Source organism: Streptomyces filipinensis (assembly GCF_014649495.1).
In the GTDB taxonomy this organism is placed as follows: Bacteria; Actinomycetota; Actinomycetes; order Streptomycetales; family Streptomycetaceae; genus Streptomyces; species Streptomyces filipinensis.
In genome coordinates this window covers 339396-380129 of the sequence record NZ_BMTD01000007.1, presented here as the reverse complement: position 1 = coordinate 380129, position 40734 = coordinate 339396, and the positions used below count along the sequence as shown (strand labels likewise).

36 protein-coding genes (1 of these 36 cut by a window edge) are annotated in these 40734 nt (G+C 72.1%); 19 read left to right on the top strand and 17 right to left on the bottom strand.

What is annotated here, in order from left to right; all coding sequences use genetic code 11:
• The first annotated feature begins 15 nt into the window (after positions 1–15).
• The 3 genes from modB to IE244_RS18905 all read left to right on the top strand — a co-directional run bounded on the left by modB (position 16) and on the right by IE244_RS18905 (position 2947).
• Positions 16–864, top strand: coding sequence for a molybdate ABC transporter permease subunit (modB, locus tag IE244_RS18915; protein WP_191874692.1), 849 nt, complete (start codon positions 16–18; stop codon positions 862–864).
• The gene (locus IE244_RS18910; protein ID WP_191874691.1) at positions 861–1955 is read left to right on the top strand and encodes an ABC transporter ATP-binding protein; all 1095 of its coding nucleotides are present in this window, start codon (positions 861–863) and stop codon (positions 1953–1955) included. Before modB ends, IE244_RS18910 begins: the two co-directional genes overlap by 4 nt.
• A gap of 215 nt (positions 1956–2170) precedes the next feature.
• Positions 2171–2947, top strand: coding sequence for a class I SAM-dependent methyltransferase (locus IE244_RS18905; RefSeq protein WP_191874690.1), 777 nt, complete (start codon positions 2171–2173; stop codon positions 2945–2947).
• 243 nt (positions 2948–3190) lie between these two features.
• On the opposite strand, the gene IE244_RS18900 is transcribed toward IE244_RS18905, so the two are convergent.
• The 4 genes from IE244_RS18900 to IE244_RS18885 are packed head-to-tail and all read right to left on the bottom strand — an operon-like array spanning position 3191 to position 8094.
• Complete coding sequence (locus IE244_RS18900; protein WP_191874689.1) at positions 3191–4861, bottom strand: glycoside hydrolase family 13 protein; 1671 nt, start codon at positions 4859–4861, stop codon at positions 3191–3193.
• 38 nt (positions 4862–4899) lie between these two features.
• Positions 4900–5733 carry a carbohydrate ABC transporter permease gene (locus IE244_RS18895; RefSeq protein WP_191874688.1) on the bottom strand — a complete coding sequence of 278 codons (834 nt, stop codon included), beginning with the start codon at positions 5731–5733 and terminating at the stop codon, positions 4900–4902.
• Positions 5730–6785 (bottom strand): carbohydrate ABC transporter permease, encoded by a 1056-nt coding sequence (locus IE244_RS18890; protein WP_191874687.1) that lies wholly within the window; start codon positions 6783–6785, stop codon positions 5730–5732. Before IE244_RS18890 ends, IE244_RS18895 begins: the two co-directional genes overlap by 4 nt.
• A 10-nt stretch (positions 6786–6795) precedes the next feature.
• Positions 6796–8094, bottom strand: a complete 1299-nt coding sequence (locus IE244_RS18885; RefSeq protein WP_191874686.1) for an ABC transporter substrate-binding protein — start codon at positions 8092–8094, stop codon at positions 6796–6798.
• 328 nt (positions 8095–8422) lie between these two features.
• Here IE244_RS18885 and IE244_RS18880 point away from each other — a divergent pair, with 328 nt between their 5' ends.
• Entirely contained in the window at positions 8423–9484 is a 1062-nt protein-coding gene (locus tag IE244_RS18880; RefSeq protein ID WP_308436271.1) for a LacI family DNA-binding transcriptional regulator, read from the top strand.
• A 103-nt stretch (positions 9485–9587) separates the two neighbouring features.
• Here the strand turns inward: IE244_RS18880 and IE244_RS18875 are convergent, their stop codons facing one another.
• The 7 genes from IE244_RS18875 to IE244_RS18845 all read right to left on the bottom strand — a co-directional run bounded on the left by IE244_RS18875 (position 9588) and on the right by IE244_RS18845 (position 19655).
• Positions 9588–10487 carry a hypothetical protein gene (locus IE244_RS18875; RefSeq protein WP_191874685.1) on the bottom strand — a complete coding sequence of 300 codons (900 nt, stop codon included), beginning with the start codon at positions 10485–10487 and terminating at the stop codon, positions 9588–9590.
• Positions 10488–10531: 44 nt separating this feature from the next.
• On the bottom strand, positions 10532–11515 hold the full coding sequence (locus IE244_RS18870) for a ScbA/BarX family gamma-butyrolactone biosynthesis protein (protein WP_191874684.1): 984 nt from the start codon (positions 11513–11515) through the stop codon (positions 10532–10534).
• A 10-nt stretch (positions 11516–11525) separates the two neighbouring features.
• Positions 11526–12467 (bottom strand): nucleoside-diphosphate kinase, encoded by a 942-nt coding sequence (locus IE244_RS18865; RefSeq protein WP_191874683.1) that lies wholly within the window; start codon positions 12465–12467, stop codon positions 11526–11528.
• The gene (locus IE244_RS18860) at positions 12464–13558 is read right to left on the bottom strand and encodes an SDR family oxidoreductase (RefSeq protein WP_191874682.1); all 1095 of its coding nucleotides are present in this window, start codon (positions 13556–13558) and stop codon (positions 12464–12466) included. Before IE244_RS18860 ends, IE244_RS18865 begins: the two co-directional genes overlap by 4 nt.
• A gap of 38 nt (positions 13559–13596) precedes the next feature.
• The gene (locus tag IE244_RS18855) at positions 13597–15729 is read right to left on the bottom strand and encodes a hypothetical protein (RefSeq protein WP_191874681.1); all 2133 of its coding nucleotides are present in this window, start codon (positions 15727–15729) and stop codon (positions 13597–13599) included.
• Positions 15726–18452 (bottom strand): phosphoenolpyruvate synthase, encoded by a 2727-nt coding sequence (locus IE244_RS18850; protein WP_229854201.1) that lies wholly within the window; start codon positions 18450–18452, stop codon positions 15726–15728. The genes IE244_RS18855 and IE244_RS18850 overlap by 4 nt, the downstream gene beginning before the upstream one ends.
• 534 nt (positions 18453–18986) lie before the next feature.
• Positions 18987–19655: a TetR/AcrR family transcriptional regulator gene (locus IE244_RS18845; RefSeq protein ID WP_191874680.1), complete on the bottom strand. Its 669-nt coding sequence runs from the start codon at positions 19653–19655 to the stop codon at positions 18987–18989.
• 140 nt (positions 19656–19795) lie between these two features.
• Here IE244_RS18845 and IE244_RS18840 point away from each other — a divergent pair, with 140 nt between their 5' ends.
• From IE244_RS18840 to IE244_RS18830, 3 genes are all read left to right on the top strand, one after another.
• On the top strand, positions 19796–20986 hold the full coding sequence (locus tag IE244_RS18840) for a cytochrome P450 (protein WP_191874679.1): 1191 nt from the start codon (positions 19796–19798) through the stop codon (positions 20984–20986).
• Positions 20987–20992: 6 nt separating this feature from the next.
• On the top strand, positions 20993–21214 hold the full coding sequence (locus IE244_RS18835; RefSeq protein WP_191874678.1) for a ferredoxin: 222 nt from the start codon (positions 20993–20995) through the stop codon (positions 21212–21214).
• Positions 21215–21497: 283 nt separating this feature from the next.
• A complete protein-coding gene (locus tag IE244_RS18830) occupies positions 21498–22187 on the top strand; it encodes a GAF and ANTAR domain-containing protein (RefSeq protein WP_191874677.1) in 690 nt (229 codons plus the stop codon).
• A 42-nt stretch (positions 22188–22229) separates the two neighbouring features.
• Here IE244_RS18830 and IE244_RS18825 read toward each other — a convergent pair whose 3' ends face one another.
• The 3 genes from IE244_RS18825 to IE244_RS18815 form a co-directional block, all read right to left on the bottom strand.
• The gene (locus IE244_RS18825) at positions 22230–23804 is read right to left on the bottom strand and encodes an alpha/beta hydrolase (RefSeq protein ID WP_229854200.1); all 1575 of its coding nucleotides are present in this window, start codon (positions 23802–23804) and stop codon (positions 22230–22232) included.
• 178 nt (positions 23805–23982) lie between these two features.
• A complete protein-coding gene (locus tag IE244_RS18820; protein WP_191874676.1) occupies positions 23983–25053 on the bottom strand; it encodes a DUF8094 domain-containing protein in 1071 nt (356 codons plus the stop codon).
• Between the two features lie 211 nt (positions 25054–25264).
• A complete protein-coding gene (locus tag IE244_RS18815) occupies positions 25265–25864 on the bottom strand; it encodes a DinB family protein (protein WP_191874675.1) in 600 nt (199 codons plus the stop codon).
• A 462-nt stretch (positions 25865–26326) separates the two neighbouring features.
• Between IE244_RS18815 and IE244_RS18810 the strand changes: the two genes are divergently transcribed.
• The 5 genes from IE244_RS18810 (at position 26327) to IE244_RS18790 (ending at position 31607) form a co-directional block, all read left to right on the top strand.
• Positions 26327–26701, top strand: coding sequence for a VOC family protein (locus IE244_RS18810; RefSeq protein WP_191874674.1), 375 nt, complete (start codon positions 26327–26329; stop codon positions 26699–26701).
• A 186-nt stretch (positions 26702–26887) separates the two neighbouring features.
• A complete protein-coding gene (locus IE244_RS18805; protein ID WP_191874673.1) occupies positions 26888–27946 on the top strand; it encodes an alpha/beta fold hydrolase in 1059 nt (352 codons plus the stop codon).
• Between the two features lie 66 nt (positions 27947–28012).
• Positions 28013–28207, top strand: a complete 195-nt coding sequence (locus IE244_RS18800) for a hypothetical protein (protein ID WP_191874672.1) — start codon at positions 28013–28015, stop codon at positions 28205–28207.
• A gap of 79 nt (positions 28208–28286) precedes the next feature.
• The gene (locus IE244_RS18795; protein ID WP_191874671.1) at positions 28287–28850 is read left to right on the top strand and encodes a CGNR zinc finger domain-containing protein; all 564 of its coding nucleotides are present in this window, start codon (positions 28287–28289) and stop codon (positions 28848–28850) included.
• A gap of 156 nt (positions 28851–29006) precedes the next feature.
• Complete coding sequence (locus IE244_RS18790; RefSeq protein WP_191874670.1) at positions 29007–31607, top strand: MFS transporter; 2601 nt, start codon at positions 29007–29009, stop codon at positions 31605–31607.
• Between the two features lie 125 nt (positions 31608–31732).
• Here the strand turns inward: IE244_RS18790 and IE244_RS18785 are convergent, their stop codons facing one another.
• From IE244_RS18785 to IE244_RS18775, 3 genes are all read right to left on the bottom strand, one after another.
• Positions 31733–32914 carry a carboxylate-amine ligase gene (locus IE244_RS18785; protein ID WP_191874669.1) on the bottom strand — a complete coding sequence of 394 codons (1182 nt, stop codon included), beginning with the start codon at positions 32912–32914 and terminating at the stop codon, positions 31733–31735.
• A 347-nt stretch (positions 32915–33261) separates the two neighbouring features.
• Positions 33262–33981 (bottom strand): FAD binding domain-containing protein, encoded by a 720-nt coding sequence (locus tag IE244_RS18780; RefSeq protein WP_191874668.1) that lies wholly within the window; start codon positions 33979–33981, stop codon positions 33262–33264.
• 205 nt (positions 33982–34186) lie between these two features.
• A complete protein-coding gene (locus tag IE244_RS18775) occupies positions 34187–35347 on the bottom strand; it encodes a lactate 2-monooxygenase (protein ID WP_191874667.1) in 1161 nt (386 codons plus the stop codon).
• Between the two features lie 111 nt (positions 35348–35458).
• Here IE244_RS18775 and IE244_RS18770 point away from each other — a divergent pair, with 111 nt between their 5' ends.
• The 7 genes from IE244_RS18770 to IE244_RS42050 all read left to right on the top strand — a co-directional run.
• Positions 35459–36241 (top strand): Lrp/AsnC family transcriptional regulator, encoded by a 783-nt coding sequence (locus IE244_RS18770; protein WP_229854199.1) that lies wholly within the window; start codon positions 35459–35461, stop codon positions 36239–36241.
• A gap of 77 nt (positions 36242–36318) precedes the next feature.
• Positions 36319–36492 carry a hypothetical protein gene (locus tag IE244_RS42065; RefSeq protein WP_229854198.1) on the top strand — a complete coding sequence of 58 codons (174 nt, stop codon included), beginning with the start codon at positions 36319–36321 and terminating at the stop codon, positions 36490–36492.
• Between the two features lie 179 nt (positions 36493–36671).
• Complete coding sequence (locus IE244_RS18765; protein WP_191874666.1) at positions 36672–37517, top strand: lipocalin-like domain-containing protein; 846 nt, start codon at positions 36672–36674, stop codon at positions 37515–37517.
• 105 nt (positions 37518–37622) lie between these two features.
• Positions 37623–39404 carry a glycoside hydrolase family 15 protein gene (locus IE244_RS18760; RefSeq protein ID WP_191874665.1) on the top strand — a complete coding sequence of 594 codons (1782 nt, stop codon included), beginning with the start codon at positions 37623–37625 and terminating at the stop codon, positions 39402–39404.
• 90 nt (positions 39405–39494) lie between these two features.
• Positions 39495–40001 (top strand): glycosyltransferase family 39 protein, encoded by a 507-nt coding sequence (locus IE244_RS42060; RefSeq protein ID WP_229854197.1) that lies wholly within the window; start codon positions 39495–39497, stop codon positions 39999–40001.
• 70 nt (positions 40002–40071) lie between these two features.
• Positions 40072–40701: a hypothetical protein gene (locus IE244_RS42055; protein ID WP_229854196.1), complete on the top strand. Its 630-nt coding sequence runs from the start codon at positions 40072–40074 to the stop codon at positions 40699–40701.
• On the top strand, positions 40688–40734 hold the 5' end (the start) of the coding sequence (locus tag IE244_RS42050; RefSeq protein ID WP_229854195.1) for a mannosyltransferase YkcB-related protein. 448 nt of this gene lie beyond the right edge of the window; the window shows 47 of its 495 coding nt (coding positions 1–47); the start codon lies at positions 40688–40690; its stop codon lies beyond the right edge, outside the window. The genes IE244_RS42055 and IE244_RS42050 overlap by 14 nt, the downstream gene beginning before the upstream one ends.

Here is a 40734-nt window from a genome sequence, read left to right as displayed (position 1 = left end):
CGGGTTCCTCAAGCCGTGACCCCGCTCCACGAGACCGACGCCGCGACCGGCCCCCGCACGGCCCGGCCGCGGCGCCGCCACGTCGGAACGAGCGCCCCACCGCCTCTCCTCCTGCCCGCGCTGGTCGGGTTGGCGTTCCTGGTCCTCCCGCTCATCGCCCTGCTGGTCAGGGCGCCTTGGGGAACCATGCCCGACCTGCTGACCAGCACCGAGGTGTGGCAGGCACTGCGCCTGTCCCTGATCTGCGCGACGGCGGCGACGGCCGTGAGCCTGGTGCTGGGCGTGCCGCTCGCCTGGCTGCTGGCGCGGGTCGAGTTCCCGGGGCGTGGGCTGGTCCGGGCCCTGGTGACGCTGCCGCTCGTCCTGCCGCCGGTCGTGGGCGGTGTGGCCCTGCTCATGGCGCTCGGCCGCAACGGGGTGATCGGCAAGTGGCTCGACAGCTGGTTCGGGGTCACGCTGCCGTTCACCACCACCGGAGTGGTCATCGCCGAGGCGTTCGTCGCGATGCCGTTCCTGGTCATCAGCGTGGAAGGCACCCTGCGGGCCGCCGACCCCCGCTACGAGGAGGCGGCCACGACACTGGGCGCCTCGCGCTTCACCGCGTTCCGCCGGGTCACCCTGCCGCTCATCGCCCCGGGCATCGCGGCCGGCGCCGTGCTGGCCTGGGCCCGCGCGCTCGGTGAGTTCGGCGCGACGATCACCTTCGCCGGCAACTTCCCCGGCCGCACCCAGACCATGCCGCTGGCCGTCTACCTCGCCCTGCAGAACGACCCGGACGCGGCGATCGCCCTCAGCCTGGTCCTGCTGGCCGTGTCGATCGCGGTGCTCGCGGGGCTGCGCGACCGCTGGATGAGGGCCGCATGACCGACACCCGTAAGTCCACACAGAACGCCGTCGGCGCGCCCGGCCGGGCCGCGGACGGACTTGCCGCCCGCCTGGTGGTCGAGCGCGGTGCCTTCCGCCTCGATGTGACGCTGACGGCGGCGCCCGGTGACGTGGTCGCCCTCCTCGGTCCCAACGGCGCCGGCAAGACGACCGCCCTGCGCGCCCTCGCCGGTCTCGTCCCGCTCGCCGGCGGCCATCTCCGGCTCGATGGGGCGGAGTTGGACCGTACGCCTCCGGAGTCGCGTCCGGTCGGCGTCGTCTTCCAGGACTACCTGCTCTTTCCCCATCTGTCCGCGCTGGACAACGTGGCCTTCGGACCGCGCTGCCACGGCGCGAGCAGGGCGGAGGCCCGCGCCCAGGCCGCCGCCTGGCTGGAACGGATGGGGCTCGCCGAGCACGCCGCCGCCAAACCCCGCCGGCTCTCCGGCGGCCAGGCCCAGCGCGTCGCCCTGGCCCGCGCCCTGGCCACCCACCCCCGGTTGCTGCTCCTGGACGAGCCGCTCGCCGCTCTCGACGCCCGCACCCGTCTCGATGTCCGCGCCCAGCTCCGCCGCCATCTGGCCGACTTCGAAGCGGTCGCCGTCCTCGTCACACACGACCCGCTGGACGCCATGGTGCTGGCCGACCACCTCGTCGTCATAGAGGACGGACGTGTCGTCCAGGAGGGCACCCCGGCGGACATCGCCCGCCACCCCCGCACCGACTACATCGCCCACCTGGTCGGCCTCAACCTCTACCGGGGACAGGCCCGAGGACACGCGGTCCAGGTCGACGGCGGCTGCGTGGTCACGACGACCGAGGACCTCACCGGCCCCGCCTTCGTGGCCTTCGCGCCCGGCGCCGTGACCCTGCACCGCGAGCGTCCCGCCGGCTCCAGCGCCCGCAACCTCTGGCGCTGCGAAGTGGCCGGTCTGCAGAGCCACGGCGACCAGATCCGCGCCGACCTCACCGGCGAGCTGCCCCTGGCCGCGGACCTCACCACGGTCGCCGCCGCCGAACTGGACCTCCGTCCGGGAGCCACGGTGTGGGCGACGGTCAAGGCGGCCCAGACCCACGCGTACCCGGCCTGAGAGGACGAGCGGGTCCTGGGCGGGAAGCGACCGACCCACGTCTTGTCACTACCTCCAACCCCCTGCACACACCAGCCAGGTATTTTGTGAGATCCACCGAGCATTTGCCAGGTGATTGTCGAACATCAGCCGCAGATGCAGGATGGAGGCTCGACCCTGCGGTACCCGCTCCGGTCGTAGCGCACCCCTGCTCACGAGGCGAGGTAGACCCCCCGATGACCACACGCACCCAGGACGGCAGCGTCGGCGACGTCGCCCACGGCGCCATCGGCTCAGGACACGCCTCGTTCCGTCGGCCGGACGAGCGGATCGCCCGGTTCGTCGCCGAGGCGCTGGGCGACGCCCGTAAGGTGCTCAACGTCGGCGCCGGCGCCGGATCGTACGAGAGCGCGGCGCGTGCGGTGACGGCGGTCGAGCCCTCGGAGTCGATGCGCGCCCGGCGCCCGACGGGGCTCACCCGTGCGATCGACGCCGTGGCGGAGGAGCTGCCCTTCGCCGACGGCGAGTTCGACGCTGCGATGACGCTGTTCAGCGTGCACCAGTGGTCCGACGTGCGGACCGGACTGCGCGAGATGCGGCGCGTGACGGTCGGGCCCGTGGTCATCCTGACCTGCGACCCCGCTCTGGTCCGGGACTTCTGGCTGTACCGCTACGCACCCGAGGTGCTGGACATCGAGGCCCGTCGCTACCCGCCCGTCGAGGAGCTGGCCGCGGCGCTCGGCGGCGCCTGGACCGTCCAGACCGTGCCCGTCCCCCTGGACTGCACGGACGGGTTCAACGAGGCGTACTACGGCCGGCCCGAGTTGCTGCTCGACCCCGCCGCCCGTCAGGCGTGCTCGGCCTGGAGCTTCGCCGACGACCACGCCCGCGAGCGCTTCGACCGGACGCTGCGGCGCGACCTGGAATCCGGGGTCTGGGACGAGGAGTTCGGCCACCTGCGCGGTCGCCCCACGTACGAGGGCTCGCTCGTGATCGTGCGCGCGACCCCGTGAAGGCGAGTGACCGCCCACTGCCCGCGCCGGCACTCCGCGTCGCCGCAGGCGCGGCACCGGCTGGGGCGCGGCCCACGACGGGGAGGGCGGTGCTCGTGCCGGTCCGCGAGCCCGCACGGGCAGGCGCGCCGATCGTGCGCACGCGGTGGGACCGTGGTGGACCGGCTCGCTCGGGCCAGGAACGGGGAGCGCACCTCCGGTGGCCGGAGACCGGAGGTGCGCCGCGCACGGGGGGGCAGCCGGCTACACCGCCAGCCAGACCGCCTGGTCGGGCTTGAGCAGGCCGTCCTCAAGGGGGCCGCTCGACAGCAGGACCGAGGTGTGGGCGGGCAGTGGGCAGGCCTCGGCCGACAGGTTGACCGCGCAGACGAAACCGGGGTCACGGGCGAAGGCCAGCACCCCCTCGGGAGCGTCCAGCCAGGTGAGGGTGCCGTCGCCGAGCGCCGGATGGTCGCGGCGCAGCCGCAGCGCACCGCGGTAGAGCTCCAGCATCGACGCGGCGTCCCCGGTCTGCGCCTCGACGCTCAGCCCGGCCCACGCGGCGGGCTGCGGGAGCCAGGGCGGGGTGGAGGCGTCGTCGGGGCTGAAGCCGTACGGTGCCGTGTTCCCTGACCACGGGATGGGCACGCGGCAGCCGTCCCGGCCACGGTCGGTGTGTCCGGACCGCTCCCAGACGGGGTCCTGGAGCACGTGCTCGGGCAGGTCCTCGACCTCCGGCAGGCCCAGTTCCTCGCCCTGGTAGATGTAGGCGCCGCCGGGCAGGGCGAGCATGAGCAGGGCCGCCGCGCGGGCGCGCCGGGTACCCAGTTCCAGATCGGCGGGGCCCTCGGGGCGGTACGGCTCATTGGCCGTCCACCGCCTGACCGTCCGGCGGCCGTAGCGGCTCGGGTGACGCATGACGTCGTGGTTGGACAGCACCCAGGTGGCCGGCGCGCCCACCGCGCCGAGCATGGCGAGCGAGTCGTCGATGACGGCGCGCAGGTCCTTCGCGATCCAACCGGACATGAGGAAGTCGAAGTTGAAGGCCGTGTGCAGACCGTCCCTGCGGACGTACGCGGCGAGCCGCTCGGGGGTGTCCGCCCAGGCCTCGGCGACGAAGGACCGGTCACCGGGGAACTCGTCGGCCACCTTGCGCCAGGCCCGGTAGATGTCGTGGACCTCGTCGCGGTCCCAGTGGGGGTGGTCGACGTGGGTGCGGGGCCCCGCGTCCACGGCGTCCCGGGAGACGAGGGGGCCCAGCACCGCCGCCTCCTGACGGGGCGGCAGGTCGGGCAGTTCGGGGTGCTTGACGAGCCCGTGGGCGACGTCGATACGGAAGCCGTCCACGCCCCGGCTGAACCAGAAGCGCAGGACCGATTCGAACTCCGCCCGGACGTCGGGGTGTTCCCAGTTGAGGTCCGGTTGCTGGGGGGCGAAGAGGTGCAGGTACCACTCGCCGTCGGGCAGCCGGGTCCAGGCCGGGCCGCCGAAGCAGGAGACCCAGTCGTTCGGCGGTGCGGAGCCGTCGTCGCGGCCGGGGCGGAAGACGTAGCGCTCGCGTTCCGGACTGCCGGGGCCTGCCGCCAGGGCGGCCTGGAACCAGGCGTGCTGGTCGGAGGTGTGGTTGGGCACGATGTCGGGGATGACGCGGATGCCGTGCCGGTGGGCTTCTTCGATGAGCTGCTCGGCCTCGGCCACCGTACCGAACAGCGGGTCGATCGCGCGGTAGTCGGCCACGTCGTAACCGTGGTCCGCCATCGGCGACTTGTACCACGGGTTGATCCAGATGGCGTCGACGCCGAGCGACTTCAGGTAGGGCAGGCGGGAGCGGATGCCGGCGATGTCACCGACGCCGTCGCCGTTGGCGTCGGCGAAACTGCGGATGTAGACCTGGTAGATGACGGCGCTGCGCCACCACGGTGCGGTGCTGGGCATGGTGTGGAGTGGGCCCTTTCGGGAGTGCGGGAGGGGGTCTACTTGGCCGCGCCGGCGGTGAGTCCGGCGACGATGCGGCGCTGGAAGAGCAGCACCATGACCACCAGCGGGACGGTGACCAGGACGCCCGCCGCCATCTGGCTGCCGAACGGGGTCTCGAACTGGGTCGCGCCGGCGAACTTGGAGATGGCGACCGGTGCCGTCTGCATGGCGGACTTGTTGGTCATCGACAGGGCGATGAGGAACTCGTTCCAGGCGGCGATGAAGGTGATGATCGCGGTGGTGAAGATGCCCGGCGCGGCGAGCGGGATGATGACCTTGCGGAACGCCTGGCCGCGGGTGCAGCCGTCGATCATCGCGGCGTGTTCCAGTTCGTCGGGCATCTGGCGGAAGAACGTGGTGAGGTTCCACACCGCCAGCGGCAGCGCGAAGGACATGCTGGGCACGATCATGGCCTGGTAGGTGTTGATCCAGCCGATGTCCGTGAACAGCTTCAGAAGCGGGACCACGATCGACACCACCGGGAACATCGAGGTGGCGATGATCAGGGTGAGGATCAGCCGCTTGAAGCGGAACTCCAGCCGGGCCATCGCGTAGGCGGTGAACGTGGCCAGCAGCAGCGCCAGCGCCGTGGTGACCCCCGCGACCAGCAGGCTGTTGAGGAGGGCGCGGGTGAATCCCTGGGACGGGTCGAACACCGCCCGGTAGTTCTCGAACGACACCGGGGAGGGCAGCGGCGAGGTGTCGAAGATGTCGGAGGTGCGCCGCAGGCTGGAGACCAGCATCCAGTAGAACGGGGCCAGGCAGTAGGCCACCACCGCGGCGACCCCCAGGTACAGCAGCCGGGTGCGCACGTTCGCTGTGCGGGTCATGCCGCCACCTCCGTACGGCGCGGCGCCAGGATGCCCCGCAGGCTTCTCCGGTTCGCCTTCCCGCCGTCGCGGTCGCCGACGAGGTCCGCGCCGAGCAGCCGGACGAAGGCGAGCGCGATGAGCAGGACGTAGAGGAAGAGGATCACCGCGTAGGCGGAGGCCGGTCCGAAGCGGACGTTGGAGGCCTCGTTCTGGGCGAGCATGGACAGGGTTTCCACCGAGTTCTTCTGCGCGCCCACGAGGATGTACGGCAGGTCGAACATGCGCAGCGCGTCCAGGCAGCGGAACAGCACCGCCACCAGCAGCGCGGGCTTCACCAGGGGCAGGGTGACGTGCCAGAACCGGCGCAGGGCGCTCGCCCCGTCGATGCGGGCGGCCTCGTAGACCTCCTTCGGGATGACCTGCAGCCCGGCCAGGACCAGCAGTCCGATGAAGGGGGCCGTCTTCCACACCTCGGCGACGACGACCGCGACCTTGGCGTGGAAGCCCTCGGTGGTCCACAGGATCTGGCGTCCGAGGATCGCGTTGGCGATGCCGTTGCTGTTGAAGACCCAGCGCCACAGCAGGCCGGAGATGGCCGTGGGTACCGCCCAGGGCACGAGGATGCCGGCCCGTACCAGGGCGCGGCCCCTGAAGGCCTGGTGCATGATCAGTGCCATCACCACGCCGATCACCGTCTCCAGGCCCACCGTGACGACCGTGAAGAACGTGGTGTTCCAGAAGGCGTTCCAGAACCGCTGGCCGGCGGCGCCGAGTATGCCGGCGTAGTTGTGCAGCCCGACGAACGGCTCGGTCGTGCGGATGAATCCGGTGCTGGGATCGAGGCCCTTCGGTCCGTAGAGCGATTCGTGCAGCGCCATGAGCGTCGGATAGAGCACCACGATGGTCAGCACCAGGAGCGTCGGGGAGACCAGCAGTGCCGCCATCCGGCCCGAACCGGCGGTCGCCCGGGCCCGCGTGCGGCGACGCGGGCGCACAGGTGCGGAGGGCCGCGGTGCGGCGCTGCCGTGTTCGCGCACCGCCGTGCCGGGCGGGGTCGTCGTGTCCGTCATCTCCCGCTCCTCACTGCGCCGTGGACTTCTGCAGCGCGCTCTGCAGGTCCTTGAGCGCCTGGGCACCACTCTTGGCGCCGGTCAGCGCGGCGTACGCCTCCTGCTGGATCGCGGAGGTCGCGTCGCCGTACTGCACGACCCGCGGCCGGGGCACGGCGTGCAGGATGGACTGCTTGAGGTCGGGCAGGTACGGATACCGCTTGACCAGCGAGGCGTCGTCGTACGACCGCGCGTACGGCGGGGCGAGGGAGGCGTCCTTCAGGAACGTGCTCGCGCTGTCCTGGCTGCTGAAGAACTTCATGAAGTCGAGGGCCGTGGCCTTGTTCCTGGCGAAGGACGACAGGGCGAGGTTGTGACCGCCCAGGCTGGAGGAGCCGGGTCCGTTCAGGCCGGGCAGCGGCGCGACCGTGAACTTGCCCGCCAGCTTGCTCTTTTCGGCGAGTGCGTACATGTAGGGCCAGTTGCGCAGGAAGATCAGCTTGCCGGACTGGAAGGCCTGGCGGCCGTCCTCCTCCTGGTAGGTGACGGCCTCCTTGGGGATCGTGCCGTCCTTGAGGGCGCCGACGAGGAAGTCCAGGCCCTTGCGGGCGCTGGGCGTGTCGACGTCCGGCTTGCCGCTCGCGTCGGTGACGACACCTCCCGCGGAGTTCACGGCCTCGGCGAAGTTGACCGTCAGTCCCTCGTACTTCTGGAACTGACCGGCGTAACAGGACATGCCTTCCGTCCCGGGCAGTCGCTTCACCTTGGCGCAGTCGGCCGTCATCTGGGACCAGGTGGCCGGGGGCCTGGTGATGCCGGCCTTCTTCAGCAGGTCGGTGCGGTAGTACAGCAGTCCGCCGTCGGAGCTGGCCGGGACCGCGTACAGACCGCCGCGGTACTTCGCCGTCTCCACCACCGGCTTGAGCATGTCCTGCAGCGGGAACCTCTGTCCGGGCAGCCGGTCGATCCACTGGTGGGCGGCGAACTCCGACGTCCACACGACGTCGAGGGAGAGCACGGTGTAGGCGTCGGACTTCGTCTCCGCGTTCTGGATCATCTGCTGCCGCTGCGAGTCCGCGTCCGTGGGCAGCTGGACGAAGGTGACCTTCTCCTTCGGGTGCAGCGTGTTCCAGCGGTCGATGACCTTCTGCACGACACCGGAGGTGTCCTTTCCGGCCACGTAGGTGATGGGGCCGCGGCCCTCGAAGGACGTGTTCCCGGCCGGCTGGCCCGAGTCACTGCCCCCGTTCGAGCCGCAGGCGGTGAGGAGGAGCCCGGCGGCGACGAGCGGCGCCGAGCACCGGAGGGCTCTGGTGGTCCTGGTCTTCACTGTCTCTCTCCTGGTCGTGCGGGAACCGAAGGCGCGACTGATCGCCCGTGAGACTGTGCTGTCACGGCACTTCGATGAAGAAAAGTGCAGGTCAAAGACGTAAATGAGGGATGGGCAAGAACGGCTTCGAGCCTGTCGAGACAACGCTTGCACGCTAGGAGTGCACTCAGGCGAAGTCAATCCGTAACTTGTCGGTAGTTCGAACGAGCCTGGAAGAGCACATGGCCTAGTTACTGGCAAAGGCTGATATGGCGACCGCGGAGGACTGTCGTGACAGCGCTGTCACGTGGGATGGGAACAAGACCCGCCCCTGTGCTAGCTTCCGCTCATGTCACCCGCTCAACGGCATCCCACGATGGCCGACGTCGCCGAACGGGCCGGCGTCTCCCCGTCCACCGTCTCCCGCACCCTGCGCGGCCTCCCGACCGTCTCGCCGGAGGTCCGCGCCCGCGTCGAACAGGCCGCCCGCGAGCTGAACTTCGCGGTCTCCCGCCAGGCGGCGAGCCTCGTCACGGGAAAGACCGGAGTCGTGGCGGTGCTCGTGCCGACGCTCAACTCGTGGTTCATGGGATCGGCGCTGTCGAGCCTGGGGCCCCTGCTGCGCGCGGCCGGCCGGGAACTGAACGTCTACGTCATCCCCGACATGACCGAGCGCATCGCGTTCTTCGAGCGCCTCCCGGCCCGCCGGAACGCCGACGCGCTGCTCGTCTTCGGCTTCGACCTCACCACCGAGGAGACGGCGCGCCTGGACGACCTCGGCATGCCGGTCATCTACGTCAGCCAGCACGCCGAGGGCCGGCCCAGCGTGTACGTCGACGACGTCGCCGGTGCTCTGAAGGCCACCCGGCACCTGCTCAACCTCGGTCACCGTCGGATCGCGTTCGCGCCGACCACCGGGGCCACCGGATTCAGCTTCAGCTCGCGCGAACGCCTCCTCGGCTACCAGCAGGCTCTGACCGAGGCGGGCATCCCCCTCGACGACGAACTCGTGGTCACCATGGCGGCCGACGACACACGCGGTCTGATCACCGGAATCGGACAGCTGCTGAGCCTGCGCGAGCCACCCACCGCGCTCTTCGCCGAACAGGACGAGCTGGCCGTGGCCGTCATCCACACCCTGCGGCGGACCGGCATCCAGGTGCCCGACCGGATGTCCGTCATAGGCTTCGACGACCACCAGGTGGCCCAGTGGTTCGATCTGTCCACCGTCGCCCAGTCACCCACCGACATGGGCCGGCTCGCGGGAGAACTCGCCCTGCGGCTCATCGACGACACCGCAGCCGACCACACCCGGCACATCATCCTGCCCACCCAGCTGATCCCGCGGGCGACGACGGCCCCGCGGGCCACGCCGCAACCGGACGAAGGGACGGCAGAGACACTCCCGTAGGCGCCCTCCTGCAGGGCATCGGCCGCGGCCGTACGCCGGTCAGCCACCCCGCCGCCGTCGTGGTGCGGCACTCGACTCCGCGCCGGACGGGGGCGTGCGTCCGTCAGGGCCGCCACACCGCCAGGAGGGCCAGCGCGAGGTAGGTGGCCACGACGAAGCCGGTCGCGGTCGCCATCGGCCAGCCGCCGCGGCGGGCGGCCAGGAAGCGCAGGGTGCCCCAGGCGGGCAGGGCCGCCGCGAGGCAGGGCAGCAGCCCCGGCGGGCCGTCCGGCGCGCACAGCAGCACCTCGCAGCCGACCGCACCGGCCGCGAGCCCCGCCGTCACCGCCGCGCTGCGGCGCGGACCGAGGTCCGCCGAGTACAGCCGGGCACCGGGCGGCGCCTCCCAGGCCGTCTTGCGGGCGAACTCGACGTGCAGGAACACACAGGCGCTCAGGACGAGCAGCACCGCGCCGCGCCAGTCGGCGGTCACGGTCCCGGCGTCGACCAGCGACCCGTACACATAGGCGCCGAGCAGGGCCTGGACCGGATAGGTGACCGCCAGGCCGAGCAGCTGCCGGTCGCGGACCGCGGACGACAGCCGTTCCAGTGCGGCCAGGAGCAGCCCGTACCCGAGGACCGCGAGGAACAGCAGGGCGGCCGCGGCCGAGAGGGCGGCGCTCAGCGCTGTCGCCACGACCGCGATCGCCGTCATCGCGCCGCGCAGTTCGGCGGCGGTGATCGCGCCGGTGACGAGCGGCCGGTCCGGGTGGTGCACACGATCGTGGGCGAGGTCCTTCTGCTCGTCCAGCATCCGCAGGAACAGCAGTGCCAGTACGACGCCGGTGACCCGCACCCAGGTGGCGCCGGTCGGCCGCCAGGCCGTGCCGGTGGCGGCGACCGCCGAACCCTCCAGTGCGAGAACCCACAGCAGCGCGTAGGTGGCGTAGAGGGGCGGCCGGAACCTGCGCAGCACGAAACGGCCCAGTCTGGCCGGTACGCGCCGGGCGGTGACGGTGGTCACCGCGAGGGCTCCCCCTGTCCGGGCCGGGGTCGGCGGAGACGGCGTCATGCGGCTTCGTGGGCCGCCCGGCCCGCGAGGACGCGCGTCCGGGCGGACCGGTCGGGATCGGCCAGCCGGATCCGGGCCTCGGCGGCCACCGCGCCGGGCTGGTGCAGGGTGCACGCGATGTCCGCGTGGGGCAGCACGGGAGCGGTGCGGCACCGAAGCGGCAGGTCCATCTCGGCGAAGCAGCGGAACCGCGCGGTCAGGCCGACGGGCAGCGCCGTGGGGGTGGGGACCGCGCCTGCGGTGACGGCCGCCGTCAGGGCGAGCTGCCGGAACGCCTCCAGCTCCAGCATGCCGGGCACGTGGTCGACCCAGTGGTCGTACAGGGTCGGGTGCGTGGTGTCGGCGATCAGGCGTGCGGTGTGCGTGCCGTCGGCCGCGGTGCGGGGTGGGGAGATGACCGTGTTGGCCGGGTCACCCCGGCCGACGAGGGCGGGATCGACGCGTGGGCCGGGCAGCGCGACGGGTGTGTCGGGCAGGCCGAGGGCACCGCGCTGTCGGGCCCGCAGGCACGTCCAGTCCTCCGGGGGCATCCAGGAGTAGTCGATGCGGGCCAGCAGCGCGTCCTGGGTGCCGACGGTGCAGGTGAAGCGCAGCCGCAGGCCCGTCGGCGCGGCCCGGGTGCGGAACCGGTCCTCGATCCGGACGGCGATGACGGCCTCGGCCGGAAGACCACCGCACACGAGGACCGCCGGATCCGGCACCTCGAACTCGACGGCACGCAGCAGGAACTTGTACCCGAGGGGGACGTCGAGGTAGCGGTGGGCCACCACGAAGATGCCCTGCCTGCACGCTTCGAACAGCAGCAGTGGATCGTGGTGGGTACGGGGCCCGAGGGTGTCGTGGTAGAAGGCGTGGCGGCGGGGAAGCTGTGCGGCCAGCAGCAGCTCGTCCTCGCCGCGGCGCTCGGCGTCGGTGAGGAAGACCTCGCAGACGGCGGCGCGGTGCACCAGTTCCTTGGAGAGTGTCCGGGTGAACTGCATGGGCCGCTCCTCAACTCGGGGTGGCGCGGACGGTGTTCAGGTGGCGGCGCCAGGTGGCGACGTCCGCCCCGTCGAGCACGGGGGCGCGGCCGGGTACGCGCATGGGGAGCACCGTGGAGCCGACGATGACCTGGTCCCACGGGTCGAGGCCGATCCCCCGCTCCCACGCGCTCTCCAGCAGCTCGCGCGGTGCGGCCGGGGCGGCCCCGCCGTGCCGGGACACGGTGTGCCGCAGCCGTTCGACGGCGGGGGCGAATTCCAGGTCCCGGGGCTTCGTGGCCGCGTACAGCCGGCCGGTCAGCTCCAGGGCGTTCGCGGTGCGGTCCTCGTCGGCGAGGGCGGACCGGAAGAGACGGTCGCGGGCGGTGTCGTCGAAGTGGACGGCCAGCTCGCGCAGGACGTCGGCGGGTTCGTCGGGGGTGTGCACCAGGTTCAGCAGGTAGCTGTGGCGGCCGAGAAGGTGCCTCAGCTGGCCCGGTCGGCGGGCGTCCGGGTCCGTGGGGCCCTTGCGCCGGGTCAGTTCGACCGAGGCGGGGATGTCCAGGTCACGCTCGGGGCGGACGAGCAGCACGAGGGCGTCGGCGTCCTCCAGGAACAGGGCGGCGAGCCGCCTTCGGTGCGAGGTGGCGAGGTTCCACTGGAAGTACCACAAGGCACGGATCATGGTGCGGGTCAGGCGGGTGACGGCCGCGCCGACGATCCTGAAGCCGCGCCCGGTGAGCCAGTCCACGGCCGCCTCCAGTCTGCGGGCCACCACGGCGTCCGGCTTGAGCAGCAGCGCGGCGTGCCGGTGGGCGAAGCCCGTGACGTCGGCGGTGAGGGCGGCGAGCTGGTCGTAGCTCTCCTGGAAGTAGGTGTCCGCGCCGTACAGCCGCTGTTTGGCGGGGTGGCAGGTCAGCAGCGGGGAGACGGGCATGCCGTGCGGCGGGTCGGTGAGGTGGGCGGGGGTCATCGGTGGGTGCTCCCGTCGGGTCGGACCGCCGCGGCCGGTAGCCGGCGCGGAGCCGGACCGAGATAGCCGGTGGCGAGGCAGTGGTCGAGGAGGCGGCGCAGATACGGTCGTGCGCCCGTGGGCGCCGGCCGGCCGATGAAGGCCGCGGCCCGGGTGTCGTCGAAGTGGACGCGCCGCCGGAAGTAGGTGTCGTACAGGGAGATGACGCGGTTGTAGTAGGGACGCTCGCCGTCCGGCAGTGCCTGGGCGCTGAACGCGGACGGCGGGACGAACCGCGGCACCTGGAAGCAGGGGTATTCGGCGAGAACGTCGGAGAAGTCACGCAGGGTCAGCTCGTAGCCGACGGCGTGCAGCGTGCGGCACCCGGCGACCCGGGCGCGCAGGGTGGCCTCGGTGACCAGGTCGGCGACGCGGTCGACCGGGACCAGGTCGAGGACGGCGTCGTAGTGACCGGGCACGGTCCGCACCAGGCCCCGGGTGAGGACCCGGAGCACGGGGTAGATCGTCTTGAAGTCCCGGACGCGGCCGGTGCGGCCGGCACCGGTGACGATGCTCGGGCGCACCACGGTCACCGGCAGGCCGTCCGCCGCGGCTGTGCGGGCGAGGGTCTCGGCGGCGAGTTTGCTCTTCTCGTAGCCGCTGCCCGGGCGTTGGCCCACATCGAGTTCGTCCTCGCGGGCCGTGCCGTCGCGTTCCCCGCACACGTAGGCGGTGCTGAGGTGCACCAGCGGGGTGCGGACGGCGAGGGCGAGGTCCAGGACGTGCCGGGTGCCTTCGACGTTCAGGCGGTCGTAGTGCTCGTCCGGCAGTCCGAAGTCGGTGACGGCGGCGCAGTGCACGATCCGGTCGGCGATGGCGGCCAGTCTCCGGTCGTCGTCGGTCATCCCGAGGCCGGGGCGGGTGATGTCGCCGGTGATCCGGGTCAGGGTGCCCGGGCCCGGGGTGAGCTTTCTGCCGTTGTTGCGGACGAGTTCGGTGTTGTGGTGCAGCAGGGCCAGCACGGTGTGGCCGGCGGCGGTGAGCCGGGCGGTCACCTCGGCACCCACGAAACCGCCGGCGCCGGTCACCAGCACCGTCATCGGGTCGGACATCGGTGGATCCTCCGGGCGGAAGGTCGGACGGGGGGCTCTCACGGGTCCTGGTGCCGTTCCAGGGCCGGGCGGGGCGCGGTGCCATGCCCGGCCAGCAGGTCGCGGGCCTCTTCGATGGGCAGTTGCGCGTCGAGGTGGGCGCCGATGCGCAGCCAGTCGTAGCCGAGCTGGAGGGTGGCCCGCCAGGTGTGCGCGGAGTCGAAGGAGAGCGGGAACGAGTCGGCACCGACGGCGCCGCGGACCTGGCCGATGAAGGCGCGCAGCGCCGCGAGCAGGGTGTCGCCCTGTTCCGCCGAGCCGACGCCGCGTCCCAGCAGGTCGCCGGCGCGTGCCCCGATCGGCCGAATGGCGGGCGGCAGCAGGTCCAGGCGGCGCACGAGGCCTGGGTCGGCGGGCAGCGGATGGACGCCGTGGGCGCTGAGCAGTCCGCGCAGCGCGGCGTGCACCGCGCGGCGCGCGGTGAGTTCGGCCACCCGCCACTGGCCGCGTCGCAGGGCGCCGGTCACATCCTCGACGGCGTTCTCGACGACCACGTTGGACCACACCAGCGCCATGGCCGCGGCGGCGAACCGGTCGGCGGGCAGGGGCATCAGGTCGATGGCGCGGGGACCGCTGACGGCGGCGCCGTGCACCGACAGCAGCGGCTGAGCGGTCGAGGGCGGCGGGGTGAGGGGGCCGGGCGGGGCGGACAGCGGCAGCGACGGTATGACGGTACCGCCGCCCTTCCAGGCGAGGCGGATCAGCCCGTGGCGCAGGAAGGCGGCCAGCAGCGGACCGGGGTCGGCCACGCCGGTGTCCTTGGCCTGGGCCAGTACGCGGGGCAGCGGCCGGCCCAGCACGAGGGAGCGCCAGACGGCGCCGGCGTCGTCGCCCAGAACGAACACGTCGCGCCGGCAGCGGATGACGTGGACCCGTTCACCGGTCTGCCAGGTCGTCACCCCGGCCACCCGCTCCACGATGAGCCGCTCGGGCCGCCACGGGACGCCGGCGATCCCGAGATCGGCGGCAAAACCGAGGCAGGCGGTCAGGTGATCGCGGACGGCATCGGGGGCGGGGGTGCCGCTGGGATCTGTGACGGCACCCGGCGCGAGGACGGCGTCAGACGCGGGGGCGCTGGACGCGGGGGCGGCAACCGGTGCAGGGACGGCGGCGGGCGCGGGGGCGACGGCGTTGGAGGCGGGCGCCGGAACCGGCGCAGGGACGGCGTCGGGCTCCGCAGCGGCACCCGCCGCAGGTACGCCGCCGGGCGCGGGGGCGGCAGCCACCGCAGGGACGCCACGGGACGCCGGTACGGATCTCGGGGCAGGGGCGGCACCGGGCGGAGGGGAGGCGCTGGGTGCGGTGACGGTGCCAGGCTCGGGGGCAGCGGTGTCCGGCACGGGGGTGGGGCTGGGTGCGGGAGCGGCGCCCGACGCCGGCACGGAACCCGGCCCTGCGGCGGCATCCGACGCAGAGGCGCCACCCAGCGCAGGCACGGATCCCGACACGGCGGCGGCACCCGGTGCGAAGGCAGCGCCGGGTGCGGGGGCGGTGGTGTCCAATTGCCAGTAGCGGTCGCGTACGTCCGGGTGGCCGGCCCGGTCCAGTTGCAGGGACAGCCACTTGGGTTCGAGGTAGGTCTCGCCCCGGGCGGCCGCCCAGGACTTGACGGTCTGCAGGAGCCCCGCGCGGGTCCAGCCGACCGCCTCGTCACTCTCGTCGAGGCACACCAGCGCGATCGCCTGCCGCAGGGACTGGCGGGCCCGGTGCGCCCACCAGTCGGCGGTGATCCGGCCGAACCGTTCGGCGGGCAGCATCGCCTTGACCTCCTCGACCAGGGCGTGGCCGCGCAGCGGGTGGCTGTGCAGCAGCCGCTGGCAGCGGTTGAGGAGATCCTCGGAGAGCCGGCCAGGCCGTTCGGCTCCCTCCTCAACCGCGCGGAACTGGTCGGCGATCTGCCGCACCGACCGGGTGCGGATCTCCACCCGCCGCCCGTCCACGAAGAGCAGGGACGGCATGGTCGGCAGGTCGTCCTCGCAGCGGCCGAGGAACAGGAAGTCGATGTCGGAGGAGGGGTTGCCGAACCCTTCCGCGAGGGAGCCCTCCAGGGCCACGGCCCACTCGGTGCCGTAGGGAAGTGCGGCGAGGGCCTTGTCGAGCAGGTCCTGCAGTTGGTCCTCGGTGAGGATCACAGGTGTGTCTCCGTTCGGGGGCCGTCCTGGGCGGCGGGCAGGCCGTCGTCGGGCGGGTCGGCGAGTACGGTGACCGTCCCGGCGGCGCCGTCGACGCGCAGCCGGGCGCCGGTGCCGATCTCGGTGGTGGCGTCCTTGACCTGGACCACCGTCGGAATGCCCAACTCCCTTGCCACGATCGCGACATGGGTGAGCGGGCTGCCGCGTTCGATGACGAGGGCGGCGGCCTGGGGCAGCGCGGCGGCCCAGCCGGGGTCGGTGCGATAGGTGACCAGGATGCCGCCGCCGATGTCGTGCGGGCGGTCGGTGACCAGGGCGGACCCTTCGGCGATGCCGGGGCAGCACGGCGTGCCGCGCAGTTCGCGGGCACCGCTGCGGGCGGCCGGGGCGCCGGACCAGCCGGCCCGTTCCAGGTTTCCCGACCAGTACGGGGCGCCGTGGGTGGTGAAGCGGGACGGGGCGCGCAGCGCGGTGTCGGCGGCCAGTCGCGTCCGGCGCAGCGCGACCAGCTCGCGCAGCTCGGTGTGGACGATCATGCCCTCGTAGGCGCCGCCGATCTCCTCCAGACGCAGCATGAACACGTCGTCCCAGGCGTCGATGGCCCCCACGCGCGCCAGGTCGCGGCCCAGGGCACGCAGCATGCGCTTGGCCGCGCCGAAGGCCCGAGTGCGGCAGAACCGCAGCCGTTCCCGGTCGGCGAGCGCCGCCCGGGCCTTCTTCCGCACCTGCTCGTACAGCAGGCGGCGCGGACCGCGCAGATGCTCGTCGAGGTAGGCGTCGGCCTCACCGCCCCGGCCCGCCGTGCCCCCGTTCGCGGTGTCCGGCAACGCGTCGCGCAGCAGCGTGAACAGTCCGGCCGGGTCCTCGTGCAGGTCCGGGACCTCCAGCTTGAGTTCGTCGGGGCTGCGGTAGCCGTAGTCGGCTCGGTAGGCGTCGACGGCGGCCAGGAACCGGGTGTGGCCGGCTTCCTGCAGCGCCTGGTGGGCCTCGGAGTCGGGGGTGTGCGCCAGCAGGTGGAGGATCGCGGGGTCGGCGCGCGCCCGGGCGGCCAGCTCGCGCAGTGCCCGCACCGGTTCGGCGGACTCGACGGCCCCGCCGGGGGCGGCCGCGGCCCAGGTGAACCACTCGGGTGCGTGCGGCAGCCATCTACGGGTGAGCAGCGCCAGCAGGCCCAGGGAGAGCAGGATGGTGGCGTCCAAGGTCTGCATCGGGCCCCATTTCCCGATGAGTTCGCGCTGCAGCCGACGGAAGCGGCGGTAGGTTTCGTCACCGGGCAGGGCGTCGTAATCGACATTGTTGAAGATCGCGTAGGCCCGGTAGAAATCCCGGTGGAAAGTCTCCACGGATTTCCGGATGGTGAGGAATCTCCTGACGAAGACGACCGTGCGTGCCAGGTGGGACAACCGGCCGCGCAGCCCTGATCGAGGGGTGAACGGATGGAGTGCGTCGGCGGTCTCGTCGGGAATGCTCTCCGCGACCCCGAGGGACTTCTCCAGGACGCGCCGGTTGAGCGGGTACAGCGGGGCCAGGCGGACCATGCGGTACCAGTGGAACAGGTTGTAGTAGACCCGTCCGTGCAGGTATCCGAGCAGGTGCGGGGTCCACTCCCGCACCTCGCGCAGCCGCTCGCCGCGGACACCGAGGGCGCGGGCGTAGGCCTCGTACACCTTGGCGTAGGTGTCGGCGGCGAAGCTGAAGGTGAGCGGGGAGACGACGCCGCTGAAGCTCTCGATGATGTTGGAGTTGTCCCAGATCCGCGGCTCCCCCTCGGGCTCGGACGCGGGTTTCGGGCTGGTGACCGGGCGGCTCTGCAGGATCCACAGCGTGCCCTCGGCGATGGCCCACTCGATGTCCTGCGGGGTGCCGTAGTGGGCGGTGACGCGGCGCCCGGTCTCGTGCAGCCGGGCGAGTTCGGCGGCGGTCAGGGCCGGCGCGGCGCGGTCCTCGTCGGCGACGGGTGAGACCTGGCAGCCGGGTCCGGATCCGGCGTCGTAGCGCTCCTGCTTGGCGCCGACCACCGTGGTGAGCGGCTCGCCGGTGGCGGCGTCCAGGACCACGGTGTCCGCGTCCACCGCGCCCGACACCAGCCCCTCTCCCAGCCCGTGGACGGCGCTGACCACCTGGCGGTCGGTACGGCCGGTCGTCGGGTCGGCGGTGAACAGCACGCCGCTGCGCTCGGCCGGCACCATGCGCTGCACGATGACGGCGATGCCGCCGGGGCCGGGCGGCAGCCGGTGCCGGGCGCGGTAGCGCAGGGAGCGTTCGGAGAAGCCGGAGGCCCAGCAGCGGCGGACATGGGCGGTGACTTCGTCCAGGCCCCGGACGTTGAGGAAGCTGTCGAACTGGCCGGCGAAGGAGTGCCGGGTGCCGTCCTCGTCCGCGCCGGACGAGCGGACGGCCACGACACCGCCGCCGGCCTGCCGGTAGGCGAGGGCGATGGCTTCGGTGACGCGCGCGCCGAGCGGCGCGGACTCGATCAGGCGGGCGGCCTCCTCGGCGACCTGCCGGGCCCGTGCCGGCCGTGCGTCGGCGAGCAGCCGCGCCAGGGGCTCGTCCAGTCCGCCGCCGCGGCGGAATTCGGCGAAGACGTCCAGGCCGAGGACGGACCAGCGTGGTACGTGAAAACCGGACGTGCTCAGGGCGTGAAGGTTCTCTGCTTTTCCACCGGCCCATTCGGCGATCAGGGAATGGTCACTGGACGCTGTGAGGACGTGCAGGGGCAACTCGTTTCCCTTTCAAGGGGGTTACGCAACGGGTGCGCGTCATGCAATCTCGCCCGAATGTTTCACAGCATGACCGGTCAAAACTTCCGGTGCGCCCGCGGCGGGCGCTTTTCGGCCGTCGTGACATTTTCAATTTCCTGGCCGTCCATGCCGTTCAGGACGCCGTGGCAGGGATTCATGGCGGCGCGGGGCGGGCGGAGGATCGGCCCGGCGACCCGCCCCCTGGATGCGGCAGCCCGTGCTCGGCCCGCACCGCGTCCGCGCTCTGACCCGGGAAAGCGGCTGAGCCCCGCGCGCGGCTCGCCCGCCCCGACGTCGGCCCCGAACGGCCCGGTGCCCGGTTCGGGCCGCGCCCCGGCGCTCGCCTCGATCGGGCTGATTCGGCCCGTGACCGTGGGCAGGACATCATGCACCGAAGCCGCCGGGCTCGCCGGCCGCCCGGCCCCGGCTCGGCCTGCGGTCCGCGGCGAGAACCTGAGGTGGGGCACGGACGGCCGCGCGCCGGGCCTCCCCGGTGGTCGGCGGCGGTCCGGACTACCGCCGCTCTTCCGGCTGTCGCTCCGCCGCTCGTCCCCCGGGCGTCTTCCCGTCGCCCAGGAGTCCTTCCAGTGCCGTGAGGACATGGCCGCAGATCTCGTCCGGTTCCGCGCTCGCCAGCGGCTCCTGGCCGACCACCACCCGCATCAGGCCGATGCCGAGCAGCCAGGCCATGGCGAGCTGCGCGCGCAGCTCGCCGTCGTCGGCCGAGGAGAGGGCGGCGAGGGCGGCGGCGTACTCCTCCCCCAGCGCGCGGACGGTGTCCGGGGCGGCGTCGGCGCTGCCGATGGAGCGCAGGTACACGGCCAGCAGCCGGTCCGCGTCCGGTTTGCCGCCCTCCGCGAGGACACCGCGCAGCGCGGTCTCGAACAGCAGGTCCGGGGGCGTGCTGACCAGCTGCTCCTTGCCTCCCTGGGCCATGACCTCGGTCAGCAGGGCTTGCTTGGATCCGAAGTAGCGGAATATGAGGGCCTGGTTCACCCCGGCGCGTCCGGCGATGTCACGGACGGTGGCCGCCTCGTACCCGCGCTCGGCGAAGACCGCGCCGGCCGCCTGCAGGATGCGCAGCCGGGTCCCCCGGGCATCACGCGTGCGGTGCGGGGAGTCCTCGCCCGCGGGACCGCCGCCGGGCCGGTCCTGGTGCCGCGTGTGCTCGCCGATGTCCACCCTCTGCTCCTTCTGCCGTCCGCCGTGAGCCCGCTCGTGCCCGCCGAGAAGCCGTCAGGGTAACGGCTGGTTAGCGTCGTTGACCGCTCGGTGAGTGCCTCCTAGCTTTGTAAGCAGGTGCTTACACAAGGGAGGCAGCAGTGACGACAACGGACCGCACACCCCTCGCCTACCCCTTCAACTCAAGCCGGGACCTCGCCCTGTCCGACGCGTACGCACGAGCCCGGGACACCCCGGGACTGTTACGCGTCCAGCTGCCGTACGGGGAGCCGGCCTGGCTCGCGACCCGCTACGCGGACGCCCGGCTCGTCCTCGGTGACCAGCGCTTCAGCCGGGCCATGGGCCTCGAACGCGACGAGCCGCGCGCCTCCGAGGGCAGTCGGGACAGCGGGATCCTCAGCATGGACCCGCCCGACCACACCCGGCTGCGCTCCCTGGTCGCCAAGGCCTTCACGGTCCGCCAGGTCGAGAAGCTCCGCCCGCGGGTCAGGGAACTGACATCGGCCCTGCTGGACGAGATGGAAGCGGCAGGGCCGCCGGCCGATCTGGTCGAGAGGTACGCCCTGCCCATTCCGGTCGCGGTGATCTGCCGCCTCCTCGGGGTGCCGGAGGCGGACCGTCCGCGGTTCCGCGCGTGGAGCGACGCGGCACTGTCCACCAGCTCGCTCACCGCCGAGCAGTTCGACCGCAATCGTGAAGAGCTGCGGGCGTACATGGCACGGTTGATCACCGCGCACCGGGCGCAGCCCCGGGACGACCTGATGACTGCGCTGATCGAGGCGCGGGACCACGACGACCGGCTGTCCGAGCTGGAGCTCGTCGACCTGTGTGTCGGCATCCTCGTCGCCGGCCACGAGACCACCGCCACCCAGATCCCGAACTTCGTGCTCACCCTGCTCGACCATCCAAAGGCGCTGTCCCGCCTGCGTGCCGAGCCCGCGCTCATCACCGGCGCGATCGAGGAGCTGCTGCGCTTCGTGCCGCTGGGCAGCGGCGCCGGTCAGCCCCGTTACGCCACCGAGGACATCGAGGTCGGTGGGACCCTGGTGCGGGCCGGGGAACCGGTCCTGGTCGCCATCGGCGCCGCCAACCGGGACGCGCTGCGCTTCACCGCGGCCGGCACGCTCGACATCTCCCGGAGCGGCAACGCCCATCTGGGCTTCGGCCACGGCGTCCACCATTGCCTCGGGGCTCCCCTGGCCCGCCTCGAACTCCAGGAGGCCATCGGCGCGCTGATGGCCCGCTTCCCCCGGCTGCATGTCGCCGGAGACATCACGTGGAAGACCGAGATGCTGGTACGTGGCCCCCGTGTCATGCCGGTGGGGTGGTGAGGACCCATGAGCTGGCAGCTGCACATCGCCTCCGACCGCTGTATCGGCTCCGGGATGTGTGCCGGGGCCGCACCGGACCTGTTCACCCTCGACGACGACCATGCCCGCCCCCTGAACGAGCGCATCGCGGAGCCCGACGACCGCGCCTTGGAGGCCGCCGACATCTGCCCGGTGCTGGCCATCACGGTGCGGGACGCGGAGGGGAGGGAGATCGGTCCCCGCGAGTGAACCCCGACGCCCCGAGCCGTCTGGGCATCGTCGCGCCGGCGACCGGACACTCGGGCACTCGGGCACTCGGGCACTCGGTCTTGGTCCTCCACCCCGCCGCCCAGGGTCCTCCGCCCGGGCGGCCGTCCCCTCCCGGCGCGCGCATCACCCGGGGCACTGAGCCGTTCTGCCGATTGTCGGCCCGCCGGGTGGGGAGTCGGGATCTGTCACATGCGCGCCGTTCGGCTCGCGTGGAATGCTGGGGAGACGGCTCGGCGAGACGAACCGGGAGGGAAGGACCGCGATGGACTGGGCTCGGTTCGCGCAGCAGATGGCGTCGATGGCGCGGGATCTCCTGGCACAGGAGTCGGTCGCCTCCACCCTGGAACGGATCACCGACTCGGCCACCGAGCTGGTCGAGGGCTGTGACGCGGCCGGCATCCTGGTGCTGCACGGCACGAAGGTGCAGACGCTGGCGCCCACCCGACAGCTCGTCGTCGACAGTGACCGACTGCAGGAGCGGTTGGGTGAGGGACCGTGCTTCGACGCGGCGCGCAACGGGACACGGGAGCCGGTCTTCCGAATCGCCGACTTCACCCGGGAGGAGCCGCGCTGGCCCGCCTTCGCACCCCAGGCCCGTCAGCTGGGTGTGGGCAGCATGATGGGGTTCCTGCTGTACACCGAGGACGAGGAACTGGGCGCCCTGAACATCTACTCGCGCAGGCCCGGTGCCTTCACCCACGCCAGCGAACTGGCCGGCTGGCTGCTGGCCTCGCATGCGGCGGTCGCGTTCTCCAGCGCCCGCACCCACGCCCAGATGGAACACGCCGTCGCCACCCGCCACGTGATCGGCGAGGCGATGGGCATCCTCATGGGCAGCCACCACCTCACCGAGAAGGAGGCGTTCGACGTGCTGCGCCGCTATTCGCAGGAGAACAACATCAAGCTCCGCGAGGTCGCCCGCCGGGTCTGCGAGCAGGGCACTCTGTCCTGACCGCGAGGGGAGCCGGGCACGCCACCGGCGCGGGCGGTCGTGTCAGAAGCGGGGCGGCTGCGGTGTGTGCCGCGGCGCGGGGACGATGCGGGGCAGCACGCCGGGGCTCGGGCGGCCGGACGGCTTGCAGGTGACGTCCCGTGCCGGGAGCCTCCCGGTGCTCAGGTAGGCGTCGACGGTGCGGTCGGAGCAGGAGTTCGGGTCCGTGCCGTAGACGCCGTGGCCCTCGCCGCCCTTGACGTAGACCATGCGTGAGCCCTTCAGGGCGTGATGCATGCCGAGGCCGCTGGCCAGGGGGGTCTGGGAGTCCCACTGGTTCTGGACGGTGAGCAGACCGACCTTGTTGTCCACCTTGGTGACGGACTCGGCCGGCTCGCTCCAGAACGCGCAAGGGGTGATGTTGGAGGCGAAGTCGCCGTAGAGGGGGTACGCGGCCTTGTCCCGGATCGCGTCGCGCCGATACTGCTCGGGGTCGCGTGGCCAGGCCGCGGTGTCGCCGCAGACCACGGCCCAGAAGGCCACCGAGCCGTTGTCGGCCGGCGGCTGTGCGGCGGGGGCCTTCGCGAAGCGCGGTTCCAGTCGCTGGTGCGGCGCGAGCGAATCCGTGTGGCGGTCGGCGGCCTTCTTGAGGTCGACGACCGCCTCGGCCGCGGACCTGGGGCTGAAGAATTCGGCGCGCAGGGTGGACCGGATGTCGTCCCCGGTGAGTTTCGCGCCGTCCTGCTCGATCGGAGAGCGGTCGGCCCGGGCGATCAGGTCCCAGAACGTCTTCCTCACCTTGGCCGGCGTGTTGCCGAGTCTGTAGGTGCGGTCGCGCCGGGCGGTCCACTTCGTCCACCGGGTGAACGCCGGCTCGGTGCCCCGCGCCCAGATCTGGATCATGCCGCGCCACACCCGTGCGGGGTCGACCGCGCTGTCCAGTACGAAACGGTCGGTCCGGGTGGGGAACATCTGCGCGTAGACGGCCCCCAGGTAGGTACCGTAGGAGTAGCCCAGGTAGGAGATCTTCCTCTCCCCCAGGACGGCGCGGATGACGTCCATGTCGCGGGCGGTGTTGCGGGTGGTGAAGTGCGCGAGCCCGTCACCGTTCCTGGCACGGCACTTGTCGGCGACGCCGCGGGCCCACGTGACGTCCCGGCTGAACGTCGCTGCCTTGTAGGGGTGTTCGAAGTTCTGTTCCGTGCGCGTGAGACCGCAGGTGAGCGGGGTGCTACGGCCCACGCCGCGCGGGTCGAACCCGATCAGGTCGTACTGCTCACGGACCTTCTCGGGCAGCGCGGCCTTCATCATGACCGGCATCTCCAGGCCCTCGTCGCCCGGACCACCGGGGTTGAAGAGGATCGCGCCGTGCCGTTTGCCGGGGACGCCGGTCTTCATACGGGAGACCGCCAGCTTGATCGTCCCGGCGTCGGGGCGGCTGTAGTCCAGCGGCACCCGGACGGCGGCGCACTGGAACGCCGCGGGCTGCGACGCGTCGCATCGATGCCAGGCCGGCCTCTGGTTCTCGAATCTCTTCAGCGGCTCCGCCGGGGCTGCCTGTGCCGTCGGCGTGAGGGCGGGAAGCAGCGTTGCCGTGATCCCCGCGGTGAGCAGCGGCGCCATGCGTCCTATCCGCACGATGGTCGTTCCTTTCGGTCAACTTCCAGGTCGGAACGACCATTTCGTGTCGGCGGAGCGCACGAATCCATCTCTGGGGCAGACTTGCTACGACTCCCGGCGTACCCGGAAAGAGACGTGCGGAGGAGAACCGGAACGGCCTGATCGCCATCCGCCGCGCGTGGGCAGCGCACACGCCTCAGATGTCGGCTGTCGGTGTGGCGTCGACCTTGGTCACCTGGGTGCCGATGGAGTAGACGGCGGGTTTCCCGTCCGCGGAGATGGTTCCGATCTCCGTCTGTGCGTAGTGGCGCACGACCTTGTACATATGCGCGTTCGGGTCGCGCTTGACGAACGGCTTGTCCGAGTCGCCGAGGCCGATGTAGGACTGCAGGTCCTTGGCGAGGAAGGTCTCCTCGACAGCGCTGTCGGACAGCACCAGCGCACCGCCGTCGGCGGTCTTCGCGGCGAAGACGTCCCCGGCACGGGGGGTGCTCTTCTTGAAGTCGACCCAGGCGTGCCCGCCCAGGTTGTCGTTCCGCTCGGTGTACCAGGACCTGCCGGTGCGTCGGGCCGGGGTGTCGGCGAGCGGGGTGTCGCGGCCGCCTGTCACCCACAGGTCGGTGACCAGTCGCGGCAGCTGTGAGGGCGCCGTCCTGCCGATCTCGGTGTCGGGGTCGGCGACCTTCATCAGCCCGGCCCTGTCGAGCGCGATGTGCGGCACCTTGGACAGCTCAGACCCTTCGAAGTCACGGGCCACGACCATCCGCCAGCCGTCACCGGAGCGCTTGAAGACGAGGAACCGGATGTCCTTCGACCAGAGCTTGCCCGGCTTGCCATGGGTGAGTTGCGCGCCCTGGGTGCGCACCAGGAACCAGTTGGCCTTCGCGGAGGCCGGCGGGATGTAGAACGTGCGGTGGACGTACACGAACGGAGCGAGGTTGTCCGTGACGTCGCTCTTGTCGAGGGCTGGGACCTGCGTGAAGTACGCCTGGTCCATCGCGAGGACAGCGCCGCCTTCGGCCTTCGCCATGAGGGAGGCGGAACGCTTGGCGTTGGCCTGGTTGTTGACCGTCTGGTACGCGTCCACCGTCTGGTTCGCCTCGGCCTCGGTGAGCAACGGCCTCTCGGCCGGCACGGCGTCCGCGTGCCCGGAAGCCCTGTCGGTGGAGCATCCGGTCAGGGAAGCCGCGGCCGAGAACACGGCCGCGGCGAGCACGCCGATGCGCCAGGGACGGAGTATGTGGGCGGAGCGGGCCGAGTGAGCCATGGCGAGGTATCCCCGTTTCGTGTGTACGTTCGGCGACCGCCCTGCGCAGCGCACACCGAGACGATCGCCGGGCCACGCTATCGACCCCCCTCGCACAGGCGGCGACTCCCGCCCCACTCCGGAACCGGACCGTTACCTTCCGAACCCGGGGGTGACAACGGGCTTTTGGCGGTCACCGGCCCCGGGCCGTTCAGGGGGCGGCAGCGCGGTGTCAGCCGTTGCCGGCTTCGCGCGCCACGCGCTCCAGGCGGCGTCGGTGTTCCTCCCGCGACGCCCGGTCCCCCTCCGGGACGTTGTCGTTGCCCTTGAGGTACCCGACGGTTCCGTCGATGAGCTCTCGCACGATGTCCGCGTGGCCGGCGTGCCGCTGGGTGTCGGTGATCACGCGCACCAGGACGTGGTGCAGTGTCACCTCTCGTCGTCCCTCCGGCCACCACGGGACGTGACCGGTCGCGTCGAGCGTCAGCGCCGCGATCGTGTGGTCGGCGTGCTCCCATGCCTGGTGATACAGACCGACGATCTCTTCGCGTGACTCGTCGGCGGTGGCCCACATGTCCGCGTTGGGTTCCGCGTCCTCCGTGTACCACCAGGAGGGCGGATCCTCGTCGAAGAACGGCCGCCCGAACGTGTCGCCGAAGTACGCCAGCTCCACGCCGGCGACATGTTTGACCAGGCCCAGCAGGTTCGTGCCGGTGGGGGTCAGCGGGCGGCGGATGTCGTATTCCGACAGCCCGTCGAGCTTCCACAACAGGGCGTGGCGCCCGTCCCGCAGGTAACGGAGAAGGTCCGCTTTCGGATCCGGTTCGGTCATGCCGGGCAGTCTTCCAGCCGGCACTGACAACCGGGCTCGCCGCGGCAACGGGGGGACGCCGTTTCGACCAGCACGGTGTGGGCATCGCACGACACCGGCCGGTCGATCGCTGCGGGATCGAGGGGTTCGGCCGTCGAAGACGGTTGCGGCGGCGGCCGCCCGCGGCGCTGCGTGCGTCATGCGCGGCAACCTTGGCCAGGGCCGCACCCGTTGGGTCCCCGGTCCCGGGTTCGCGTGGCAGGGCGGAACTCCTTTCACCGTTGGCGGGACAGCCAAGATCAAGTAGTCTTCTTGACGTGAACACCGGACCGGCGTCAAGCCACACACAGACGGGCTATCCGGTGGAAGGCTGATCGCACGGCGGGTGCGCGCAAAGCACCCCCTCGGTTCGGCACGTGGACCTCCTCGCGTTCGTGCACCGCGAGTCCGTTCTCCGTGTCGAACACCAGCGAGGTCAGCCGTATGACAGTCACGTTCAACCACACCATCGTCGCCGCCAGGGACCGCGGCGAGTCGGCCCGGTTCTTCCGGGAGCTCCTGGAGCTTCCCGAAGCGCCGTCCTGGGGCCCGTTCACCAACATCCAGCTCACCGACGGCGTACTGCTGCAGTTCGCCGAGCCGCCGGTGGAGATCCAGATGCAGCACTACGCGTTCCTGGTCGACGACGAGCTGTTCGACCGGGCGTACCGGCGACTGTGCGAGCGCGGCATCGAGCACTGGGCTGATCCGCACATGCGGCGCCCGGGCGAGATCAACAGCGAGCACGGCGGTCGCGGGGTGTACTTCAAGGACCCCGCCGGTCACGCGATCGAACTGATCACCCGCCCCTACCTGTAAGCGGGTGAGTGCCTGGCCGGGCCCCGAGACACGGGGCCCGGCCGGGCGTCAACCCGCGGGAGCCACCGCGGCATTCGGGATGCCCGATCAAGGCAACCGGTCGCCGTCACCTGTTTGACTGGTGACGCTTCCCGTGCGACAGTCAAGCCACGGAAGGCCGGCGCACAGAGACACGTGGAGGGATCCATGATCAACAGGCGTACCTTCAGCAAGGCCCTGGGGTTGGGCCCGGGTGCGGCCGCCGCCTCCTTCACCGGCCTGGGCCGCGCGCAGTCCGCGTCCGCCGCCGACCGGGTCGAACCAGTGACGGCCACTCCCCCGGTCACGCCCGGCCCGCACACCGCTTTCGCGGAGCCGAAGCAGGTCAGGGCCGGCCTGCTCGACGTCGGCTACGCCGAGCTGGGACCCGCGCACGGCCCCGCGGTCATCTGCCTGCACGGCTGGCCGTACGACATCCACAGCTATGTCGACGTCGCCCCTCTGCTCGCCTCGCAGGGCTACCGGGTGATCGTCCCGTACCTGCGCGGGCACGGCACGACACGCTTCCTCTCCGAGAGGACCTTCCGCAACGCCCAGCAGTCGGCCATCGCCCTCGACGTCATCGCCCTGATGGACGCCCTGAAGATCGACAGGGCCGTCCTCGCGGGCTTCGACTGGGGCTCGAGGACCGCCGACATCATCGCCGCGCTCTGGCCCGAACGCTGCAAGGCCCTGGTGTCGGTGAGCGGATACCTCGTCACGAGCCTGGAGGCGAACCTGAAGCCACTGGCACCCGAGGCCGAGCACACCTGGTGGTACCAGTACTACTTCGCCACCGAGCGAGGCCGGCTCGCCCTGGAGGACAAGACCCTGCGCCACGAGCTGACGCGGCTCGTCTGGGACACCGTCTCCCCGACGTGGGACTTCGACGACGCCACGTTCGAACGCACCGCGGCGGCCTTCGACAACCCCGACTACGCGGCCATCGTGATCCACAACTACCGATGGCGGCTGAGCCTCGCCGACGGCGAGCGCCGCTACGACGCACTGGAGAAGCGGCTCGCGGCACGGCCCACCATCGCGGTGCCCGCCCTCACCCTCGACCCCGAGCGCGACCCCTTCACCGCGCCGGGCGACGGCGCCTCGTACCGGGACAGGTTCACCGGCAGGTACGAGCACCGAACCCTGGCCGGCATCGGGCACAACCTGCCCCAGGAGGCGCCCACCGCCTTCGCGCAGGCCGTCATCGACGTGGACCGTCTCTGACGGTATCGATCAGCCCATGGTCACCTTCCTGACAGGTGACCGCCATGTGACGAACGGAGTTGGACCATGGAGAGCCGGAACACCACGGACGGTGCCGCGGCCGTACGCCGGGCGCGATTCGGCCGGTTGCCCGCACGCGTCCGCCACGAGGACATGGTCGAGGAGAAGGCGGCGACCCCCAACGATCCGGCACGGTACGCCTACGGCCCCGAGGTGGCGTGGACGTCCCTGTCCTGCCTGGCCGTCGATCTGGGGCTGTGAGCCGCACACACCGACCGGATCACCGCTTCGACAGGTGATGATCCTTGCCGACAGCGCCGTCACTTGCCAGAATGGTGATGTGCACCTCGACCATGTCTTCGTATGCGGAAACCCGGCACTCGACTTCGCCGCGACCCTCAGGGCGCGCCGCTCGGCGCGCTTCGAGATGTTCGCGACGCCGGCCAGGCTGAACGCCTGGTACGTGGAGTCCGGCCTCGTGGACGCGGTCGCCCCCGGCCGGGAGACCGACGTCGAGCAGGCGACGACCGTACGGGAGGCCGTCTACCAGCTGGTCACCGCCCGTCGGCTCGGCGAGGAGTACGACGGGGCCGCGCTGACCGTGGTGAACAACGCCGCCCGCAAGCCGCCCGCGGTACCTCAGCTCACTCCGGCGGGACGGTGGACGCAGGCGACCCCCGAAGAGGCCCTGTCCGTGGTGGCGCGCCACGCCATCGAGCTGCTCAGCGGGCCGGACGTGCCCCTCCTCAAGGAGTGCGGGAACCCCGAGTGCACCCGCACCTACATCGACCGCTCGCGCGGCATGCGGCGGCAGTGGTGCGGCATGGAGTCCTGCGGCAACAAGATCAAGGCAGCCGCGTACCGCGCCCGCAAGAAGACGGCACCCGCGACCGCCCGGGCGTGATGCAGCCCCCTCCCTCCGGGATCTAGACTCACTTGGTAGCCGCAAGCAACGGAAACTGCTGAAGCGCCGCTACGACGCCCCCGCGGACCGCACGCACAGCAGCCTCCCAGCCGGGCAGGGCCCGGGTGGCGGGGCGAGGCAAGGAGCTCTGCACGCATGACCACGCCCGCGTCCCCGCCCCACGGGGGAACCGCCGCGATAGCCCCGTCGGCTCCGGCCGGCAGACTGACGCACCGCCAGATCATGACGATCCTCAGCGGCCTGATGCTGGGGATGTTCCTCGCGGCACTCGACCAGACCATCGTCAGCACCTCGATCCGCACGATCGCCGACGATCTGCACGGGCTCAGCTCGCAGGCGTGGGTCACCACCGCGTACCTGATCACGTCCACCATCAGCACACCGCTGTACGGCAAGCTGTCCGACCTCTACGGCCCCAAGCCCTTCTTCCTGGCGGCCATCAGCATCTTCATCGCCGGCTCGGCGGCCTGTTCGTTCGCCACCTCGATGACCGAGCTGGCCGGGTTCCGGGCGTTCCAGGGCATCGGCGCGGGCGGCCTGATGTCGCTGGCGCTGGCGATCATCGGTGACATCGTGCCGCCCCGCGAGCGGGCCCGGTACCAGGGCTACATGCTCGCCATGTTCGGCTCCTCCAGTGTGCTGGGCCCGCTGATCGGCGGCTTCCTGGCGGGCCGCAGCAGCATCCTGGCCATCGCCGGCTGGCGCTGGGTGTTCCTGGTCAACGTGCCGGTCGGCGTCATCGCCCTGTTCGTCGTCGCCAAGGTGCTGAACCTGCCGCACACCCGGCGCGAGCACCGCATCGACTGGTGGGGCGCGCTCACCATCGCCGTCGGCGTGGTGCCGCTGCTGCTCGTGGCCGAGCAGGGCCAGGACTGGGGCTGGACCTCGACGAAGGCCGCTGTCTGCTATGCGGTCGGCGTGGCCGGCCTGCTGGTCTGGGTCTTCGTCGAACGGGCCATGGGCGAGGAGGCCCTGATCCCGATGCGGCTGTTCCGCAGCCCGGTGTTCAGCTCGATGAGCCTGATGTCCGTGCTCATCGGTATGGGCATGTTCGGCGGGATGATGATGATCCCGCTGTACCTGCAGATCGTGAAGGGCGTCAGTCCCACCAGGTCCGGCCTGCTGATGCTGCCGTTGATGGTCGGGATGATCGCCGGGACCATCGTGGTCGGACGCATCATCCAGAAGACCGGCAGGTACAAGGTCTTCCCGATCATCGGCACCGCGCTGATCATCGTCGCCATGCTGCTGTTCCACCACCGGGTGCAGTGGGACACCGCGCTGCCGGAGACCATGGCGTACATGGCGCTGTTCGGCATCGGTCTCAGCGGATGCATGCAGATCCTGACCCTGGCCGTGCAGAACGCCGTGGAGCCCAAGGACATGGGTGTGGCGACCGCGTCGGCCACCTTCTTCCGGCAGATGGGCGGCACCGCCGGTACCGCGGTCTTCCTCTCGGTGCTGTTCAGCACCGTCGGCGACAAGATCGGCGCGGCCTTCCGGGCCGCGTACCGTACGCCCGGGTTCCAGGCCGCACTCCACGACCCGGCGGTACGGTCCGACCCGGCGAACGCACCGGTGCTGGAGATGTTCAAGCACCCCCGGACGGGCGGCGGGAGCGGCTCGGGGGTGCTGAGCGACTCCTCGTTCATCCAGCGGCTCGACCCGCGGCTGGCCCAGCCGTTCAAGGCCGGCTTCACCGACTCGATGCAACTGGTGTTCCTGATCGCGGCGGCGGTGATGGTCCTGGGCTTCCTGGTCGCGCTGTGGACCAAGGAGGTGCCGCTGCGCCAGGTCTCCGGACTGGAGGCGCAGGCCGCCGAGCAGAGCGGCGCACCGGCCGCGGAGCCGGTCGCGGCCACCGCGGGGCCCGCCGCCGGTGCGGCACAGGCCGTCGGCGAGTCCGCCGCGGAGGCCGAGCCCCTGCCCGCGACCGGGAAGGGCGCGCCCGGCACCGGCGTGCCGGGGTACGGCGTCCGGGGGCGGGTGCTGGACGGCGCGGGCGCGCCGGTGCCGCAGGCCGTGATCACGGTGATCGACGTCGGGGGACGGCAGCTCGACCGCGCCGTCAGCGCGGCGGACGGCGGCTACGCGGTGGCCGTCCCGCGCGCCGGCACCTATGTGCTGATCGGCGCCGCCGGTGCCCGGCAGCCGCAGGCCGTCACCGTGCTCGTCGGTGACGAACCCGTCGTGTGCGACCTCGCGCTGAGCGGCACCGCCGCCCTCACCGGCTCGGTCCGGGACGCCGTCGACGGACGCCCGCTCTCAGGTGCCCTGCTGGTCGTCACCGATGTGCGCGGCGAGGTCGTCTGCTCCGGCACCTCGGCCGCCGACGGCGCCTTCGTGCTCGCCGACCTGGTCCCCGGCGGCTACACGCTCGCGGTGAACGCGCCCGGACACCGCCCTGCCGCCCTGCCGGTCGAGGTCACCGCGGGGACGACACGGGCCCACGACGTCCGCCTCGAACCCGGTGCCCGGCTCCACGGTGTCGTCAGCACCCCGAACGGCACGGTCCTCGCCGACGCCAAGGTGACCCCGCTGGACACGGCCGGGAACGTGGTCGGCACGGCCGTCACCGGACCCGACGGCGCGTACGGCTTCACCGACCTGCCCGGCGGCGAGTACACCGTCATCGCCAGCGGCTACGCACCGGTCGCCGCGTCACTGCGCGTGGAGGCGAGCGGCGTCACCGACCACGACCTCGAACTGTCCCACGCGGACACACGCCGTCCGTGATCCACGGGAGCGGTTCGACTTCGACGGCTACGACGCCCTCGATGCCGGTGTCACGCGCGAACGCGGCGGTGCCGGCCGGTGGTTCGACGCCGCGGCCCGCAGCCCCCAGGAGACCGCCGAGCGGGTCATCCCAGAGGCCCGCCACCGGGCCCCGGTGAACCGACCGGCTCGACGGCGAGGTCGTCCACCACGGCCTCCAGCCGGCCTCCGTACCGGTCCGCGACCCGCCGCTGGCGCGCGCAGCCGGAGCCCGTGAGCTGGACCTCGCTCAGCCAGTCGCCGACGCACTGGTCGTCACCGTACCGGCTGAGGTACGGCTCGATGCGCTTCCACATCTCCTCGACCAGCCGGCCGACGGATGTGACGGCGCAGTCACGGGTGTGGGTGGCGGGCAGGGTGCCGGTCGGCCCGTGCCGGGCGGCCTGCCAGCACGCCGCCCGCAACAGCAGGTCGGGGACCTCGGGCGCGTATTCGCCGGCGCCGGCGGCTTCGAGGGCGTGTCCGACGAGGCCGCGGACGAGCAGGGCGTACGCGGTGGTGGTCCGGGCGTCGGGCATCACGTCCGCGACGCGTACCTCGATGGTGGGAAGATGCGCCGAGGGCCGGACGTGCCAGTACATCATCGCCGAATCCATCGCCGCCCCGGTGGCCACGAGTTGGCCGACGACCCGTGCATAGTGCGCCGCGCCGCGCAGATAGGGCGGAGGCCCCGCGGCGGGCCACCGGCTCCAGACCACGGAGCGCCAGCTCGCGTATCCGGTGTCCGTCCCGCCGCTGTACGGGGAGTTGGCGGTGAGGGCGAGCAGCAGGGGCATCCAGCCGCGGAGGTGGTTGACCGCGTCCACGGCCGCCTCCCGGTCGGTCACCCCGACGTGCACGTGGCAGGCGTTCACGCCCTGTTCCTGGACGAGGGGCCCGAAGCGGCGGATGAGGGCCAGGTAACGCGGCTGGTCGAGCACGGGCGGGGGCCCGGAGCGGCCGAGGACCGCTGTGCCACTGGGCACCAGGAGGCAGTCGTACTCGGCGGCCGCGGCGGCTGCGCCCGCGCGTAATCGCAGGATTTCCGCCTGGAGTTCCGCGGCCGTACGGCACACCGCGCTGACGGTCTCCACCTGGGACTGCGACAGTTCGGGTGTGGCATGCGGCGCGCCGAGGCGGGTACGGGCGGCGTGCACGACGGAAACGGACCTGTACACAGCCGATCTGCTGTACCGGTCGGCCAGGAGGAACTCCTCCTCCACACCGACCGTCGGCGGTGCGGTCGCCTCGGGTGGGACCCCGGGCCCGTCGGCGGCAACAGGAGTCACGGCATCAAGCGGCTCTGGCACGTCCATCCCCTTCGGGAGACACGGGACACCGGCATCCACTCGTCGCGGGCTCTGCGCGTCTGGTGCTGGAGGCTGAGGAGGTCGGGCGCATGGGCCACTCCCTGCCGGACAACGGGTGGGGACCGCCATGCTGCGCCCTCGGCCGAGTCCGCTGCAAGCGATTGCCAAGCCACCGTCGGGGCACGCGCACGGCGCGTTCGGCGGCGGCCCCGCGTCCGCGGTTCTGCCGTCCGGACCGCCCGCCGGACCGCCGCCGCGCGCCGGCGTTCGAGGCGCTCCGGGCCGAAGCGGGCAGCGACGGGCGAGGCGGCCGGCCAGGCGTCTCATCAGTCGGTGTCGCGCTCGCCCAGCAGGCGGGTGACCTGTGCGCGGATCACTTCCCATGCGTAGGTCGGCAGGTCAGCGAGGGCGGTCCCGCTCAGCGCGTGCAGGGTCCGGTCGGCGTCGGGATCGCATGTGACGCTGCCGCTGAGCATGTCGTAGCCGTCGCGTACGGCGACCCGCAGGCGGTTGCCGCGGGTGTCGGTCCGTACCGCCGAGGCGACGGCGAGGGGTGGCGGTCCGCCCGCCTCGCCGGCCAGTTTGCGGTACGCGGAGGCGATCGGTTCCCGCCAGTGCAGGCTGACGAGGACGGGACGTTTGGCCACCAGCTCGGCCAGGTCCGTCTCATGGACGCCCTCGGAGTCCAGCACCGTCGCCCGGGCGTCGAGGACGAGCGCCGCGGGCAGCAGGCAGCGCAGCGTACTGCCGACGAGGTTGCCGCCGACCGTCGCCGTGCGCCGCACGGCCCCGGTGCCCACCGTGGCGGCGGCCAGGCGGAGGACGTCGGGTACCCGGTCGTCGATCCGGTGCAGGGCCACGGCGCCCCCCACGGTCTCCCGTCCGAGTACGTTGGCCTCCGGCACCTCACGCAGGGACATGGCCAGTTCGGGGAATCCGTCGCGCTGCCAGTCGGCCCAGACGAGGGTCGCCCCGCCGATCGGCACGGCACCCTCGGCCAGGCAGTCCTGGGCTTCGGTCATGGATGTGGGCAGCCTCAAGAGCACAGCAGCCGACCTGCCTTCCGGAGAACACGAACCCATGGCGGTGGGTGACGTCCTGGCCAACTACCCACCGCCAAGGCAGTCTTCTCGTCCGGACGGGGGCGCGTACAGGGCTCACACAAGCACGATGTGCGCTGCGCGGCCCGGCTGCCGAGCGCTCCGGGCGCCTCGCCGAGCCGGGCGTCGCGCGCGTACGGATCGTGCGGTCTCAGCGGACGCGCCGGAGGGTGTCGGGTGTGAGGTCGGCCAGGGTCGGGTAGCCGTCGACGGCCATGAGGAGGTCGGCTTCCGCGAGCAGCGAGCGCAGGACGTGGACGATGCCGTCGGTGCCGTCGAGGGCCAGGCCGTAGGCGTAGGGGCGGCCGATGCCGACGGCGGTCGCGCCCAGGGCGAGCGCCTTGACGATGTCGGCGCCCGAGCGGATACCGGAGTCGAACAGGACGGGCAGGTCACCGGCGGCCTCGACGACGCCCGGCAGGCAGTGCAGCGCGGGCAGTCCGCCGTTGGCCTGGCGCCCGCCGTGGTTGGAGCAGTAGACGCCGTCCACCCCGGCGTCCCTGGCGCGGCGGGCGTCGTCGGGGTGGCAGATGCCCTTGAGGATCAGCGGCAGGTCGGTCATGGACCGCAGCCAGGGCAGGTCGTCCCAGGTGAGCGGGTTGCCGAAGGTCTGCGCCCAGCGCATCACCGCGGCTGCCGGGTCCTCCTCGGGTGACTTGGCGAGGCGGGAGCGGAAGACCGGGTCGCTGGTGTAGTTGGCCAGACAGTGCCCGCGCAGCTGGGGGAAGTTGCTGACGGCGAGGTCACGGGGACGCCAGCCGGTGATCCAGGTGTCCAGGGTGACCACGATGCCCTTGAACCCCGCCTTCTCGGCGCGGTGCACGAGGCTCTCGGCCAGCTCCCGGTCGGTGGGGGTGTAGAGCTGGAAGAAGCCGGGGGTGTCACCGAACTCGGCGGCCACCTGCTCCATCGGGTCGACGGTCAGAGTGGAGGCGATCATCGGCACGCCGGTGCGGGCGGCGGCCCGTGCGGTGGCGAGGTCGCCGTGACCGTCCTGGGCGCACAGCCCGATCACGCCGACCGGGGCCATGAAGAGCGGCGAGGACAGGCGCATCCCGAACAGGTCGACCGACAGGTCCCGCTCCCTCGCACCGACCAGCATGCGCGGAACGAGACCCCACTGCTCGAAGGCGGTGACGTTGGCCCGCTGCGTGAACTCGTCGCCGGCGCCGCCGACGACGTAGGAGCGGACCGACGGCGGCATCGCCGCCTGGGCGAGGGGCTCCAGCTCGGCACAGGTCATCGGCAGTCGCGGTGTCACCCCGTGCAGCCCGGCCAGGTAGATCTCGTTCTGGTAGTCGGCGAACGCCATGTTCCGGTCCCCACTGTCGCGGCCCGCCGGATGCGAACCTCTGGACCTCCACCATGCGAGACTGGCTTCTGAGGGAGGGTGAAACGCAGGATTCTGGCCCGAGGACCGGTGTTGGCGCAGGAAGGTGCGAAACAGCTGAGCGAGGAGGACCTCGCCCTGATCCACGCGCTCCAGCTGCGGCCGAGGGCCTCGTGGACCGAGCTGGGCCGCGTCCTCGGGGTCGATCCGGTCACCGTCGCCCGCCGCTTCCACCGCCTCACGGAGCACGGCATGGCCTGGGTCGGGCTCTCCCCCGGACCGCGCATGCTGGAGCGGACCTGTGTGTCCTACGCCCGGATCGACTGTGCCCCGGGCGCCACCGCCGCCGTCGCCCAGGCCCTCGGCGGCCATCCGCACATGCTCACCCTGGAGCGTTCCGCCGGCGGCCACGACATCCTCGCCACCGTCGCCACCCGCGACCTGCACGCCCTGTCCCACTACACCCTCGACCTGCTCCCGCACGTGCCCGGCATCACCGCCGTCCACGCCCGGATCGTCACCCACATGTTCACCGAGGGCGGCCGCTGGCGCATCGCCGCCCTCGCCCCCGACCAGCGCGCCCGGCTCACCGCACCGCCCGCCACCCGGTCGTCCCGGCCCGGACCCAGTGACCTCACCGCCTTCGACCGCGCCCTCCTCGGCCGGCTCGTCCACGACGGCCGCGCCTCCTACCAGGCCCTGGCCACCGCCCTGAGCGTCAGCCTGTCCACCGTCAAACGCCGCATCGAGCAGCTGACCCGACTCGACGTCCTGCGCTTCCGCTGCGACTTCGCCCGCCCTCTCGGCGGCTGGCCCGTCGCCATTTCTGGGCCAGGGTCCCGCCCACCGATCTGCCCGGCATCGGCCACGCCCTGATCCGCCTGCCCGAAACGCGCAACTGCGCCGCCGTCACCGGCCCCCACAACCTCGTCGTACAGGCCAGCCTGCACTCCGTGGACGACGCCCTGCGCCTGGAGACCCAGCTCGCCGCCGCCCACCCCAGCCTCGACGTCGTCGACCGCGTCATCACCCTGCGCCATGACAAACTCCTCGGACGCCTGCTCGACCCGTACGGCCGCTCCACCGGTGTCGTCCCACCCGACGTCTGGGCCGAGCCCGCGATCTGACGACCCGCCATCGCGCCGCTCGCCCGCCGTCCCCGCCCGGTCGCCGGCGGGGTCCTCGTCAACCGCCGGGCCCGCCGGCCGGTTCGGATCACCGGCTGGCAAACTGGCCCACCGGTCAGCGGTTCCACCTTCGTTCGCTGACCTCGTGCGGCAACGGCCGCCCCGTGACAGGAGATTCGATGACCACCACCCGCCCCACGCTGATCGACGCCGCCGAGGGTCTCGCCCCCACCTCCCCCGACAACGCGGACTCCTGGTGGTTCTGCGGCAGGCTGCACGACGGCGAGAAGGTCTTCTGGGTGAAGATCCACACGATGCTGATGCAGGGCGCCTGTCACAGCACGGTCGCGGTGCTCCAGGAAGGAGACGGCCACAGCAGTGGCAAGCAGGCCGTCGAAGCCCTGGACGACGTGAAGGTGGCCGCGGACTCGCTCCACATACAGACCTCCGTCCTCGCCGTGAGCGGCGACCTGGACCACCTCGACATCTCGGGGGCGACGGACACCGCGTCGGTGCGGCTCACCCTTCGGCGTGAGGAACCCGTCCTCTACAGCGGCGGCAGCGGAGTGTTCCCCTTCTTCGGCGGCACGACCGGACAGTACGCCCTGCCCGGCCTGGTCGCGTCGGGAACCATCACGGCCGAGGGCACCACCCATCAGGTCAGCGGACGCACATGGCTCGACCGTCAGTGGGTTTCCGGGGCCACCGAGCCGCCGCGTTTCACCTGGCTCGGACTCGACCTCGGCGAGGGCCGGTACCTGAGTGTCTGGGACACCGTGGGAGACGGCACGTCCTGGCTCACCGAGCTGCGGGCCGACGGCTCCCATCTGATCACCCACGCGCGGCGGGCCGACCACGACGGACACTGGGTGCTGACCGTTCCCGCCCGCGACGCTTCCCTCGACGTCACCCATCGCGGTCTGCCCGGCTCCGCATTCGCCTACACCGGCGCGTGCCAGGTGACCGGCACCCTCGCGGGCGAGCAGATCACCGGGCACGGCTACACGGACGTCATCGGATCCTGAGGTCCCGGCCGCCGGCCGGCGGGGCTCAGGACACCAGGCCCTCCCCGCCCCTCCGCCGGCCCAGTGGGCGTTTCCCGGCGGGCCGGGCGGGAAAACAGCAGTGCCATGGGTGACACAGCGGACAAGCCGGCACACATCGCGAACGATGTCTGCCCGCCGTGGGCGCTGCGGAGCTACGCCGTCCTCGCCGACGGCGAACGAGGCGCCGTGGTGGACCCCGAGGGCCGGATCGTGTGGCTGTGCGCTCCACGCTGGCACAGTGACGCGGTGTTCTCCGCCCTGATCGGCGGCGGCGGGTACTTCGGGGTCGTACCGGAGGACCCGTGGCATGTGTGGGGCGGTTACTACGAGGACGGCACACTGATCCGCGTGAGCCGGTGGGTGACCGCCGACGCCGTGGTCGAGTGCCGTGACGCGCTGGCGATGCCGGGCTCGGCCGACCGCCTTGTGCTGCTGCGCCGGATGCGCGTGGAACGGGGCGAGGCACGCCTGAGGCTCACCCTCGACCTGCGTCCCGGATTCGGTGCGGGCCGGATGCGCGACCCTCGCCTCGCGTCCGATGTGTGGACCGCGCACGCCGACCGTCTGCGGGTGCGGCTGCTCGGCGCGGGGCGGGCGGCGTGGGACGCCCGGTCGGTCCTGCGCGGTGAGTTCCGCCTGCGCGAGGGCGAACGGCACGACGTCGTCCTGGAGCTGTCGCGACAGGAGAGCACGGCCCGGCTGGATCCGGAGCGGCTGTGGGCGCGGACGGAGGACGCCTGGCGGCGGGCCGTGCCCGACTGTTCCGGCCTGGCCGCGCCGCGCGACGCCCGGCACGCCTACGCCGTTCTGCGCGGGCTGACGAGTTCCTCCGGCGGTATGGTCGCCGCCGTCACCACCTCGTTGCCGGAACGCGCCAACACCGGCCGCAACTACGACTACCGCTTCGCCTGGCTGCGCGACCAGAGCTACGCGGGCCTCGCGGTCGCCGCACACGGGCCGCACGAGCTGCTCGACACCGCGGTGCGCTTCACCGCCGACCGCATCCTCGCCGACGGTGAGGGCATGCACCCCGCGTACACCGTGGACGGCGGGCCGGTACCGGCGGAGCGAGGACTTCCGCTCCCCGGTTATCCGGGAGGCAACGACCGGATCGGGAACCACGCGGCCGATCAGTTCCAGCTCGACGCGTTCGGGGAGGCGCTCCAGCTGTTCGCCGCCGCGGCCCACCACGACCGGCTCACGTCCGAGGCCGAGCGGGCGGTCGCGGTCGCGGTCCAGGCCGTGGAGCGCAACTGGCGGCGGCCGGACGCGGGACTGTGGGAACTGGACGAACGGTGGTGGACCCAGTCACGGCTGAGTGTGGTCTGCGGTCTGCGCCGCGTGGCCGAGGTGCTGCCCGGAGGGACGGGGCAGCGGTGCACCGACCTCGCCGAGGCCGTCTTCGCCACCACGCGGCACCGCTGTCTGCGCGACGACGGCCGGTGGCGGCGGGCCGCCGACGACGACGGGCCGGAGGCCGCTCTGCTGACGCCGCTGGCCCGCGGCTTCCCTTCCGCGGACGACCCGAGCAACGCGATCACCCGCCGCTTCATCGAGGACCAGCTGGCCGATGACGGGTACCTCTACCGCTTCGTTCACCAGGACATCCCGCTGGGCGAGGCCGAAGGGGCCTTCCTGCTGTGCGGGTTCACCATGGCGCTGGCCACCGACCACCTCGGTGACCGCGCCGGCGCGCTGCGCTGGTTCGAACGCACCCGGGCCGCCTGCGGCCCGTCCGGGCTGTTCGCGGAGGAGTACGACGTGCGTCAGCGCCAGCTGCGCGGCAACCTTCCCCAGGCGTTCGTCCATGCTCTCCTGCTGGAGTGCGCGGTCCGCCTCAACGACGCCTCGGTGCTGCCGCGCTGAGACATCCGCGCACGCGAACAGGGGACGCGGGACGTTAGGCGGTGACGAATCGTGCCTCCGGGGGAACGCGGGGTGGGCCACCGTGGTCCGGTGATCGAGGACCGACTGGAGCAGGTGTTCGCCGGGTCCGGGTGCCGGGGCAGCGTGGCCGTCCTGGACATCCACGGTCCCGGACGGATGGCGCTGGGCGACGCCGAGGTGTCACTGCGTGATGTCGCTGCGCCGTCCCTGCGAGCGCGCCGTGTCACGAGTGCCACGGCCGGCCACATGGCCGCGGCACTGGTCGCCGATGCGGCGTTCCTGGTGACCCCGGTGGCCGTGGGGCTCTTCCGCACCGCCGTGGAGGACCCCGCCTTCACGCTGTGCGTGCTGTTGGCGGCCGAGGCCACCCAGCGCGCCGCCGCGGGCGGCCGGCTGCGCACCCTGGTCGTCGCCGGTGTGTGGGGCGGCGCGGGTTTCCAGGCCAAGATGCTGGAGGCCTGGGCGGTGCTGCCGGCGCTTGCCCTCGTCTACCTGGTGTCGGCACCGATCACGCTGCGCAAGCGGCTGACGCACCTCGCGGTGTCCGCCGTGGTGATGACCGCCGTGTCGACGTGAGCGCCACCCGGGGCGGCGGCTCCGGCCGGAGCGGCCAGGCGTCGCGGGCGGCCGTCATCGTCGTACCGGGATGAGCGGTGCCCCTGTCGCCCTGGGCGCCGGGGGCCGGTACCGTGCCGGTGGCGGGTGGGGCGGTGACCAGAACGGCTGGTCGAAGATGTTCGGCGCGTCGCTGGCCTCGCAGACCGGCCGGCTGTACCCGACGGGTGCCCTCGCCTGTGTCTGCGGTCTCCTCTGGCGCCGCGGCACGCCGCGCACCGACCGGCCGCGTGCCGGATTCCTGCTGTGGAGCACCTGGCTGGCCACGTACTTCCTGGTCTTCAGCGCGGGCAGCGTCGCCGGCCGCACGTACTACATGGGCGTGATCGCGGTTCCCCGCGCCGCGCTCACCGGTGGCGGTGTCGCCGTGATGTGGCGTGCCCACCGGGCGGGCGGCCGCGGGGCGTGGGCGCTGCCCGGTGCGGTGGCCGCGACGGCGGCGTGGAGCGCGTACGTCGCCGACGGCTTCCCGGCGTTCCTGCCGTGGCCGGCGCCCGTGGCGAGGCTGCTCGGTCTCACCGCCGGCGTCCTGGGCGGCTCAGGTGCTCGGCCCCTCGTACCGGGACTCCGGGATGGGCGCCGTCGGCCCGTCCGGCACGAACCACGGTCACGGTCCGGTGACCTCGGCGGCCGGCCGGACCGGGCGGGTGTCCTGGGGTGACGGCACACAGCGGAACCGGACGACCGGCCTCGG

Bases quoted from the DNA above. Each gene is read 5' to 3' on its own strand.
- IE244_RS18905 (WP_191874690.1), top strand. From the start codon at position 2,171: ATGACCACACGCACCCAGGACGGCAGCGTCGGCGACGTCGCCCACGGC.
- IE244_RS18810 (WP_191874674.1), top strand. From the start codon at position 26,327: ATGACAGTCACGTTCAACCACACCATCGTCGCCGCCAGGGACCGCGGC.
- IE244_RS18870 (WP_191874684.1), bottom strand. From the start codon at position 11,515: ATGCAGTTCACCCGGACACTCTCCAAGGAACTGGTGCACCGCGCCGCC.
- IE244_RS18890 (WP_191874687.1), bottom strand. From the start codon at position 6,785: ATGACGGACACGACGACCCCGCCCGGCACGGCGGTGCGCGAACACGGC.
- IE244_RS18880 (WP_308436271.1), top strand. From the start codon at position 8,423: ATGTCACCCGCTCAACGGCATCCCACGATGGCCGACGTCGCCGAACGG.
- IE244_RS18830 (WP_191874677.1), top strand. From the start codon at position 21,498: ATGGACTGGGCTCGGTTCGCGCAGCAGATGGCGTCGATGGCGCGGGAT.
- IE244_RS18805 (WP_191874673.1), top strand. From the start codon at position 26,888: ATGATCAACAGGCGTACCTTCAGCAAGGCCCTGGGGTTGGGCCCGGGT.
- IE244_RS18865 (WP_191874683.1), bottom strand. From the start codon at position 12,467: ATGACCCCCGCCCACCTCACCGACCCGCCGCACGGCATGCCCGTCTCC.
- IE244_RS18910 (WP_191874691.1), top strand. From the start codon at position 861: ATGACCGACACCCGTAAGTCCACACAGAACGCCGTCGGCGCGCCCGGC.
- IE244_RS42055 (WP_229854196.1), top strand. From the start codon at position 40,072: ATGAGCGGTGCCCCTGTCGCCCTGGGCGCCGGGGGCCGGTACCGTGCC.
- IE244_RS18760 (WP_191874665.1), top strand. From the start codon at position 37,623: ATGGGTGACACAGCGGACAAGCCGGCACACATCGCGAACGATGTCTGC.
- IE244_RS18775 (WP_191874667.1), bottom strand. From the start codon at position 35,347: ATGGCGTTCGCCGACTACCAGAACGAGATCTACCTGGCCGGGCTGCAC.
- IE244_RS18820 (WP_191874676.1), bottom strand. From the start codon at position 25,053: ATGGCTCACTCGGCCCGCTCCGCCCACATACTCCGTCCCTGGCGCATC.
- IE244_RS18790 (WP_191874670.1), top strand. From the start codon at position 29,007: ATGACCACGCCCGCGTCCCCGCCCCACGGGGGAACCGCCGCGATAGCC.
- IE244_RS18860 (WP_191874682.1), bottom strand. From the start codon at position 13,558: ATGTCCGACCCGATGACGGTGCTGGTGACCGGCGCCGGCGGTTTCGTG.
- IE244_RS18815 (WP_191874675.1), bottom strand. From the start codon at position 25,864: ATGACCGAACCGGATCCGAAAGCGGACCTTCTCCGTTACCTGCGGGAC.
- IE244_RS18765 (WP_191874666.1), top strand. From the start codon at position 36,672: ATGACCACCACCCGCCCCACGCTGATCGACGCCGCCGAGGGTCTCGCC.
- IE244_RS18895 (WP_191874688.1), bottom strand. From the start codon at position 5,733: ATGACCCGCACAGCGAACGTGCGCACCCGGCTGCTGTACCTGGGGGTC.
- IE244_RS18900 (WP_191874689.1), bottom strand. From the start codon at position 4,861: ATGCCCAGCACCGCACCGTGGTGGCGCAGCGCCGTCATCTACCAGGTC.
- IE244_RS18835 (WP_191874678.1), top strand. From the start codon at position 20,993: ATGAGCTGGCAGCTGCACATCGCCTCCGACCGCTGTATCGGCTCCGGG.
- IE244_RS18800 (WP_191874672.1), top strand. From the start codon at position 28,013: ATGGAGAGCCGGAACACCACGGACGGTGCCGCGGCCGTACGCCGGGCG.